Annotated in this window: 53 protein-coding genes (2 of these 53 running past the window's edge); 42 read left to right on the top strand and 11 right to left on the bottom strand. The window is 72.5% G+C overall.

What is annotated here, in order from left to right; all coding sequences use genetic code 11:
• The 13 genes from map to glmM all read left to right on the top strand — a co-directional run.
• Positions 1–249, top strand: the final stretch of a protein-coding gene (map, locus tag AC067U_RS22100; RefSeq protein WP_478831455.1) for a type I methionyl aminopeptidase. The gene continues 612 nt to the left of window position 1, outside the view; 249 of the gene's 861 nt are visible here — the last part of the coding sequence; its start codon lies off the left edge, out of view; it ends in the stop codon at positions 247–249.
• 139 nt (positions 250–388) lie between these two features.
• Positions 389–610, top strand: a complete 222-nt coding sequence (infA, locus tag AC067U_RS22095) for a translation initiation factor IF-1 (protein ID WP_003956442.1) — start codon at positions 389–391, stop codon at positions 608–610.
• A 64-nt stretch (positions 611–674) separates the two neighbouring features.
• A complete protein-coding gene (gene rpmJ / locus AC067U_RS22090; protein ID WP_003956441.1) occupies positions 675–788 on the top strand; it encodes a 50S ribosomal protein L36 in 114 nt (37 codons plus the stop codon).
• 186 nt (positions 789–974) lie between these two features.
• A complete protein-coding gene (rpsM, locus tag AC067U_RS22085; RefSeq protein WP_007265919.1) occupies positions 975–1,355 on the top strand; it encodes a 30S ribosomal protein S13 in 381 nt (126 codons plus the stop codon).
• Between the two features lie 68 nt (positions 1,356–1,423).
• Entirely contained in the window at positions 1,424–1,828 is a 405-nt protein-coding gene (gene rpsK, locus AC067U_RS22080) for a 30S ribosomal protein S11 (RefSeq protein ID WP_003956432.1), read from the top strand.
• A gap of 270 nt (positions 1,829–2,098) precedes the next feature.
• Positions 2,099–3,121 (top strand): DNA-directed RNA polymerase subunit alpha, encoded by a 1,023-nt coding sequence (locus AC067U_RS22075; RefSeq protein ID WP_007265920.1) that lies wholly within the window; start codon positions 2,099–2,101, stop codon positions 3,119–3,121.
• 105 nt (positions 3,122–3,226) lie between these two features.
• The gene (gene rplQ, locus AC067U_RS22070; RefSeq protein WP_478831454.1) at positions 3,227–3,712 is read left to right on the top strand and encodes a 50S ribosomal protein L17; all 486 of its coding nucleotides are present in this window, start codon (positions 3,227–3,229) and stop codon (positions 3,710–3,712) included.
• A 112-nt stretch (positions 3,713–3,824) separates the two neighbouring features.
• Complete coding sequence (gene truA, locus AC067U_RS22065) at positions 3,825–4,688, top strand: tRNA pseudouridine(38-40) synthase TruA (RefSeq protein ID WP_478831453.1); 864 nt, start codon at positions 3,825–3,827, stop codon at positions 4,686–4,688.
• Between the two features lie 57 nt (positions 4,689–4,745).
• Entirely contained in the window at positions 4,746–6,374 is a 1,629-nt protein-coding gene (locus AC067U_RS22060; RefSeq protein ID WP_478831452.1) for an ABC-F family ATP-binding cassette domain-containing protein, read from the top strand.
• A gap of 24 nt (positions 6,375–6,398) precedes the next feature.
• Positions 6,399–7,664 carry a glycosyltransferase family 87 protein gene (locus tag AC067U_RS22055; RefSeq protein WP_478831451.1) on the top strand — a complete coding sequence of 422 codons (1,266 nt, stop codon included), beginning with the start codon at positions 6,399–6,401 and terminating at the stop codon, positions 7,662–7,664.
• A gap of 204 nt (positions 7,665–7,868) precedes the next feature.
• Positions 7,869–8,312 (top strand): 50S ribosomal protein L13, encoded by a 444-nt coding sequence (rplM, locus tag AC067U_RS22050; protein WP_478831450.1) that lies wholly within the window; start codon positions 7,869–7,871, stop codon positions 8,310–8,312.
• Between the two features lie 42 nt (positions 8,313–8,354).
• Positions 8,355–8,864: a 30S ribosomal protein S9 gene (gene rpsI, locus AC067U_RS22045; protein WP_365104041.1), complete on the top strand. Its 510-nt coding sequence runs from the start codon at positions 8,355–8,357 to the stop codon at positions 8,862–8,864.
• A 141-nt stretch (positions 8,865–9,005) separates the two neighbouring features.
• On the top strand, positions 9,006–10,364 hold the full coding sequence (gene glmM / locus AC067U_RS22040; protein WP_478831449.1) for a phosphoglucosamine mutase: 1,359 nt from the start codon (positions 9,006–9,008) through the stop codon (positions 10,362–10,364).
• Between the two features lie 48 nt (positions 10,365–10,412).
• On the opposite strand, the gene AC067U_RS22035 is transcribed toward glmM, so the two are convergent.
• Both AC067U_RS22035 and coaA read right to left on the bottom strand, forming a co-directional pair.
• Entirely contained in the window at positions 10,413–11,369 is a 957-nt protein-coding gene (locus tag AC067U_RS22035; RefSeq protein WP_478831448.1) for a DUF389 domain-containing protein, read from the bottom strand.
• A 40-nt stretch (positions 11,370–11,409) separates the two neighbouring features.
• Positions 11,410–12,414, bottom strand: coding sequence for a type I pantothenate kinase (gene coaA / locus AC067U_RS22030; protein WP_478831447.1), 1,005 nt, complete (start codon positions 12,412–12,414; stop codon positions 11,410–11,412).
• A gap of 272 nt (positions 12,415–12,686) precedes the next feature.
• Here coaA and AC067U_RS22025 point away from each other — a divergent pair, with 272 nt between their 5' ends.
• From AC067U_RS22025 to AC067U_RS21990, 8 genes are all read left to right on the top strand, one after another.
• The gene (locus tag AC067U_RS22025; protein ID WP_478831446.1) at positions 12,687–13,445 is read left to right on the top strand and encodes a hypothetical protein; all 759 of its coding nucleotides are present in this window, start codon (positions 12,687–12,689) and stop codon (positions 13,443–13,445) included.
• Positions 13,446–13,554: 109 nt separating this feature from the next.
• A complete protein-coding gene (glmS, locus tag AC067U_RS22020; RefSeq protein WP_478831445.1) occupies positions 13,555–15,402 on the top strand; it encodes a glutamine--fructose-6-phosphate transaminase (isomerizing) in 1,848 nt (615 codons plus the stop codon).
• Between the two features lie 94 nt (positions 15,403–15,496).
• Positions 15,497–15,865, top strand: a complete 369-nt coding sequence (locus AC067U_RS22015) for a holo-ACP synthase (protein ID WP_478831444.1) — start codon at positions 15,497–15,499, stop codon at positions 15,863–15,865.
• 4 nt (positions 15,866–15,869) lie between these two features.
• The gene (locus tag AC067U_RS22010; RefSeq protein WP_478831443.1) at positions 15,870–17,279 is read left to right on the top strand and encodes an NAD(P)H-hydrate dehydratase; all 1,410 of its coding nucleotides are present in this window, start codon (positions 15,870–15,872) and stop codon (positions 17,277–17,279) included.
• 66 nt (positions 17,280–17,345) lie between these two features.
• Positions 17,346–18,488, top strand: a complete 1,143-nt coding sequence (gene alr, locus AC067U_RS22005) for an alanine racemase (RefSeq protein WP_478831442.1) — start codon at positions 17,346–17,348, stop codon at positions 18,486–18,488.
• Between the two features lie 118 nt (positions 18,489–18,606).
• Positions 18,607–19,716 (top strand): alpha/beta fold hydrolase, encoded by a 1,110-nt coding sequence (locus AC067U_RS22000; RefSeq protein ID WP_478831642.1) that lies wholly within the window; start codon positions 18,607–18,609, stop codon positions 19,714–19,716.
• On the top strand, positions 19,688–20,212 hold the full coding sequence (gene tsaE / locus AC067U_RS21995) for a tRNA (adenosine(37)-N6)-threonylcarbamoyltransferase complex ATPase subunit type 1 TsaE (RefSeq protein WP_478831441.1): 525 nt from the start codon (positions 19,688–19,690) through the stop codon (positions 20,210–20,212). The genes AC067U_RS22000 and tsaE overlap by 29 nt, the downstream gene beginning before the upstream one ends.
• Before the next feature lie 280 nt (positions 20,213–20,492).
• Positions 20,493–20,699 carry a hypothetical protein gene (locus AC067U_RS21990; RefSeq protein WP_478831440.1) on the top strand — a complete coding sequence of 69 codons (207 nt, stop codon included), beginning with the start codon at positions 20,493–20,495 and terminating at the stop codon, positions 20,697–20,699.
• An 85-nt stretch (positions 20,700–20,784) separates the two neighbouring features.
• On the opposite strand, the gene AC067U_RS21985 is transcribed toward AC067U_RS21990, so the two are convergent.
• Entirely contained in the window at positions 20,785–21,345 is a 561-nt protein-coding gene (locus AC067U_RS21985; RefSeq protein WP_478831439.1) for a hypothetical protein, read from the bottom strand.
• A gap of 229 nt (positions 21,346–21,574) precedes the next feature.
• Between AC067U_RS21985 and tsaB the strand changes: the two genes are divergently transcribed.
• From tsaB to AC067U_RS21960, 5 genes are all read left to right on the top strand, one after another.
• On the top strand, positions 21,575–22,243 hold the full coding sequence (tsaB, locus tag AC067U_RS21980) for a tRNA (adenosine(37)-N6)-threonylcarbamoyltransferase complex dimerization subunit type 1 TsaB (protein WP_478831438.1): 669 nt from the start codon (positions 21,575–21,577) through the stop codon (positions 22,241–22,243).
• 8 nt (positions 22,244–22,251) lie between these two features.
• Positions 22,252–22,791: a ribosomal protein S18-alanine N-acetyltransferase gene (gene rimI, locus AC067U_RS21975; protein WP_478831641.1), complete on the top strand. Its 540-nt coding sequence runs from the start codon at positions 22,252–22,254 to the stop codon at positions 22,789–22,791.
• A gap of 5 nt (positions 22,792–22,796) precedes the next feature.
• Positions 22,797–23,936: a tRNA (adenosine(37)-N6)-threonylcarbamoyltransferase complex transferase subunit TsaD gene (tsaD, locus tag AC067U_RS21970; protein ID WP_478831437.1), complete on the top strand. Its 1,140-nt coding sequence runs from the start codon at positions 22,797–22,799 to the stop codon at positions 23,934–23,936.
• A 17-nt stretch (positions 23,937–23,953) separates the two neighbouring features.
• Positions 23,954–24,193 carry a hypothetical protein gene (locus AC067U_RS21965; RefSeq protein WP_478831640.1) on the top strand — a complete coding sequence of 80 codons (240 nt, stop codon included), beginning with the start codon at positions 23,954–23,956 and terminating at the stop codon, positions 24,191–24,193.
• Between the two features lie 110 nt (positions 24,194–24,303).
• Positions 24,304–24,993, top strand: a complete 690-nt coding sequence (locus AC067U_RS21960; protein WP_478831436.1) for a hypothetical protein — start codon at positions 24,304–24,306, stop codon at positions 24,991–24,993.
• Here the strand turns inward: AC067U_RS21960 and AC067U_RS21955 are convergent.
• Complete coding sequence (locus AC067U_RS21955) at positions 24,917–26,146, bottom strand: class I SAM-dependent methyltransferase (RefSeq protein WP_478831435.1); 1,230 nt, start codon at positions 26,144–26,146, stop codon at positions 24,917–24,919. The two genes, AC067U_RS21960 and AC067U_RS21955, sit on opposite strands and share 77 nt — an antisense overlap.
• 90 nt (positions 26,147–26,236) lie before the next feature.
• On the opposite strand from AC067U_RS21955, the gene AC067U_RS21950 reads away from it, so the two are divergent.
• Positions 26,237–27,172: a polysaccharide deacetylase family protein gene (locus tag AC067U_RS21950; RefSeq protein WP_478831434.1), complete on the top strand. Its 936-nt coding sequence runs from the start codon at positions 26,237–26,239 to the stop codon at positions 27,170–27,172.
• Positions 27,173–27,236: 64 nt separating this feature from the next.
• On the top strand, positions 27,237–28,169 hold the full coding sequence (locus AC067U_RS21945; RefSeq protein WP_478831433.1) for a polysaccharide deacetylase family protein: 933 nt from the start codon (positions 27,237–27,239) through the stop codon (positions 28,167–28,169).
• A gap of 89 nt (positions 28,170–28,258) precedes the next feature.
• Here the strand turns inward: AC067U_RS21945 and AC067U_RS21940 are convergent, their stop codons facing one another.
• The gene (locus tag AC067U_RS21940; protein ID WP_478831432.1) at positions 28,259–29,650 is read right to left on the bottom strand and encodes an FtsW/RodA/SpoVE family cell cycle protein; all 1,392 of its coding nucleotides are present in this window, start codon (positions 29,648–29,650) and stop codon (positions 28,259–28,261) included.
• Positions 29,651–30,054: 404 nt separating this feature from the next.
• Between AC067U_RS21940 and groES the strand changes: the two genes are divergently transcribed.
• Positions 30,055–30,363, top strand: a complete 309-nt coding sequence (groES, locus tag AC067U_RS21935) for a co-chaperone GroES (protein ID WP_360891066.1) — start codon at positions 30,055–30,057, stop codon at positions 30,361–30,363.
• Positions 30,364–30,478: 115 nt separating this feature from the next.
• Positions 30,479–32,107 (top strand): chaperonin GroEL, encoded by a 1,629-nt coding sequence (groL, locus tag AC067U_RS21930; protein ID WP_478831431.1) that lies wholly within the window; start codon positions 30,479–30,481, stop codon positions 32,105–32,107.
• A 123-nt stretch (positions 32,108–32,230) separates the two neighbouring features.
• Here groL and AC067U_RS21925 read toward each other — a convergent pair whose 3' ends face one another.
• The 3 genes from AC067U_RS21925 to AC067U_RS21915 form a co-directional block, all read right to left on the bottom strand.
• Complete coding sequence (locus tag AC067U_RS21925; protein WP_478831430.1) at positions 32,231–32,941, bottom strand: ester cyclase; 711 nt, start codon at positions 32,939–32,941, stop codon at positions 32,231–32,233.
• Positions 32,942–33,015: 74 nt separating this feature from the next.
• Positions 33,016–33,789, bottom strand: a complete 774-nt coding sequence (locus AC067U_RS21920; RefSeq protein WP_478831429.1) for an SDR family NAD(P)-dependent oxidoreductase — start codon at positions 33,787–33,789, stop codon at positions 33,016–33,018.
• Between the two features lie 25 nt (positions 33,790–33,814).
• Positions 33,815–34,501 (bottom strand): MOSC domain-containing protein, encoded by a 687-nt coding sequence (locus AC067U_RS21915; RefSeq protein ID WP_478831428.1) that lies wholly within the window; start codon positions 34,499–34,501, stop codon positions 33,815–33,817.
• Positions 34,502–34,590: 89 nt separating this feature from the next.
• Between AC067U_RS21915 and AC067U_RS21910 the strand changes: the two genes are divergently transcribed.
• Positions 34,591–35,490, top strand: a complete 900-nt coding sequence (locus tag AC067U_RS21910) for a LysR family transcriptional regulator (protein WP_478831427.1) — start codon at positions 34,591–34,593, stop codon at positions 35,488–35,490.
• A 91-nt stretch (positions 35,491–35,581) separates the two neighbouring features.
• On the opposite strand, the gene AC067U_RS21905 is transcribed toward AC067U_RS21910, so the two are convergent.
• Positions 35,582–35,908, bottom strand: coding sequence for a WhiB family transcriptional regulator (locus tag AC067U_RS21905; protein ID WP_365104104.1), 327 nt, complete (start codon positions 35,906–35,908; stop codon positions 35,582–35,584).
• Between the two features lie 379 nt (positions 35,909–36,287).
• Here AC067U_RS21905 and AC067U_RS21900 point away from each other — a divergent pair, with 379 nt between their 5' ends.
• The 5 genes from AC067U_RS21900 (at position 36,288) to AC067U_RS21880 (ending at position 41,654) form a co-directional block, all read left to right on the top strand.
• Positions 36,288–36,899, top strand: coding sequence for a response regulator transcription factor (locus tag AC067U_RS21900; protein ID WP_003948568.1), 612 nt, complete (start codon positions 36,288–36,290; stop codon positions 36,897–36,899).
• Between the two features lie 397 nt (positions 36,900–37,296).
• A complete protein-coding gene (locus AC067U_RS21895; RefSeq protein ID WP_478831426.1) occupies positions 37,297–37,926 on the top strand; it encodes a sigma-70 family RNA polymerase sigma factor in 630 nt (209 codons plus the stop codon).
• A gap of 189 nt (positions 37,927–38,115) precedes the next feature.
• Positions 38,116–39,627: an IMP dehydrogenase gene (gene guaB / locus AC067U_RS21890; protein WP_478831425.1), complete on the top strand. Its 1,512-nt coding sequence runs from the start codon at positions 38,116–38,118 to the stop codon at positions 39,625–39,627.
• Positions 39,628–39,816: 189 nt separating this feature from the next.
• Complete coding sequence (locus AC067U_RS21885) at positions 39,817–40,941, top strand: GuaB3 family IMP dehydrogenase-related protein (RefSeq protein ID WP_478831424.1); 1,125 nt, start codon at positions 39,817–39,819, stop codon at positions 40,939–40,941.
• 200 nt (positions 40,942–41,141) lie between these two features.
• Positions 41,142–41,654 (top strand): EF-hand domain-containing protein, encoded by a 513-nt coding sequence (locus AC067U_RS21880; protein WP_478831423.1) that lies wholly within the window; start codon positions 41,142–41,144, stop codon positions 41,652–41,654.
• 83 nt (positions 41,655–41,737) lie between these two features.
• Here the strand turns inward: AC067U_RS21880 and AC067U_RS21875 are convergent, their stop codons facing one another.
• Entirely contained in the window at positions 41,738–42,967 is a 1,230-nt protein-coding gene (locus AC067U_RS21875) for a nucleotide sugar dehydrogenase (protein ID WP_478831422.1), read from the bottom strand.
• A 230-nt stretch (positions 42,968–43,197) separates the two neighbouring features.
• Here AC067U_RS21875 and AC067U_RS21870 point away from each other — a divergent pair, with 230 nt between their 5' ends.
• The 6 genes from AC067U_RS21870 (at position 43,198) to AC067U_RS21845 (ending at position 57,186) form a co-directional block, all read left to right on the top strand.
• Positions 43,198–44,904 (top strand): glycerol-3-phosphate dehydrogenase/oxidase, encoded by a 1,707-nt coding sequence (locus tag AC067U_RS21870; protein ID WP_478831421.1) that lies wholly within the window; start codon positions 43,198–43,200, stop codon positions 44,902–44,904.
• Between the two features lie 222 nt (positions 44,905–45,126).
• Entirely contained in the window at positions 45,127–48,045 is a 2,919-nt protein-coding gene (locus AC067U_RS21865) for a serine/threonine-protein kinase (RefSeq protein ID WP_478831420.1), read from the top strand.
• 129 nt (positions 48,046–48,174) lie between these two features.
• On the top strand, positions 48,175–51,531 hold the full coding sequence (locus AC067U_RS21860; RefSeq protein ID WP_478831419.1) for a serine/threonine-protein kinase: 3,357 nt from the start codon (positions 48,175–48,177) through the stop codon (positions 51,529–51,531).
• A gap of 138 nt (positions 51,532–51,669) precedes the next feature.
• The gene (locus AC067U_RS21855) at positions 51,670–53,610 is read left to right on the top strand and encodes a serine/threonine-protein kinase (protein ID WP_478831418.1); all 1,941 of its coding nucleotides are present in this window, start codon (positions 51,670–51,672) and stop codon (positions 53,608–53,610) included.
• 109 nt (positions 53,611–53,719) lie between these two features.
• The gene (locus tag AC067U_RS21850; protein WP_478831417.1) at positions 53,720–55,351 is read left to right on the top strand and encodes a succinic semialdehyde dehydrogenase; all 1,632 of its coding nucleotides are present in this window, start codon (positions 53,720–53,722) and stop codon (positions 55,349–55,351) included.
• Positions 55,352–55,362: 11 nt separating this feature from the next.
• Entirely contained in the window at positions 55,363–57,186 is a 1,824-nt protein-coding gene (locus tag AC067U_RS21845) for a GMC oxidoreductase (protein WP_478831639.1), read from the top strand.
• Between the two features lie 114 nt (positions 57,187–57,300).
• On the opposite strand, the gene AC067U_RS21840 is transcribed toward AC067U_RS21845, so the two are convergent.
• A protein-coding gene (locus AC067U_RS21840) for a hypothetical protein (protein ID WP_478831416.1) crosses the window boundary here: on the bottom strand, positions 57,301–57,671 show its 3' portion. It continues 1,276 nt past the right edge of the window; the window shows 371 of its 1,647 coding nt (coding positions 1,277–1,647); its start codon lies beyond the right edge, outside the window — the gene reads right to left on this strand; it ends in the stop codon at positions 57,301–57,303.

The raw sequence follows: 57,671 nt of genomic DNA, 5'->3' as shown, positions 1-57,671 counted from the left end.
ATCAAGCTGGTCCCGGGCCTCTGCCTGGCGATCGAGCCCATGGTGTCGCTCGGCACGGCCCGGACCGAGGTGCTCGCGGACGACTGGACCGTCATCACCACCGACGGCACCTGGTCCTCGCACTGGGAGCACTCCGTCGCTCTGACGGAGGACGGCCCCATCGTCCTGACCAGCCCGGACTGCGGCAAGACGAAACTGGCGGAGTACGGCGTCACGACCGCGCCCGACCCCCTGAACAAGTCCGCGTAATGATCTAGAGTGGTGGGCAAACTTTCCGGATTCGTCTTTCTGGGTGCCCTGACGTAGACTGATGCGTCGGCTCACGTGCATCTCCATGCCCAGCATGGGCGCAGAGCTGATCAAGGTAGCCGATCCCGAAAGGCGAAGCGTGGCCAAGAAGCAAGGTGCCATCGAAATCGAGGGCACCGTGATCGAGTCCCTCCCGAACGCCATGTTCAAGGTGGAGCTCCAGAACGGTCACAAGGTCCTCGCGCACATCAGCGGAAAGATGCGGATGCACTACATCCGTATCCTCCCGGATGACCGGGTCGTCGTGGAGCTCTCTCCCTACGACCTGACGCGTGGCCGGATCGTCTACCGATACAAGTAGATCTTGCCCCCGCACTCCGCGCTCCTGCGCGGGTGGTGGCACTGACCCGGAGAACCTCAGACACATGAAGGTCAAGCCGAGCGTCAAGAAGATCTGCGACAAGTGCAAGGTGATCCGCCGTCACGGTCGGGTCATGGTCATCTGCGACAACCTGCGCCACAAGCAGCGCCAGGGCTGACGCACGCCGACCGACCTGCAATTTCGCAGTTCTTCGCGCGACGCAAGCAGTACGTACATCAGCAGAGCCCGCCCAGCCCGCAAGGGTCGGCGGCACCTCCGGCGGGGGCCGGGGACCCGGTTCGTACCTCGTACGGCGGCCGGGAGCGGCTTTGCGGAAGACCCCCGAACACACAGGAGCCATTGAATGGCACGCGTTTCCGGTGTTGACATCCCGCGCGAAAAGCGTGTGGAGATCGCACTCACCTACGTCTTCGGTATCGGGCGCACCCGGTCCAAGGAGATCCTCGCCTCCACCGGCGTGAACCCGAACACCCGCGTTCGTGACCTGGCCGAAGAGGACCTCGTCAAGATCCGCGAGTACGTGGACGCCAACCTCCGTACCGAGGGTGACCTCCGCCGCGAGATCCAGGGCGACATCCGCCGCAAGATCGAGATCCAGTGCTACCAGGGCATCCGCCACCGTCGCGGCCTGCCGGTCCACGGTCAGCGCACCAGCACGAACGCCCGTACCCGCAAGGGCCCGCGTCGCGCCATCGCCGGCAAGAAGAAGCCGGGCAAGAAGTAGTCCTCAGCGGACTCGCTTTCCAGCGGTCTTGCGCTGTAGGACCGACCACCTCCCTGTAGGAGTAAGAGATGCCCCCCAAGGGTCGTCAGGGCGCTGCCAAGAAGGTGCGCCGCAAGGAAAAGAAGAACGTCGCTCACGGCCACGCGCACATCAAGAGCACGTTCAACAACACCATCGTTTCGATCACGGACCCGTCCGGCAACGTGATCTCCTGGGCCTCCGCCGGCCACGTCGGCTTCAAGGGCTCGCGCAAGTCCACCCCCTTCGCCGCGCAGATGGCCGCCGAGTCGGCCGCCCGCCGCGCGCAGGAGCACGGCATGCGCAAGGTTGACGTCTTCGTCAAGGGTCCGGGCTCCGGCCGCGAGACCGCGATCCGCTCCCTGCAGGCCACGGGCCTGGAGGTCGGTTCGATCCAGGACGTCACCCCCACCCCGCACAACGGCTGCCGTCCGCCGAAGCGCCGCCGCGTCTGACGCACGGCTCCGGTGGTGGGCCGGTGGTCTGCTGGGGGTCCGGGGGTCATTCCCCCGGGAATTCGCAGTACGGCCGCCGTCCGCCGAAGCGCCGCCGCGTCTGACCCCCTCCGGGTCACCGCAGCGCGTTTCGACGCACTGAGCTTGAGGTTTCGGGCGGTACGTCCCCTCCGGGGGTCGTGCCGCCCGTACCCTTGCTAGTACCGCTGTACTCCGTACAGCACTGTCGGGCGTCAAATAGTGGGCGTCCACGACTGAAGGAACACAGACATGCTTATCGCTCAGCGTCCTTCGCTGACCGAAGAGGTCGTCGACGAGTACCGCTCGCGGTTCGTGATCGAGCCGCTGGAGCCGGGCTTCGGCTACACCCTCGGCAATTCCCTGCGCCGTACGCTCCTGTCCTCGATCCCGGGTGCCGCTGTCACCAGCATCCGCGTGGACGGCGTCCTGCACGAGTTCACCACCGTGCCCGGTGTCAAGGAAGACGTCACCGACATCATCCTCAACATCAAGCAGCTGGTCGTCTCCTCGGAGCACGACGAGCCGGTCGTGATGTACCTGCGCAAGCAGGGTCCCGGCCTGGTCACCGCTGCCGACATCGCGCCCCCGGCCGGTGTCGAGGTGCACAACCCGGACCTGGTCCTCGCCACCCTGAACGGCAAGGGCAAGCTGGAGATGGAGCTGACCGTCGAGCGCGGTCGCGGCTACGTCTCCGCCGTCCAGAACAAGCAGCTGGGCCAGGAGATCGGCCGTATCCCGGTCGACTCCATCTACAGCCCGGTCCTCAAGGTCACCTACAAGGTCGAGGCGACCCGAGTCGAGCAGCGCACCGACTTCGACAAGCTGATCGTCGACGTCGAGACCAAGCAGGCCATGCGCCCGCGCGACGCCATGGCGTCCGCCGGCAAGACCCTGGTCGAGCTGTTCGGTCTGGCCCGCGAGCTCAACATCGACGCCGAGGGCATCGACATGGGCCCGTCCCCGACGGACGCCGCCCTGGCCGCCGACCTGGCGCTGCCGATCGAGGAGCTCGAGCTCACCGTTCGGTCGTACAACTGCCTCAAGCGCGAGGGCATCCACTCCGTGGGTGAGCTCGTCGCCCGCTCCGAGGCCGACCTGCTCGACATCCGCAACTTCGGTGCGAAGTCGATCGACGAGGTCAAGGCGAAGCTGGCCGGCATGGGCCTGGCCCTGAAGGACAGCCCGCCCGGGTTCGACCCGACCGCTGCCGCCGACGCCTTCGGCGCGGACGACGACGCCGACGCCGGCTTCGTCGAGACCGAGCAGTACTAGTCAGACTTACGGGGGGCTCCGGCCCCCCGTACACCCTCCGGCAAAAGTCGGCGGGGACTGCCACCGGTACCTGACACGGCCGGTGCAGACACGAGGAGAATCACCATGCCGCGTCCCACCAAGGGCGCCCGCTTCGGCGGCTCCGCCGCGCACGAGAAGCTGCTGCTCGCCAACCTGGCGAAGTCGCTCTTCGAGCACGGCCGCATCACCACGACCGAGGCCAAGGCCCGCCGCCTGCGCCCGGTTGCCGAGCGTCTGATCACCAAGGCGAAGAAGGGCGACATCCACAACCGTCGCCTCGTCCTGCAGACGATCACGGACAAGGGCGTCGTCCACACGCTCTTCACCGAGATCGCCCCGCGGTACGAGAACCGCCCCGGTGGTTACACCCGCATCACCAAGATCGGCAACCGTCGTGGCGACAACGCCCCGATGGCGGTCATCGAGCTGGTCGAGGCCCTGACCGTGGCCCAGCAGGCCACCGGTGAGGCCGAGGCCGCCACCAAGCGTGCGGTGAAGGAGGCCGAGGCCAAGGCCGAGGCGACCGAGACCGAGGCTCCGGCCGAGGCCGAGGAGACCAAGGAGGCCTGAGCGCCCCCTGGTCAGCCGTAAGGCTTGGCAGCCGTAAGGCATGGAACGGGCCCGTCCCCTCGTGGGGGCGGGCCCGTTCTGCGTGGCGCCCGGGACTTGAGAGGATGGACGGGTGAGTGACGAGGTGGAGCCCGGGTACGTCCGGGTACGGCTGGACCTGTCGTACGACGGCAAGGACTTCTCCGGCTGGGCGAAGCAGACCGCGCGGCGGACCGTACAGGGCGAGCTGGAGTCCGCCCTGCGGACCGTGATGCGGCTGCCCTACCCGGTGGAGCTGACGGTGGCCGGGCGGACCGACGCGGGGGTGCACGCCCGCGGCCAGGTGGCCCACCTGGACCTGGCCCAGGCCGTCTGGGACGAGCACCGGGACGTGCTGATGCGCCGCCTCGCCGGCCGGCTGCCGCACGACGTGCGGGTGTGGAAGGTGGCGGAGGCCCCGTCCGGCTTCAACGCGCGCTTCTCGGCGATCTGGCGCCGCTACGCCTACCGGGTCGGCGACCACAAGGGCGGGGTCGACCCGCTGCTCCGCGGGCACGTGCTGTGGCACGACTGGCCGCTGGACGTGGACGCCATGAACGAGGCCGCGCAGGCGCTGCTGGGCGAGCACGACTTCGCCGCGTACTGCAAGAAGCGCGAGGGCGCCACCACCATCCGCACCCTCCAGCGGCTCAGCTGGGAGCGGGACGCGGACGGCATCGTCACGGCCACGGTCCGCGCGGACGCGTTCTGCCACAACATGGTCCGGTCGCTGGTCGGTGCCCTGCTGCACGTCGGTGACGGTCACCGGCCGGTGGACTGGCCGGGCAAGGTGCTGGCCGCCGGTGTCCGGGACTCCGCGGTGCACGTCGTACGGCCGCACGGGCTGACCCTGGAGGAGGTCGGCTACCCGGCGGACGAGCTGCTGGCCGAGCGGAACCGCCAGGCCCGCAACCTCCGCACCCTGCCGGGCCGCGAGCCCTCGCCCGGCTGCTGCTGAGCCCCGGAAGCAATATCGGTTTGGGCGGGAGCGGTCCCGGCCCTGACAATGCCCGGCATGGGACATCTCGAAGCCGGCCACCTGGAGTACTACCTTCCGGACGGGCGGGTGCTGCTCCCCGACGTCTCCTTCCGGGTGGGCGAAGGGGCCGTCGTCGCCCTGGTGGGGGCCAACGGCGCCGGCAAGACCACCCTGCTGAAGCTGCTGTCCGGCGAGCTCCAGCCGCACGGTGGCGGCGTCACCGTCAGCGGCGGCCTCGGCGTGATGTCCCAGTTCATCGGTTCGGTCCGGGACGAGACCACCATCCGTGACCTGCTGGTCTCGGTGGCGCACCCGCGCATCCGGGAGGCCGCCAAGGCCGTGGACCGTGCCGAGCACCTGATCATGACGGTGGACGACGAGGCCGCGCAGATGGCCTACGCGCAGGCGCTCAGCGACTGGGCCGACGTCCAGGGCTACGAGGCGGAGACGCTGTGGGACGTGTGCACCATGGCCGCGCTGGGGGTCCCGTACGACAAGGCGCAGTTCCGCGAGGTGCGCACGCTCTCCGGCGGTGAGCAGAAGCGGCTGGTCCTGGAGGCGCTGCTGCGGGGCCCCGACGAGGTGCTGATGCTCGACGAGCCGGACAACTACCTCGACGTCCCGGGCAAGCGCTGGCTGGAGGAGCAGCTGAAGGCCACCCGCAAGACGGTCCTCTTCGTCAGCCACGACCGGGAACTGCTCACCCAGGCCGCAGAGAAGATCATCAGCCTGGAGGCGAGCCCGACGGGCAGCGACGTGTGGGTGCACGGCGGCGGTTTCGCGACGTACCACGAAGCGCGCAAGGAGCGCTTCGCGCGATTCGAGGAGCTCAAGCGCCGCTGGGACGAGGAGCACGCCCGGCTGAAGGCCCTGGTGCTGCGGCTGCGCAACCAGGCCGCCTCCAGCCCCGACATGGCCTCGCGCTACCGGGCCATGCAGACCCGCTTCCAGAAGTTCGAGGAGGCCGGCCCGCCGCCGGAGCCGCCGCGCGAGCAGGACATCACGATGCGGCTCAAGGGCGGCCGGACCGGCGTGCGGGCGCTGACCGTGGAGAACCTGGAGCTCACGGGGCTGATGAAGCCGTTCTCCCTGGAGGTCTTCTACGGGGAGCGGGTCGCGGTGCTCGGCTCGAACGGTTCCGGCAAGTCGCACTTCCTGCGGCTGCTGGCCGGGGACCCCGACAACCCGGTGGCACACACCGGGAACTGGAAGCTGGGCGCGCGGGTGGTCCCGGGCCACTTCGCGCAGACCCACGCGCATCCGGAGCTGTTCGGCCGGACCCTCGTCGACATCCTGTGGACGGAGGCGGCCAAGCCCCTGGGCCAGGCGATGGGGGCCCTGCGCCGCTATGAGCTGGAGCGCCAGGGCGAGCAGCCCTTCGAGAAGCTCTCGGGCGGCCAGCAGGCCCGCTTCCAGATCCTGCTGCTGGAGCTGGCCGGCACCACGGCGCTGCTGCTGGACGAGCCCACGGACAACCTGGACCTGGAGTCCGCGGAGGCCCTCCAGGACGGCCTGGAGTCCTACGAGGGCACGGTGCTGTGCGTCACCCACGACCGCTGGTTCGCCCGCAGCTTCGACCGCTACCTGGTCTTCGGCTCCGACGGTGTCGTACGGGAGACTACGGAGCCGGTGTGGGACGAGCGGCGCGTGGAGCGGGCTCGGTAGCGGAGCGCGAGCGGGGGAGGGGCTGTGGTGAGGCTGGACCTGGCCGGGAGGGGGCACGCCCTCCTGGAGTGGCTGCTGCGGCCCGCCGGACCCCGCTGGCGGGCCGTCTCCCTCGCCGTGGTCCTCGGGATCTGCGTGCACGCGAGCCTGAAGTCGAACTGGGGCTCGGACAACGCCTTCGTGGTGAAGGCCGCCGACACGCTGCTCGCGGGCGGTTCGCCGTACGAGGACAAGCGGTTCCTGTACCTGCCGAGCGCGGTGCTGCTCGCCGTTCCGCAGGCGCTGCTGCCCACCGGGGTGCTGCGCTGGCTGTTGCCGGCGGGGATGTCCCTCCTGCTGGCCTCCGGCTGGTGGTGCGCGCTGCGGCTGTTCGCGGTGTCCACCGGCTCCCGTTTCGCCTGGGTCGGGTTCGCGGCCCTGGCGATCGGCTTCAAGCCGTACGAGAACGTGGTGACGATCGGGAACTGGACCGCGGTCGCGGCCGCCGCGCTGCCCGCGGCGCTGCTGCTCGCCCACCGGGGGCGCTGGCTCGCGGCGGGCGCGGTCGTGGGCCTGGCGATCGCCGCGAAACCGATGCTCGTACCCGTGGGGCTGCTGTTCCTGCTCGCCCGGCAGTGGCGGGCGCTGGCCGCGGCCGTCCTGGTGCCCCTCGCGCTGTCGCTGGCGGGGGCGCTGCTGATGCCCGCCCCCGGCCTGTTCTTCACCAAGACACTGCCGTTCCTGCTGCGGGGCCAGGACGCGTACGCGCTGGTGTGGGACGCCTCGCCGGTCGCGGTGCTGCCGCGGCTGGGGGTGCCGACGGGGGTCGCGGCGGGGCTCGCCGGGGTGCTCGCGGCGGCCGGCCTGTGGGCGGCCTGGCGGCGCTGGACCCGTCCGGACGGGGTCGGCGGGGCTGCGGAGGCCGACGCGGCGCTGCGCCTGGCCGAGACGGCCTGCATGGTGATGCTCGCCGCATTTCTGGTGTCCCGGCCGTCCTTCGACCACTACCTGCTGGTGGTGCTCCCGCTGCTGCTGGCCTCCGTGGTCAGGCCCGCCGCGGGGGCCCGCTCGCCCTGGTTCTGGGCGGCATTGGTGCCGCAGGTGACCGGCATGCCGTGGAACTGGTACTTCGACCGGGAGCGCCGGGCCTTCAAGGACTGTTTCACGCTCTGCGCGCTCGCGGTGACACTGATGCGCGCGTGCGCGGACCGGACCCGGCGTACTCTGGGGACCGTACGAACGGCAGGATCCGTGCCTCCGGAGAGGTCTGCGGGTGCGCCCGCGGAGGCGGGCTCTCGCCCGGCGTTTTGACCCGTCCGGGGCAGCGCGGGTATTCTGCTGGTTCGTTATGCGTATTGGCTTGCTCATTCTCACGTGAAAGGGCCCTTACGCCGGTCCACCGGGCCGATGACCAGCGGTACACACGGGTTGCGTCCCCGGAGTGGACCAGGGCTGTCGTGATCGTCCGTGGTGACCTGTCAGGACCCATCACTGAAGAAGCGAAGGCTACGAACCGTGCGTACGTACAGCCCCAAGCCCGGCGACATCTCGCGCCAGTGGCTCGTCATTGACGCCCAGGACGTCGTCCTCGGCCGTCTGGCGACCCAGGCCGCTGCCCTCCTCCGGGGCAAGCACAAGCCGACCTACGCCCCCCACATGGACATGGGCGACTTCGTCATCATCGTCAACGCCGACAAGGTCCACCTGTCCGGCAACAAGGCGAACCAGAAGATGGCGTACCGCCACTCCGGCTACCCGGGTGGCCTCCGCGCCGTCCGCTACAGCGACCTCCTCGCGGACAACCCGGAGAAGGCCGTGGAGAAGGCCGTCAAGGGCATGCTCCCCAAGAACTCCCTGGGCCGTCAGATGCTCTCGAAGCTGAAGGTCTACTCGGGCGACCAGCACCCGCACGCTGCCCAGCAGCCGGTGCCGTTCGAGATCACCCAGGTCGCGCAGTAATTCCGGCCACCCCCTAAGACGAAACAGAATCTGAGGAGCATCGTGGCCGAGACCACCCCCGAGACCCCCGTCGACGAGTTCGAGGGCGTCGAGGAGTACACCACCGAGTCCGTTGTCGAGGGCGACTACACCTCCGAGTCCGTCGCCTCGCGCTTCGGCGACCCGCAGCCGGCCGCCGGCCTGGGCCGTCGCAAGAACGCCATCGCCCGCGTCCGGATCGTTCCGGGCACCGGCAAGTGGAAGATCAACGGTCGCACCCTCGAGGACTACTTCCCGAACAAGGTGCACCAGCAGGAAGTCAACGAGCCCTTCAAGGTGCTCGAGCTCGACAACCGCTACGACGTCATCGCCCGCATCGCGGGTGGCGGCGTGTCCGGCCAGGCCGGCGCCCTGCGCCTCGGCGTGGCCCGTGCGCTGAACGAGGCGGACGTGGACAACAACCGCCCGGCGCTGAAGAAGGCCGGCTTCCTCTCCCGCGACGACCGTGCGGTCGAGCGCAAGAAGGCCGGTCTCAAGAAGGCCCGTAAGGCTCCGCAGTACAGCAAGCGTTAATCTGCCTGCTGCTCTGCACGAATCCGCCCCGGCGGCACGCTCTGTGCTGCCGGGGCGGTTCGTTTACCACCCCCCGCGGCACATACCTGTCACACGCGGTCACGTACAAAGAAGTACCCAGCGCGAACTCGGAGGACAAAAGTGGGACGACTCTTCGGAACGGACGGTGTACGCGGTGTCGCCAACGCGGATCTGACGGCTGAGCTCGCGCTCGGCCTCTCCGTGGCGGCCGCCCACGTGCTCGGCGAGGCGGGCAGCTTCGAGGGCCACCGGCCGACCGCCGTGGTGGGACGCGACCCCCGGGCCTCCGGCGAATTCCTCGAGGCCGCCGTCGTCGCCGGCCTGGCCAGCGCGGGCGTGGACGTCCTGCGCGTCGGTGTGCTGCCCACCCCGGCGGTGGCGTATCTCACCGGTGCGCTGGGTGCCGACCTCGGCGTGATGCTCTCCGCCAGCCACAACGCCATGCCTGACAACGGCATCAAGTTCTTCGCGCGCGGCGGCCACAAACTCGCCGACGAGCTCGAGGACAAGATCGAGTCCGTCTACCGGGAGCACCGTACCGGCGCCCCGTGGGAGCGCCCGACCGGCGCCGGCGTCGGCCGGGTCAGCGACTACGACGAGGGCTTCGACAAGTACATCGCGCACCTCATCGCGGTCCTCCCGAACCGCCTCGACGGCCTGAAGATCGTCCTCGACGAGGCCCACGGCGCGGCCGCCCGGGTCTCCCCGGAGGCCTTCGCCCGGGCCGGTGCCGAGGTCGTCACCATCGGCGCCGAGCCGGACGGCCTCAACATCAACGACGGCTGCGGCTCCACCCACCTGGACCTGCTCAAGCGGTCCGTGGTCGAGCACGGCGCGGCCTTCGGCATCGCGCACGACGGCGACGCCGACCGCTGCCTGGCCGTGGACGGCGAGGGCAACGAGATCGACGGGGACCAGATCCTCGCCGTGCTCGCCCTGGCCATGCGCGAGGCCGGCCAGCTCCGCCGGAACACCGTGGTCGCCACGGTCATGTCCAACCTCGGCTTCAAGCTGGCGATGGAGGCCGAGGGCATCCAGCTCGTCCAGACCGGCGTCGGCGACCGCTACGTGCTGGAGTCGATGAAGGAGCACGGCTACGCGCTGGGCGGCGAGCAGTCCGGCCACGTGATCATCCTCGACCACGCCACCACCGGCGACGGCACCCTGACCGGCCTGATGCTGGCCGCCCGGGTGGTCGCGACGGGCAAGTCCCTGGCCGAGCTCGCCTCGGTGATGGACCGGCTGCCGCAGGTCCTGGTCAACGTGAAGGACGTCGACAAGTCCCGCGTCTCCACCTCCGCCGAACTGGCCAATGCCGTCGCCGAGGCGGAGCGGGAGCTCGGCACCACCGGCCGGGTGCTGCTCCGTCCGTCCGGTACCGAGCCGCTCGTCCGGGTGATGGTCGAGGCCGCAGACATCGAGCAGGCCCGCGCGGTGGCCGGCCGGCTCGCCGACGCCGTGAAGTCCGCCCTGGGCTGACCGTAGGGCCGGGCGGACTCCGCCCGGCCGCGCGGCCCCGGTCCCCGGTCAGCCCGGGGGCAGGGGCCGCTGCCGCTTCCAGCGGCCCCGCTGGGTGTGCCAGAGCGCCTTCCAGGCGTACAGGGTGAGGACGCCCGCCAGGATGATCCCGCCCAGGTTCACCGCCAGCTGGATCGCCGAGCCCCACATCTGGCCGAAGTCCCCGTAGCTCAGGGCGACGGCGGCGTTGGCGGCGGCCGGCACGGTGGTCACCGAGATCGCGACCCCGACCAGTGCCCCGGCGCGTGCCGAGGTCAGCGAGAGCATTCCGGCGATGCCCGCGAGCAGCGCGACCACGAAGGAGAACGGGTCGGGCTGCCAGATGAAGCTGGTGTTCGGGCGGGGGTTCTCCAGCATCTCCTCCCGGAACAGGCCGAGTGCGTCCATGCCCAGGCTGAACACGGTGGTGGCGACCATCGCCGCGGTGAAGCCGACGACCAGGGCGACCAGCGAGCGCGCCGCGAGACGGGGTTCACGCTGTACGGCGGCGGTGCAGATGCCGGCGAGCGGGCCGAACTCGGGGCCGACCGCCATCGCGCCCACGATCAGGATGGCGTTGTCGAGGACCACACCGCAGGCCGCGATCATGGTCGCCACGATCATGAACGCGGCGTAGGTGATGGTGAGGGTGGACTCCTCGTGGGTCGCCTCGGACAGGTGCTCCCAGATGACCGCGTCCGCCGGCTCGCCCGGGGCCTCCTCCTCGGCCGCCTCGGCGCGCTTCGACAGGGACAGGTCGATGCTCTCGACGGCGATCGAGCCGTCCTTGTCGATGTCGAGCCGCCGGAGCTCGTGCAGCAGTTCGTCCCCGGCCTCCCGGGCGACGTCGCACAGCACCAGGTCGCCCTGTGGGTCCCGGGCGGCGCCGGGCAGGACCACCAGATGGGTGGTGCCCACGGTCGACTCGATGACCTCGGCAACGGCCTCCGTCCGGTCGGGCGGTGTGATCAGCCTCAGATGCAGCATGTGCGCACCCTATGCACCGGACGGGCCCGAGGCAGAGGAACTAGAGTTTGCGGAGGCTCAGCTTCTGCACCTTGTGGTCCGGGCCCTTCCGGACGATCAGGTTGGCGCGGCCGCGGGTCGGGGCGACGTTCTCCAGCAGGTTGGGCCGGTTGATGGTGCGCCACATCGTCTTCGCGTACTCCAGGGCCTCCTCCTCGGATACCTGGGTGTACTTCCGGAAGTACGAGTGGGGGTTCTGGAAGGCGGTCTCGCGCAGCCTGCGGAACCGGTTCAGGTACCAGCGCTCGATGTCCTCCGGGCGGGCGTCCACGTAGACGCTGAAGTCGAAGTAGTCGGCGAGACCGACCCGGGTCCGGCCGTCCTTGCCGGGCAGGGCCGGCTGGAGCACGTTCAGCCCCTCGACGATCAGGATGTCGGGACGGCGTACGACGAGCTGCTCGCCCGGCACCCGGTCGTAGATCAGGTGCGAGTAGACCGGGGCGGTGACCTCGTCCTTGCCGGCCTTGATGTCCGCGACGAAGCGGGTGAGGGCGCGCCGGTCGTAGGACTCGGGGAAGCCCTTGCGTGAGGTCAGCCCGCGCTCCTTGAGCTCGGCCATCGGGTAGAGGAAGCCGTCGGTGGTGATCCGCTCCACCCGGGGGTGTTCGGGCCAGCGGGCGAGGAGGGCCTGCAGCAGCCGGGCCACGGTGGACTTGCCGACCGCGACCGATCCGGCGACGCCTATGACGAACGGGGTGCCGGTCTGGGTGCCGTGGCCGTTGCCCGCGTCGCCGAGGAAGGTGTTCAGGGCCCCGCGGAGATTGGCGGTGGCGCCCACGTACAGGTTGAGCAGCCGGGACAGCGGCAGGTAGATGTCGCGGACCTCGTCGAGGTCGATGACGTCACCGAGGCCGCGCAGGCGTTCGACCTCGTCCGCGGTGAGCGGCAGCGGGGTCCGCTCGCGCAGGGCGCTCCACTCGGCACGGGTGAGGTCGACGTAGGGCGAGACATCCGCGGACCGGGACGGCCGGCTGCCGGGTGCGCTTCGTGGCGGCGAAGTGATCACACAGCCATTGTCGGCGCTCCGGCCGGGCCGTGGGTGGTGCGATCCGTCACGTGGGGGCCGGGGCCGCCGGATGTCGGCGAAGGTTGTGCCGGATTTGGTCTCGATTGGGGGCAGGCGCTGTATCACCCCCGTCACGATCACGTCATTCCGTTGGGGGAGCCGACCGCGGGGCCATAGATTTCGATCATCCGGTTCCTGTGAGCGCGCCGTGCCCCGTGGGCGGCGGTCGCGCCCGGCCGGAACGTCATCGTTTACTCCCTGGGGGATTCTCCGTGCGCAGCACTTTCGTCCGTCGTTCCGTCATCGCCGCCTCCGCCGTCTCGCTGGCCCTGCTGGGCACCGCCTGCGGCAAGTCCGAGGACAAGAAGGAGGACGCCAAGGCGTCCGCCCCGGCGGCCTCGGCCCCGGCCGCCGCCGCGGCCAAGGGCAAGACGGACGCCGAGCTGGCCAAGCTGATCGTGGCCCAGGGCGATGTGGCCGACCACACCTTCAAGGAGGCCACGCCGGCCGAGGCCGCCGCGGGTGCCGCCGCCACCAGCGACAAGGCCGAGTGCAAGGTGCTCGTCCAGGCCCAGTCGATGGGTGCCCTGGGTACCTCCTCCGGTGCCGCCCGCACCAAGGCCGTCGCCGCCCCGAAGCCCGGCGCCGGTTCCTCCCCCGAGGACGCGATGAAGGCCGCTCTCGGTGCCAACGCCACGGCCGTCACCCTCACCTCGTACGACGGCAAGGGCGCCGAGGAGGCCTTCGCCTCCGTGAAGGCGGCCGGCACGGCGTGCGCCGGCGGCTACTCGGCCACCCAGGCGGGCGAGACCGGCAAGGTCACCGCCGTCGCCCCGGGTGCGGCGGTCACGGCCGGCGACGAGGCGGCCGCCTACACGGTGACCGGTGACGCCGACGGCATGCCGATCAGCACCCAGCTGGTGGTCGTGCGCAAGGGCAACACCCTCGCCACCTTCTCCTCGATCAGCCTGAGCGGCAAGGCCGAGCAGCCGAAGGCGCTCATCGAGGCCCAGGTCAAGAAGCTCGGCTAGCAGCCGGGCTGAGGCGGCGTCAACCCCGTTCCGGTGAGTTCACCGGTGCGGGGTTTTCGTCTTGTTCGGCTACCCGCCGGGGAGCTCCGTGCGGCGTACGCTGCCGACTATGTGTGGAATCGTCGGATACGTAGGAGCGCAGTCGGCGCTCGATGTGGTCATCGCGGGGCTCAAGCGCCTGGAGTACCGCGGTTACGACTCGGCCGGGGTCGCGGTGCTGGCCGACGGTGGGCTGGCGACCGCCAAGAAGGCCGGGAAGCTGGTCAACCTGGAGAAGGAGCTCGTCTCGCGGCCGCTGCCGGCCGGGTCGACGGGCATCGGGCACACCCGGTGGGCCACCCACGGCGGGCCGACCGACATCAACGCCCACCCCCACCTCGACAACTCCGGTCGGGTGTCGGTCGTCCACAACGGCATCATCGAGAACTTCGCCGCGCTCCGCGAGGAACTGGCCGGGCGCGGCCACCGCCTGGAATCCGAGACCGACACCGAGGTCGTCGCCCACCTGCTGGCGGAGTCCTTCTCCTCCACCGGGGACCTCGCCGAGTCCATGCGCCAGGTCTGCCGCCGTCTGGACGGCGCCTTCACCCTGGTGGCGGTGCACGCCGACGAACCCGACGCGGTGGTCGGCGCGCGGCGCAACTCCCCGCTGGTGGTGGGTGTGGGGGAGGGCGAGAACTTCCTCGCCTCCGACGTCGCCGCCTTCATCGCGCACACCCGGGCCGCCATCGAGCTGGGCCAGGACCAGGTCGTCGAACTCCGCCGGGACGCGGTCACGGTGACCAACTTCGACGGCACGCCGGCCGTGGTGCGCGCGTACCACGTGGACTGGGACGCCTCGGCCGCCGAGAAGGGCGGCTACGACTACTTCATGCTCAAGGAGATCGCCGAGCAGCCGAAGGCCGTCGCCGACACCCTGCTGGGCCGGATCGACGTGGGCGGCTCGCTGACCCTCGACGAGGTGCGCATCCCCGACTCGGTGCTGCGGGAGGTCGACAAGGTCGTGATCGTGGCCTGCGGCACGGCCTACCACGCGGGCATGATCGCCAAGCTGGCCATCGAGCACTGGACCCGCATCCCCTGCGAGACCGAGCTGGCCAGCGAGTTCCGCTACCGCGACCCGATCCTGGACCAGCGCACCCTGGTGATCGCCATCTCCCAGTCCGGCGAGACCATGGACACCCTGATGGCGCTCAGGCACGCCCGTGAGCAGGGCGCCAAGGTGCTGGCGATCTGCAACACCAACGGCTCGACCATCCCCCGCGAATCGGACGCCGTGCTGTACACGCACGCCGGCCCGGAGGTCGCGGTGGCCTCCACCAAGGCGTTCCTGACCCAGCTGGTGGCCTGCTACCTGGTCGCGCTGTACCTCGGACAGGTGCGCGGCACCAAGTGGGGCGACGAGATCACGGCGGTGATCCGCGAGCTCTCGGACATCGCGGCCGCCGTGGACATCGTGCTGGGGACGATGGAGCCGGTACGGGCCCTGGCCCGCTCCCTCTCCGACAAGGACACCGTGCTGTTCCTCGGCCGGCACGTGGGCTACCCGGTGGCCCTGGAGGGCGCCCTCAAGCTCAAGGAGCTGGCGTACATGCACGCCGAGGGCTTCGCGGCGGGCGAGCTGAAACACGGGCCGATCGCGCTGATCGAGGAGGACCTGCCGGTGGTGGTCGTGGTGCCCTCGCCGCGCGGCCGCTCCGTCCTTCACGACAAGATCGTCTCGAACATCCAGGAGATCCGGGCGCGCGGTGCCCGGACCATCGTGATCGCGGAGGAGGGCGACGAGGCGGTGGTCCCCTACGCCGACCACCTGATCCGCATCCCGGCCACCCCGACGCTGCTGCAGCCGCTGGTGGCGACCGTGCCGCTCCAGGTGTTCGCGTGTGAACTGGCCACCGCCCGCGGCAACGAGGTGGACCAGCCGCGTAACCTCGCCAAGTCCGTGACGGTGGAATGAGCGGGCCGACCGGAATGACCGGATCGACCGGATCGACCGGATCAACCGGATCGACCGGACCGGCCGGGATGAACAGGATGAGGGGCTGCGAAACGTGATCATCGGGGTGGGCATCGACGTTGCCGAGATCGACCGCTTCGAGGCGGCGCTGGCGCGTACGCCCGGCATGGCCCGACGGCTTTTCGTCGAATCGGAGTTGATGCTGCCGAGCGGCGAGCGGCGCGGAATCGCCTCGCTCGCCGCGCGGTTCGCCGCCAAGGAGGCGCTCGCCAAGGCGCTCGGCGCGCCGCCCGGACTGCTGTGGACCGACGTCGAGGTCTACGTCGAGGACAGCGGCCGGCCCCGGCTGCGGGTGCGGGGCACGGTCGCGGCCCGGGCCGAGGAGCTGGGCGTCGCGTCCTGGCACATCTCGCTCAGCCACGACGCCGGGGTGGCGTCGGCGGTGGTGATCGCGGAAGGCTGAGGCCGTGCGTACCGCTTACCGCGTGGAGGAAGTACGGGCCGCCGAGCGCGAGCTGATGGCCCGGCTGCCGGAGGGTGCCCTGATGCAGCGGGCCGCGGCCGGGCTGGCGGCCCACTGCGCCCGGCTGCTCGGCTCCGCGGCCGGCCGGGTCTCCGGGGCCCGGGTCGTGCTGCTGGTCGGCGCCGGGGACAACGGCGGCGACGCCCTGTACGCCGGCGCCCGGCTGGCCCGGCGCGGCGCCGGGGTGCGGGCCGTCCTGATGGACCCGGCCCGGGTGCACGGCGGCGGTCTGGCCGCCCTGCTGCGGGCCGGCGGCCGGGTCGTGGACACCGTGCCCGGCCGGGCCGACCTGGTGATGGACGGGCTGGTCGGCATCGGGGGCCGGGGCGGGCTCCGGCCGGCCGCGGCGGAGCTGGCGGAGCGGATCCCCGCGGGTGCCACGGTGGTGGCCGTGGACCTGCCCAGCGGGGTGGACGCGGACACCGGCGAGGTGGCGGGCGCCGCCGTCACCGCCGACGTCACCGTCACCTTCGGCACGTACAAGCCGGGCCTGCTGATCGACCCGGGCGCCTCCCGGGCCGGAGAAGTGCGCCTGGTGGACATCGGACTGGGGCCGGTGCTGTCCGGGCCGCCCGCGCTGGAGTCCCTCGACGAGGCGGAGGTGCGCGCCCTGCTGCCCGTACCGACGGCCACCAGCGACAAGTACCGGCGCGGGGTGGTGGGCCTGCTGGCCGGCTCCGCGCAGTACCCGGGCGCCGCGGTGCTCACCGTGGCGGGGGCGCTGCGCGGCGGCGCGGGCGCAGTCCGCTACGCCGGACCGGCGGCGGACGGGGTGCTGGCCCGCTACCCGGAGGTGCTGATCGGCACCGGCCGGGTCCAGGCGTGGGTGCTCGGCCCCGGCGTGGGCACCGAACGCCCCCCGCTCCCGGCGGACGACGTCCCCCTCCTGGTGGACGCGGACGGCCTGCGCGGCCTCACCCCGGAGGAGGTGCGCGCCCGCACCGCCCCGACCCTGCTGACCCCGCACGCGGGCGAGGCCGCGGCGCTGCTCGGCGTGCCCCGCGCGTCGGTGGAGGCGTCCCGGCTCTCCGCGGTCCGCGAACTGGCGGCCCGCTTCGGGGCGACGGTCCTGCTGAAGGGCTCGACGACGCTGGTCTGCGAGGCCGGCGCGGACCCCGTCAGGACCAACCCGACGGGGTCGCCCTGGCTGGCGACGGCGGGCAGCGGCGACGTCCTGTCGGGCCTGGCGGGCTCGCTGCTGGCGGCGGGCCTCACCGCCCTGGACGCGGCCTCGGTGGCGGCGTACCTGCACGGCCGCGCGGGCCGCCTCGCCGCGCGCGGCGCGCCGACGACGGCCCACGACATCGCCCTCGCCGTCCCCGCGGCCTGGCGGGCCCTCACCGGCCCGACATGACGGAAGCCGTGCTCACCGCGGTGTTCGGGCGAAGCCCGGCGGACGGTGTCTGAGAGACTGGCCGGGATGAATACGACACCGCGCGTATACGCCGAGATCGATCTTGACGCCGTTCGGGAGAACGTGCGCGCCCTGCGCGCGCGGGCGGCCCGGGCCGAGCTGATGGCCGTCGTCAAAGCCGACGCCTACGGACACGGGGCCGTGCCCTGCGCCCGGGCGGCCCGGGAGGCCGGTGCCACCTGGCTCGGGACGGCCACGCCCCAGGAGGCGTTCGAACTGCGCGCGGCGGGTATCGGCGGCCGGATCATGTGCTGGCTCTGGACCCCGGGCGGGCCCTGGCAGCAGGCGATCGAGCAGGACGTCGACGTGTCCGTGAGCGACATGTGGGCGATGGAGGAGGTCATCGCGGCGGCCCGCACAGCCGGCCGCGCTGCCCGGATCCACCTCAAGGCCGACACCGGCCTCGGCCGGAACGGCTGCCAGCCCGCCGACTGGGCCGAGCTCGTCGGCGCGGCCGTCGCCGCCCAGGCCGAGGGCACCGTCGAGGTCAGCGGGCTGTGGTCGCACTTCGCCTGTGCCGACGAGCCCGGCCACCCCTCCATCCAGCGGCAGCTCGACCTGTTCTGCGAGATGGTGGCGTACGCCGAGAAGGAAGGGGCGGACCCGGAGGTCCGGCACATCGCCAACTCGCCCGCCACGCTGACCCTCCCCGAGACCCACTTCGACCTCGTCCGCACCGGCCTCGCCGTCTATGGCGTGTCCCCGGCGCCCGAACTCGGCACGCCGCAACGGCTCGGCCTGCGCCCCGCGATGAGCCTTCGGGCGACCGTCGCCCTGGTGAAGACCGTGCCCCCCGGGCACGGCGTCAGCTACGGCCACCACCACACCACCACCGGCGAGACCGCCCTCGCGCTGATCCCCGCCGGGTACGCCGACGGCATCCCGCGGCACGCCTCCGGCCGCGGCCCGGTCCTGCTCGGCGGGAAGATCCGGACCGTCGCCGGCCGGGTGGCCATGGACCAGTTCGTCGTCGACCTGGGGGACAGCACCGGGCACGGCGTACGGGCGGGCGACGAGGCGGTGCTGTTCGGCTCCGGGGAGCACGGCGAACCCACCGCCGAGGACTGGGCGCAGGCCTCGGACACCATCGCGTATGAGATCGTCACCCGTATCGGGGCCCGCGTGCCCCGGGTGTACCTGGGCGGGTGAGACGCCCTGGGTCCCGGTCGGATGCGCCGGGACCGGTGAACGGAACGGCGGGACGGGCGGTGCGGGCGTGAGCGAGAACTGGCGCAGGGCCGGCTGGGCCGGTGCCGCGCTCGGCGTGATGGCGGCGGGGGCGGCGGCCGGTGTGGCGGTCGAACGGCTCACCGTGGGCCGCGGCGTGCGCAGACAGGCGCGCGTGGCCCTGGACGCCGCCGGCCCCTACGGTTCGCTCCGCGGCCGGGAGGGCACCACCCGCGCCGAGGACGGAACCCAGCTCCGCTACGAGGTCGACGAGCTCCCGGCGGAGGGCAAGCGCCGCCGCGGCCCGCGCCGGCCCGCCGCGGCCGGCGTCACCGTCGTGTTCTGCCACGGCTACTGCCTCTGCCAGGACTCCTGGCACTTCCAGCGCGCCGCACTGCGCGGGATCGCCCGCGCCGTCTACTGGGACCAGCGCAGCCACGGCCGTTCCGACCGCGGACTCGGCCAGGCCGACGGCGAGCCGGTCACCATCGACCTGCTGGGCCGGGATCTCAAGGCCGTCCTCGACGCCGCCGCGCCCGAGGGCCCGCTCGTCCTCGTCGGCCACTCCATGGGCGGCATGACGATCATGGCGCTGGCGGACCAGTTCCCCGAGCTGGTCCGGGACCGGGTGCTCGGCGTAATGCTGGCCGGTACCTCCAGCGGCGGGCTCGACCAGGTCACGTACGGGCTGCCGACGCTGGGGATCACGGCGGTGCGGCGGGTCCTGCCCGGAGTGCTGCGCGCCCTCGGTTCCCAGGTGGAGCTGGTGGAGCGGGGGCGCCGGGCCACCGCCGACCTCTTCGCCGGGATGATCAAGCGGTACTCGTTCGGGTCGCGGGACGTCGACCCCGGCGTGGCGCGGTTCGCCGAACGGCTCATCGAGGCCACGCCCATCGACGTGGTCGCGGAGTTCTACCCGGCCTTCCAGGTCCACGACAAGACCGAGGCGCTGCGGCAGTTCGAGGACCTCCCGGTCACCGTGGTCGCCGGGGACAAGGACATGATCACCCCACCCGGACACAGCGAGGCCATCGCGGCCGCGCTGCCCGGCGCGGACCTGGTGGTGCTGGAGAACACCGGCCACCTGCTCATGCTGGAGCGCCCCGAGACGGTCACCGGGCTGCTGCTCGATCTGCTGGCGGTAGCCGGGGTGCTGCCCGCAGCCACTACCGTTGGTGCGCATGGAAGCAGTGCACAGCCAGGCCGGTGAGGCCGTCGTCTCCGTCACCGTCGATTCCCCCGCGCGCATGCAGGACCTGGGCCGGCGCATCGCGTCCCTGCTGCGTCCCGGCGACCTCGTCCTGCTCACCGGCGAGCTCGGCGCCGGGAAGACCACGCTGACCCGCGGGCTGGGCGAGGGGCTGGGCGTGCGCGGGGCGGTGACCTCGCCGACCTTCGTCATCGCCCGGGTCCACCCGTCGCTGTCGGGCGGGCCGGCCCTGGTGCACGTGGACGCGTACCGGCTGGGCGGCGGGCTCGACGAGATGGAGGACCTGGACCTCGACGTCTCGCTGCCCGAGTCGGTGGTCGTGGTCGAGTGGGGCGACGGCAAGGTCGAGGACCTGTCCGAGGACCGGCTGCACGTGGTGATCGCGCGCGCGGTCGGCCACGAGGAGGTGCTCGACGACGTCCGCGAGGTCTCGGTGCGGGGCATCGGCGCCCGCTGGGACACGGAGCAGCTGAAGGCGCTGACCGGGCCGGCCTGAGCCGGGCGGGCCGGCGGGCCCGCCGTTCGGCCGTCCGGGCCCGGGCCTGATTCCCGCCCGTCCTGGCTGTCCTGCCCGTCCTGCCCGTTCCCGGCCGTGCGGGTGGGCCGACGGGTAAGCCGACGGGTCGGCCGATCGGTCGGCCGAACGGGCGGACGGGTATACATACCGACAACTCGTCGGCAAGGTGTTGCGCGTGCGCCGATCCGCGTGGTGACATGGTACCGAGAGTCGGTTAGGGCTACCTAACTTCGGCGTACCCGGGTGTCAGGAGGCAGCCATGTCGGCCACGTCGGCAGCGGATCAAGGCGACACCCCGCGCAGCTCCGGGCCCGCCCTCGTCCCCTTCGGCCTGACCATGCAGGCGCTGCTCGCCTCCTGCGCCGCCGCGACCGCGGTCTCCACGCCGCCGGAGGCGCAGCGCACCGGGGCCGGGGCCGGAGAGCCCGGGGCCGTGGGCGCCGGCCCGGAGTCCGAGGCGGCCTGAGCGCACCGCCGCCCGGCGGCGCGCGGACGCGCCGTCCTCCGTACGGGTGATAACAGCGGGTCCCGGAGCCGGGTGCGCCGGGTGCCTACGGGACGACGACCACCTTCGTGCTGATCGTCGCGAACGCCCACACGGCGTCGCCGTCCGCCCGGCTCATCCGGATGCCGCCGGTCTTCTTCTTCGCGTCCGGAGCCGGCAGCGAGCCGTCCACCCGGGCGCTGAAACCGATCACCACGCCCTGGGCGCTGGTGAACCGCACGACGTGCTCGACCGGCACCCCGTCCGAACCGGTGACCTTGCCCGACCGCGAGGTGACGGCGTAGCTGCCCGGGTTCGGGTGCACCGTGCTCGGCACCACCGGGAAGGTGCGCGGCTCGGTGCCCCCGGTGGCCTCCGCCAGCCAGATCCGCTTCAGGCCCACCGAGTAGACCACCCGCTTGCCGGTGCCCGAGTCGGCCGGCACCGGCAGCGGCTTCGCCGGGTCCACCGCCGGGGCGGGCTTGTTCGGGGCCGGCGGGCCGGGCTGTCCGACCGCGGCCGGCTTCCGCTCCGGGGCGCTCGCCGACGCCTGGTAGGCGAGGAAGCCGACGGCACCCAGAGCCACCGCCGTGAGCCCGGCCACGATTCCCGAGCTGCTGCGTGCCACCTTGCTCCACCTTCCCCGGTGTTCGTGCCGTCGGCCCCGTGACCGGCCGCGATCGGCCGCGTCTTCGGGGCCCGCACGCGTCCTGCGACGTCTCCTGCGCTGTGCCCTGCATTCGGTCCTGCATTCGGGCATGCACCCGACCTGGGACGAAGGTACAGCAGGGGCCCCGTGGATCCGGCCCGCAACGGGCGGGCACCGCCGCCCGCCCCTCCGGCCGTAGGCTGTTCGCGTGCTCTTGCTCGCAGTAGATACCGCCACGCCCGCCGTCACCGTCGCCCTCCACGACGGCACGTCCGTCCTCGCCGCCGCCGACCAGGTGGACGCCCGCCGCCACGGCGAGCTGCTGCTGCCCTCGGTCGACGCGGTGCTCGCCCGGGCCGGGGCCAGGCTCGACGCCGTGACCGGCATCGTCGTGGGCACCGGACCGGGGCCCTACACCGGCCTGCGGGTCGGCCTGGTCACCGCGACCACCTTCGCCTCCGTGCTCGGCGTACCGGTGTACGGCCTGTGCACGCTCGACGGCCTCGCGTACGCGGCCGGGGCCGAGGGCCTCGAAGGCCCCTTCGTCGTCGCCACCGACGCCCGCCGCAAGGAGGTCTACTGGGCGCGCTACGAGGACCCGCGCACCCGCGTCGGGGAGCCCGCGGTGGACCGCCCGGCCGAGATCGCCGACCGGGTCGCCGGCCTGCCGGCGGTGGGCGCGGGCGCGCTGCTCTACCCGGAGGTCTTCCCGGACGCGCGCGGCCCCGAGCACCAGTCGGCGGCGGCCCTGGCCTCGCTGGCGGCGGAGAAGCTCGCCGCCGGGGACGAGTCCGCGTTCCTGCCGCCCGCGCCGCTGTACCTGCGCCGGCCCGACGCGCAGGTGCCGAAGAACTACAAGGTGGTCACCCCGAAGTGACGGGAGTGATGGGAGTGACGGGAGTGCCGGGAACGACCGGAGAGGCGAAGGTCGTCCTGCGCGAAATGCGCTGGTGGGACATCGAACCCGTGATGGCACTGGAACACGACCTCTTCCCCGAGGACGCCTGGTCCCCCGGCATGTTCTGGTCCGAACTGGCCCACGCCCGCGGCCCGCACGCCACCCGCCACTACGTCGTGGCCACGACGGTCCCCGGCGACGGCTCCGCCGGCCGTGTCGTCGGATACGCCGGACTGGCCGCCGCCGGCGACCTGGGCGACGTACAGACCATCGCGGCCGCCCGCGACCAGTGGGGCACCGGGCTCGGCGCCCGGCTGCTCACCGACCTGCTGCGGGCCGCCACCGCATTCGAGTGCGCCGAGGTGCTGCTGGAGGTACGGGTGGACAACACCCGCGCCCAGAAGCTCTACGAGCGCTTCGGATTCGAGCCGATCGGCTTCCGGCGCGCCTACTACCAGCCCGGCAACGTCGACGCGCTCGTGATGCGCCTCAGTGATCCTGCAAACTCCGTTTCCTGTGCGAAGTGAGAACCATGGCTGACGAACCCCTCGTCCTCGGTATCGAAACCTCCTGCGACGAGACCGGCGTCGGCATCGTCCGCGGCACCACGCTGCTCGCGGACGCGGTCGCGTCGAGCGTCGACGAGCACGCGCGGTTCGGCGGCGTGGTGCCCGAAGTCGCCTCGCGCGCGCACCTGGAGGCGATGGTCCCCACCATCGAACGGGCCCTGAAGGAAGCCGGGGTCAGCGCCAGGGACCTCGACGGCATCGCGGTGACCGCCGGGCCCGGCCTGGCCGGCGCCCTGCTGGTCGGCACCTCCGCGGCGAAGGCGTACGCGTACGCCCTCGGCAAGCCGCTCTACGGCGTGAACCACCTCGCCTCGCACATCTGCGTGGACCAGCTGGAGCACGGCAAACTGCCCGAGCCCACCATGGCCCTGCTGGTCTCGGGCGGACACTCCTCGCTGCTCCTGGCGCCCGACATCACCAGCGACGTCCGGCCGCTCGGCGCGACCATCGACGACGCGGCGGGCGAGGCCTTCGACAAGATCGCCCGTGTGCTCGACCTGGGCTTCCCCGGCGGCCCCGTGATCGACCGGCTCGCCAAGGAGGGCGACCCCTCCGCGATCCGGTTCCCGCGCGGCCTGACCGGACCGCGCGACCCGGTCTACGACTTCTCCTTCTCCGGGCTGAAGACGGCCGTGGCGCGCTGGATCGAGGCCAAGCGCAACGCGGGCGAAGAGGTCCCGGTGCGCGACGTGGCCGCCTCCTTCCAGGAGGCCGTGGTGGACGTGCTGACCCGCAAGGCCATCCGCGCCTGCAAGGACGAGGGCGTCGACCACCTGATGATCGGCGGCGGTGTCGCAGCCAACTCCCGGCTCCGGTCCCTGGCGCAGGAGCGCTGCGACGCGGCGGGGATCATCCTGCGGGTGCCGCGGCCCAAGCTGTGCACCGACAACGGTGCGATGGTGGCGGCGCTGGGCGCCGAGATGGTGGCGCGGAACCGGCCGGCCTCGGACTGGGACCTGTCCGCCGACTCCTCGCTGCCCGTCACCGACCCGCACGTGCCGGGCACCTCGCACACGCACGGCGAGGGCGCCGGCCACGGCCACGGCCATGGGCACGACCACGACCACGTGCACGAACTCAGCAAGGACAACCTCTACTCGTGAGCGTCACCCTGGCGTTGATGTGGGAGGCCCGGGCCGTCACCGGGCGGGGCGGCGAACTCCTGGAGTGGGCCCGCGCGCAGACCCTGGCGCGGGAGCCGCTGCGCCGCGAGCTGCTGCGCGCCCCCCAGGACCGGGTCCTGGTCATCACCTGGTGGGAGGCCGCTGACCTGGCCGCCGACCTCCCCGAACTGCCGGAACCCGCGCCCGACCTGATCACCCGTCCGGTACACCGCTGGCGTTTCGAGTCGGTGTCCTGAACGCCCCGCCGCCCGGCCCGGGGGCCGGACCGGCGCCCCGTGCCGCCGGTCCGGCCCCGTCCCGGGGGAGGCCGCGGTTTCCCCCGGCCGGGCCCGATATCGTCATGCGCATGCCCCGCCGTGATCTTCCTCCTCCGCCCCCGCCCGCGCACCTGCGTGCCGGGCCGGACGGGGAAGGGCCGCCCGGGCAGCGGGCCGCCCACCTCGTGGAGCTGGCGCGGCAGAGCCTCGGGCTCGGACGGCTGCTGCTGCTGTGGACCGTCGCCGCGGTCTTCGCCCTCGGCTGGTCCTTCCTCGCCATGGCCCTGATGGCCTTCGAGGAGCGGGGCGGCGCCCTCGAAGCGCTGATCGGCGGGGTCTTCGCGGTGCTCGGGCTCGGCGTGCTGGTGCCGGCCGGGCTCTGGTGCGCGTGGGGCGTACGGCGCGACCGCGAGGTACGGCTCCGGCTGCGCGCGTGGGCCGAAGCGGAGACCGGTGCGCCGGACCCCGCCACCGAGGCCCGGCTGCGCGCACCCGGACGCGGCCTGGGCTGGCTGCTGGGCTCCGGCGCGATGTGCGCGACCGGCCTGTGGGTGTCGCTCGGCGCGGCGGCCGCGGCCCGCCCGGACGGGGCCTCCTACGGCGAGCTCGCCTACGCCCTGGGCCTCGGCCTGATCCTGTGGATCACCGGCCTGCTGGGCGCCGGCAAGGCGGCCGCCCACTACCGGTGGGCGCGGCGCGCCTTCACGACCCCGCCCCGGGACCGGACGCGGGTCCCGGACCGGCACCCGCTCCAGGAGCAGGGGCCGGCGCGCCGATGAGCATGGCCGGTGCACCGGCCACCCGGGTCAGGAACACCGTCGCCGCGTTCCGCCCCTGCGGCTTCACCTTCCGGCGGAGCTCCTCCGGCTCGACCGCCGAGCCCCGCTTCTTCACGGTCAGCACCCCGACCTCGCGCTCGCGCAGCAGCGCCTTGAGCTTCTTGAGGTTGAAGGGCAGTACGTCGGAGATCTCGTACGCCGTCGCGTAGGGGGTGGGACGCAGTTCGTCGGCGGTGACGTAGGCGATGGTCGGGTCGATCAGCCGGCCGCCGTCGAGGCCGGCGGCGACCTCGGCGACCAGGTGGGCGCGGATCACCGCGCCGTCGGGCTCGTAGAGCCAGCGTCCGACCGGACCGGGCTCGGGGTCGGGCAGCGGCCGCTCCGGGCAGAGCGAGTGCGGGCCGGGCAGCAGGGTGGCCCGGACCGCGCCGGGGGCCGTGCCGAACCAGAGCACCGCCTCCTTCACGTCCCCGTGGTCGGAGATCCACTCCGCCTCCGCCTCGGCGGGGACGGCCTCGTGCGGGATGCCGGGCGCCGTCTTGATCGCCGCGCAGCGCGTCGTACGGGCGGCCCGCACGGCCCAGGACAGCGGCGGGGAGTACGCCTCCGGGTCGAAGGTGCGGCCCCTTCCGCCGCGCCGCGCCGGGTCGAGGAAGACGGCGTCGAAGCCGGTGAGGTCGACCTCCGTCACGTCCGCCTCGCGGACCTCGACCATCCCGCCGAGCCCGAGCGCCTCGGCGTTGGCGCGGGCGACGGCGGCGGTCAGCGGGTCGCGGTCCACGGCCAGCACCTCGATCCCGGCCCGGGCCAGGGCGATGGCGTCTCCGCCGATGCCGCAGCACAGGTCGGCGAGGCGGCGCACGCCGAGCGCGGCGAACCGCTCCGCGCGGTACGCCGCCACGCTCGCCCGGGTGGCCATCTCGACCCCGCCGGGCGTGAAGTACATCCGGTACGCGTCCTCGGCGCCGAACTTCGCCACCGCGCGCTGGCGCAGCCGGGCCTGCCCGAGCGCCGCGGACACCAGCTCGGCCGGGTGCTCGCGGCGCAGCCGGGTGGCGACGGCGAGCTCCTGGGCGGGGTCGTAGTCGCGCAGGGAGTCGAGGAGGGTGCGGCCCTCGGGGGTGAGCAGGGAGGCGAAATCGTGCGGGTTCACCGGGTCATTGTGCGCCAGTCGATGGAAGGTGCGGGTCCGGCCGTGGTGTCGGCGGAGGAGTCGTATCGACTGCTGACAATATGCCAAGCTATGCAGCTAGTAGGAAAAAAGGGACAAAAGGCCCGTCGGGGCGTCGGCTCGCGCGGTCGGTTCGGGGTGGCGCTGGCCGCGCTGCTGGTTGCCGCCCTGGGCACCGCCTGCGGCTCGTCCGAGACGGAGAAGGCCCCGACCAAGGCGGGGCCCAAGGCCGGCGGTGAGGCGGGTGCGGCCGGCGCCCAGCACGACCGGGCGGCGCTCGCCAAGAAGAAGGAGCTGGCCCGGCTCGCCGCGGTGAAGAGGTGGGGGCTCGCCAAGCCGCCGCTGATCGCCCCGGCCGCCCCGAAGCAGAAGCCGGAGATCGAGACCCGCGAGGGCTTCGAGGTCGACGACCACGAGGGCCTGCCGCCGGTGTTCACCACCATCCCCACCGAGGAGAAGGTCGTCTTCCTGACCGTCGACGACGGCGCCGAGAAGGATCCCGCGTTCCTGCGCATGATGAAGGAACTCGACATCCCCTACACCGCCTTCCTCAGCGACTACCTGGTGCGGGACAACTACCCGTACTTCAAGGAGATGCAGGCGGCCGGCGTCACCCTGAACAACCACACGCTGAACCACCGCTACATGCCGGCCCTCTCGTACGAGAAGCAGCGCCAGGAGATCTGCGGTCAGCAGGACAACATCCAGAAGCGCTTCGGCAAGCGCCCCACGGTGTTCCGCCCGCCGTACGGCAACTACAACGAGGACACCCTGCGCGCGGCCAAGTCCTGCGGCATCAAGCACGTCCCGCTGTGGAACGAAGAGGCGTTCCCCGACCGGATGGACTACCGCGAGTGGGACCGGGACATCCACCCCGGCGACATCATCCTCACGCACTTCCGGGGGCGGGAGGACTGGAAGGGCACCATGCCTGACATGATTCGTCAGGTCATGAAGACCGTGACGGACAAGGGATACGCGGTGGGTCGCCTGGAGGACTACCTCTGACCTCCGCTGGTCGGGCCCGAGTTCACCGATCCGCCGATCCCCGGGAAGCAGAGGGTCACACCGGATGCCGAGCACCCACCGCCGTGGCGCGACCGCCCCGTTCCGCGGAACCGTTCCTGCCCGCGTGGCGCGCCGCCTGACGGCCGGGCTGCTCACGGCGGGTGCTCTGGCGATCGCCCTCTCCGGGTGCGGGGACAGCGTGGAGCCGATCGAGCGCCTGGGCCGCAAGGCGACGGGCGAGGCCACCGCCGGCCCGTCCGGCGGCCCGGCCTCCCCGGTGCCGTCGACCGGGCCGTCGGCGAGCTCCGAGGCGTACCGGCACTGGGGCCTGACCCGCCCGCTCGAATTCGCCCCGAAGCCGGAGCGGAAGCCGGCGCTGCCGAAGGCGGCGCCGGGACGGGTCCCGGTGGTCGACCGAATACCCGTGCCGGCCGGGGAGAAGACGGTCTTCCTGACCTTCGACGACGGTGCCGAACGGGACCCGCGCTTCCTGCGGCTGGCGGCCGACCTGAAGCTCCCGATCAGCATGTTCCTGACGGACAGCGTGGCCTCGGGGGGCTACGACCACTTCGCGCAGCTGCGCGACCAGGGCAACGGCAGCGCGATACACAACCACACGCTCACCCACCCGAACATGCGGACCCTCTCCTACGAGGCGCAGAAGAACCAGATCTGCGGCCAGCAGGACCGCCTGGCGGCCCGCTTCGGCACCCGCCCCCGCCTGTTCCGCCCGCCGTACGGCAACTACAACGACAACACCCTCCGCGCGGCCAGGGACTGCGGCGCGGAGGCGGTGGTCCTGTGGCGCGCGTCGATGCAGATCAAGAACCTCCAGTACGCCCAGGGCTCCACCCTCCGGCCGGGCGACATCATCCTGGCCCACTTCCGCGGCCCCGCCGAGCTCAAGGGCACCACGGAGACCGAGATGACCACCCGCATGCTGCAGAAGATCCAGGAGCAGGGCTTCAAGATAGGCCGCCTGGAGGACTACCTGTAGCGGGTGCCGGTGCCGGTGCCGGTTCGGGTGCCGGTTCGGGTGCCGGTGCCTTCGCCCCGGCCTTCGCCCCCGGCCTTCGCCCCCGGCCTTCAGCCCACCCGCACCTCCGCCGGTTCCGGCGCGCTCCGCGCGTCCGTCTCCCGCTGGCGTTCCGCGCTGTCGCTGATCCGGAGCAGCAGGGCGATCATGATCCAGTTGGCCAGCAGCGAGGAGCCGCCCTTCGCCAGGAAGGGCAGCGCCTTGCCGGTGAGGGGGATCAGGCCGGTCACCCCGCCCGCCACCACGAAGACCTGGAGGGCCAGGGCCGCGGACAGGCCGACGGCGAGCAGCTTGCCGAAGGGGTCGCGCGCGCCCAGGGCCATCCGCAGCCCCCGCTGGACCAGCAGCGCGTAGAGCAGCAGGACCGCCATCACCCCGGCCAGGCCGAGTTCCTCGCCGACCGTGGTCAGGATGAAGTCCGACCGCCCGGCGAACTTGATCAGCTCGGGGTGGCCCTGGCCGAGCCCCGTGCCGGTGATGCCGCCGGTGCCGAAGCTGAAGAGGGCCTGGGCGGACTGGTCCGAGATCAGGCCCGGGGGCCGCTGGTCCGGCGGGAGGAAGATGGCCATCGGGTTCAGCCACGCCTGGACGCGGTTCTTCACGTGCGGCTCCGTGGAGCCGACCACGAACGCGCCCACCGCCGCCATCAGCACGCCGAAGACGATCCAGCTGGTGCGCTCGGTGGCGACGTAGAGCATCACCACGAAGACGCCGAAGAAGATCAGCGAGGTGCCCAGGTCCCGCTCGAAGACCAGCACCAGCATGGCCATGACCCACACGGTGACGATCGGGGCGAGCTGGCGCATGGGGGGCAGCTGCACCCCGAGGAAGCGGCGGCCGGTGAGGGCGAGGGTGTCCCGGTGGAGGACGAGGTAGCCGGCGAAGAAGACCGCGATCATGATCTTCACGAACTCGCCCGGCTGCACCGAGAACGGCCCGATGAAGATCCACCGTTTGGCGCCGTAGGTGTCGGCGCCGAAGAAGGCCGGGGCGATCAGCAGCACCAGGGCGACCGCCATGGTGAGGTAGATGAACCGCTGGAGGTAGCGGTGGTCGCGGAGCAGGGCGATCACCGCCAGGCAGGCCGCCACTCCGATCACCGTCCACAGCAGCTGCCCGGGAGCGTTCGCCTCGCCGCCGTACCGGTCGATGTACGCCTGGTCGAGCCGGTGCAGCAGCACCAGCCCGAACCCGGTGAGCAGCATGGCCAGCGGCAGGATCAGGGGATCGGCGTACGCGGCGAACCGCCGTACGCCCAGGTGCGCGACCAGCGACAGCAGGGCCATGCTCAGCGTGAAGCCGGGCAGGCCCGCCGGCGGCTCGCCGTTCATCGCCAGGCCGGCGTTGGTGTACCCGTAGACGGTGATGCCGAGGACCAGGACCAGGAGCAGGGCTTCGGTGCGGCGGCGGGCGCCCGCCGCCGTGGGTCTCAGCCCGCGCACGGGGCGCCCGCTGCCGTGCCCGCCGCCGCCCGGTCCGTGCGGAACCCTGCGTCGACCTGCTCGGCAATGGGGCGTTTTATCTTCATATCGTCTATGACGTCGATACGCCTTCCGGGGTTGCCCGCGGCCCGCTGAACGGGGCGCCCGAACCCGTGTGCGGGGCGGCCGGGCGGCGCGGAATCGCCGTCCCGCGGCCGAAACCCGGTGTCCCGCAACGCCGGACGGCGCGAATTGGCACTCCGCTTGACCGAGTGCTAATCGCCGGAATAGTCTCGGGCCTGGCACTCGCCACCGGTGAGTGCCAACACAGCGACGGGCAGGTCCGGCACCCGCGACGACGGATCCACCTGGTCGCCACCTCAGACAGTTAACCCCGTGAGATCTCCGAAGGGGGAGGTCGGACCGTGACGACCACCAGCTCCAAGGTTGCCATCAAGCCGCTCGAGGACCGCATTGTGGTCCAGCCGCTCGACGCCGAGCAGACCACCGCCTCTGGCCTGGTCATCCCGGACACCGCGAAGGAGAAGCCCCAGGAGGGCGTCGTCCTGGCCGTGGGCCCGGGTCGCTTCGAGGACGGCCAGCGTCTGCCGCTCGACGTGAACGTCGGCGACATCGTGCTGTACAGCAAGTACGGCGGCACCGAGGTGAAGTACAGCGGCGAGGAGTACCTCGTCCTCTCGGCTCGCGACGTCCTCGCGATCGTCGAGAAGTAATTCACCCGAAGCAGAAGATGCTTCTGAGCTGCGCCCCTGGTCCCCGCTGATGTGACGGGCGGCGAGGGGCGCGGTTCGTTAACCCCAGATTTTTCGAGAGGGCTGAACCGCTCCCATGGCGAAGATCCTGAAGTTCGACGAGGACGCCCGTCGCGCCCTCGAGCGCGGCGTCAACAAGCTTGCCGACACGGTCAAGGTGACGATCGGCCCCAAGGGCCGCAACGTCGTCATCGACAAGAAGTTCGGCGCCCCCACCATCACCAACGACGGTGTCACGATCGCCCGCGAGGTCGAGCTCGACGACCCGTACGAGAACCTGGGCGCCCAGCTCGTCAAGGAGGTGGCGACCAAGACCAACGACATCGCGGGTGACGGCACCACCACCGCGACCGTGCTGGCCCAGGCGCTGGTCCGCGAGGGTCTCCGCAACGTCGCCGCCGGCGCCTCCCCGGCCTCCCTGAAGAAGGGCATCGACGCCGCGGTCAAGGCGGTCTCCGAGGACCTCCTCGCCACCGCCCGCCCGATCGAGGACAAGACCGACATCGCCGCCGTGGCCGCGCTCTCCGCGCAGGACCAGCAGGTCGGCGAGCTCATCGCCGAGGCGATGGACAAGGTCGGCAAGGACGGTGTCATCACCGTCGAGGAGTCCAACACCTTCGGTCTCGAGCTCGAGTTCACCGAGGGCATGGCCTTCGACAAGGGCTACCTGTCCCCGTACTTCGTGACGGACCAGGAGCGCATGGAGGCCGTCCTCGAGGACCCCTACATCCTGATCAACCAGGGCAAGATCTCCTCCATCCAGGACCTCCTGCCGCTGCTGGAGAAGGTCATCCAGGCCGGTGGCTCCAAGCCGCTGCTGATCATCGCCGAGGACGTCGAGGGCGAGGCGCTCTCCACCCTCGTCGTCAACAAGATCCGCGGCACCTTCAACGCGGTCGCCGTCAAGGCGCCGGGCTTCGGTGACCGCCGCAAGGCGATGCTGCAGGACATGGCCACCCTCACCGGTGCCACCGTCATCGCCGAGGAGGTCGGCCTCAAGCTCGACCAGGCCGGTCTGGACGTGCTGGGCTCCGCCCGCCGCGTGACCATCTCCAAGGACGACACCACCATCGTCGACGGCGCCGGCAACTCCGAGGACGTCCTCGGCCGCGTCAACCAGATCAAGGCCGAGATCGAGGCCACGGACTCCGACTGGGACCGCGAGAAGCTCCAGGAGCGCCTCGCGAAGCTGGCCGGCGGCGTGTGCGTGATCAAGGTCGGCGCCGCCACCGAGGTGGAGCTGAAGGAGAAGAAGCACCGTCTGGAGGACGCCATCTCCGCGACCCGCGCCGCGGTCGAGGAGGGCATCGTCTCCGGTGGTGGCTCCGCTCTGGTCCACGCCTCCAAGGTCCTCGCCGACAACCTGGGCAAGGACGGCGACGAGGCCACCGGTGTCGCGGTCGTCCGCAAGGCCGCCGTCGAGCCGCTGCGCTGGATCGCCGAGAACGCCGGCCTCGAGGGCTACGTCATCACCTCCAAGGTGGCCGAGCTCGAGAAGGGCCAGGGCTTCAACGCCGCCACCGGCGAGTACGGCGACCTGGTGAAGGCCGGCGTCATCGACCCGGTCAAGGTCACCCGCTCCGCCCTGGAGAACGCCGCCTCCATCGCCTCCCTGCTGCTCACGACCGAGACCCTGGTCGTCGAGAAGCCGGCCGAGGAGGAGGCCAACGGCGGTCACGGCCACGGTCACGGCCACAGCCACTGATCGCCTCACCGCGATTGCCCCACGGCATCAGGAAGGCCCCGTTCCGCACCGCGGAGCGGGGCCTTCCCGTGTCTGCCGGACGCGCACGCCCCAGGACGCGTACGCCTCGGGGGCTCGTACGCCTCAGGACTCGTACGGGTTGCCGGTCGTGCCCATCTGGCGCTGCAGCTCGCCGATGTTGTAGTGCCACCAGCCCTCGGTGAGTTCGCCGTTCATGCAGCGGAAGGTGGTGGTCCCGGACAACTCGTACGTCTTCCCCGTGGGGGCGACGCCCATGAACTCGCCCTTGTGGGTGCCGTGCCACTTCCACACGGTGGTGACGAACTCGCCCTCGGCGAGCTGGGCCATCGGCTCGAAGGTTATGTCGAAGGCCGCCCGCCACGTCTCCATGTCCCCGCGCATCGCGTCCCGTCCGATGACGGTGGGCTCCGCCTTGGCCACGTCGTGGTCGATGTAGTTCGTCGCGAAGCACTCCTCGAAGACGGCCATGTTGCCGTGCATGGCGGCGTCCACGAACACCCGGTTCACCAAGTGCTTGTTGAGCTGCTCGTCACGGACCACATCCAGGTTGGTGAACGTCGGCATGCCGTCGCAGAGCGCCATCATCTCCTGGAACATCTTGTCCGTCTCGGGGAGCTGAGAGTTCTTCATGGCGTCTTCGTACGAGGGGAACTCGACCACGTCGACGTAGTGCTCCGCGTCCTCGCGGTCCTGGCCGATCATGCTGTGCGTGACGGTCCGCTTGCCCTGGCTCTGGGCGACGTACCGGTCCATCAGGTCGGAGAGGTCGCCGTAGCGACGGGTCTTGTAATCGATTATCTGTACGAATGTCATGGCGGTCTCCCGGACTGGAAGGGGTATGTCTATTTTATTCCCGTACGTCCGGTCCGCCCGTTCGGCCCTGCTGCCTACTGGGGTCCGTACTTCCGGCCGGTCCGCGAGGAAACCCCGCCCAGCAGCCCGCGCGGCGTCAGTTTCACCAGGCCCATCAGCGCCTTGTAGCGCGGGTCCGGGATCGACACGGTCTTCCCGCGCGCCAGGTCCGACAGCGCCTCCGCCACCAGCTTGTCCGCGTCCAGCCACATCCAGCCGGGGATGTTGTCGGTGCCCATGCCCGCCCGCTCGTGGAACTCGGTCCGGACGAACCCCGGGCACAGGGCCATCAGCCGTACCCCCGAATCGGCCAGGTCCCGCGCCGCGCCCTGGGTGAACTGCACCACCCAGGCCTTGCTCGCCCCGTAGGTGCCGCGCGGTACGAACGCGGCCACCGAGGCCACGTTGATCACGCCGCCGCGCCCGCGCGAGCGCATCGCCGCCGTCGCCGCCGAGGTCAGCCGCAGCACCGCCTCGATGTGCACCTTGAGCATCGTCAGCTCGTCGGCCATCGGTACTTCCAGGTAGCGGCCCTTGTTGCCGAACCCCGCGTTGTTGACCAGCAGGTCCACCGGGTGGGTGCGGTCGGCGAGCCGGGCCTCGACCGCGCCGATGCCCTCCTCGGTGGACAGGTCGGCGGAGAGCACCTCCGCCTCGATGCCGTGCCGGTCGTGCAGCTCGGTGGCCTGCTCGCGCAGCCGCTTGGTGTCGCGGGCCACCAGCACCAGGTTGTGGCCCTGGGCGGCGAGCCGGCGGGCGAAGGCGGCGCCGATGCCCGCCGTGGATCCAGTGATCAGCGCAGTCGTCATGGGGGCAACCTAGCCGCCCGGCGGGTCAGTTCCGCACGTCCGCGGCGCTTCCGTGCTGTTCGGCGTACGCGCGGGCCTTGTCGCGGGCGGATGCCGGGAGCGCGTCGCCGGCCGCCAGGATCCGCGGCAGCAGCTCCCGTTCCGTGGTCAGGGCCCGGAACAGGAACCCGACCGTCACCTCGTGGCCGGGGCGGTGCAGCACCTCGACCGGGTCGCCGGGGGAGACACGGCCCTCCTGGACCACCCGCAGGTACGCGCCGGGCCGGACGGCCTGGGTGAACCGCTTCACCCAGCCCCGCTCGCCCAGATGTCCCTGGAAGGTGCGGCACGGGATCCGGGCGGAGGCCACCTCCAGCACCACGTCCCGGCCGATCCGCCACCGCTCGCCGAGCAGGGCGCCGTTCACGTCGAGGCCGGAGGTGGTGAGGTTCTCGCCGAAGAGGCCGCCGGGCAGCTCCCGGCCGAGCCCGCCCTCCCACCAGTCCAGGTCCTCGCGGGCATAGGCGTAGACGGCCTGGTCGTTCCCGCCGTGGTGGCGCTTGGAGCAGATGTCGTCGCCCTCGACCCCGGAGCCGCCGATGCCCTTGGGGCCGGGGGCGAAGACGCGCACCGGTCCGGGGACGGGGCGTTTGGCGATACCGGTGAGGCCGTCCTCCGAGTCGCCGTACTCCACGGGGGTGGCCTTGCCCAGGTTCACGGAGATAACGCGCATGGACGCACGCTAACCCAGCCCGCCGCCAATCCTCAAAGGGATAAAGATGATACTGGCCTGCTTGTCAAAGCAGGTCTTATGCTCGGAGGGTGATCGAGGCACGTCATCTCCGAGTCCTGCGCGCCGTGGCCGCCACCGGCTCCTTCTCCGCCGCAGCCCGCGAGCTGGGCTGCACCCAGCCCGCCGTCTCCCAGCAGATGAAGGCCCTGGAGCAGTCCGTGGGTACCCCGCTGCTGGTCCGGGCCGGTCGGGAGACGCGGCTCACCGAGGCGGGCGAGGTGCTGGTGCGGCACGCGGCCGGCATCCTCGGCGGGCTGACCGCCGCCGAGGAGGAGGTGGCGGCCATCGCCGGGCTGCGGGCCGGCCGGGTCCGGCTGGTGTCGTTCCCGAGCGGCAGCTCCGCGCTGGTGCCGACCGCGCTGGCCGCGCTGCGCGCGAAGAACCCCGGTACCCGGGTCTCGCTGGTCGAGGCCGAGCCGCCGCGCTCGGTGGAGATGCTGCGGGAGGGGGACTGCGACGTGGCCCTCGCGTTCCGCTACGCGGGCTCGGCCGCCGGGGACGCGGAGTGGGAGGACCTGGTGGTCCGGCCGCTGCTGACGGACCGGCTCGTGGGGCTGCTGCCCGAGGGGCACCGGCTGGCCGGCGCGGAGCGCGTGGGCATGGCCGAGCTGGCCGGGGAGCCGTGGATCGCGGGATGCCCGCGCTGCCGCCGCCACCTGGTGGACGTGTGCGAGAGCGCCGGGTTCACCCCGGGCATCGACTTCGCGACCGACGACTACCCGGCGGTGGTCGGCCTGGTCGGCGCGGGGCTGGGCGTGGCGGTACTGCCCGAGCTCGCCGTGGAGTCCGTACGGGCCAAGGGCGTGTGCACGGTGGCCGTGGAACCGGCGGTGGAGCGTGAGGTGGTGGCGCTGACCCTGCCGGACCTGGCGCGGGTGCCCACGGTCTCGGCCACCTTGGCGGAACTCGAACGGGCCGCCGCCCGCTAGGGGGCGACGGCCCGACGCGGGCGGGCCGACGAGGGGCGGGCCGACGAGGAGAAACGTTCCTTCAGGCGTTTCCGGTCCGCCGGGGCGACTCTCAGTGCGGTGCGGCCGGGCCGGTCGCGCTGCTGGCGGGGATGAGCCGGTGCCGGGCGCGTCCCATCAGTTCCTCGCGCTCGTCCTCGGTGAGCCCGCCCCACACTCCGTAGGGCTCACGGACGGCGAGCGCGTGCGCGGCGCATTCCGAGCGCACCGGGCATCGCATGCAGACCTCTTTAGCCGAGGCCTCGCGCGCGCTCCGGGCGGCACCCCGTTCTCCTTCGGGGTGGAAGAAGAGGGAGCTGTCGACTCCACGGCAGGCTGCCAGCAGCTGCCAGTCCCAGAGGTCGGCGTTCGGTCCGGGGAGGCGGGAGAAATCTGCCATTGCTAGTCCTCTTGGTGCCGGTACTGAGACGGATACGGTCCAAGTCTCCACACCTACTGTCCTAGTAGATGTAAATATGACTCATTGGGAATCTAGCCTCAGGTACGTGCCAAACGGAAGGAAAGCCGCCAAATAGGGCATAGCTCCAGATGGAGGACAGATGGCTTGTGGCGCCCACGTCGTGTTCGCTTCCTCACGTAGAGTGCCGAAGGTGTCCGTCCGACCCGTAACTCTTTCGAGTGACCATCGTTGAGAGTGCGAAGGCGGTTGAACGAAGAAGTTCCCGGACAGGTGTCCGAGAGCATCGACCGCACAGGTGACGATACGTACCAGCCTGGAGGCTCAAGGTGACGCGCATCAGCAGCTGCGGAGGGCGGTCATGACATCCGTCCTCGTCTGCGACGACTCCCCGCTTGCCCGAGAGGCGCTCCGTCGCGCGGTGGCCACCGTGCCCGGCGTCGAGCGTGTGACGACGGCTGCCAACGGCGAGGAAGTCCTCCGCCGCTGGGGCGCCGACCGCTCCGACCTGATCCTGATGGACGTCCGGATGCCCGGGCTCGGCGGGGTCGAAACCGTCCGCCGGCTGCTCTCGGCCGACCCCGGTGCCCGCATCATCATGCTGACGGTCGCCGAGGACCTCGACGGAGTGGCCCTCGCCGTCGCCGCCGGCGCCCGCGGCTATCTGCACAAGGACGCCTCGCGCGCCGAGCTGCGGGCCACCGTCACCCAGGCGCTCGCCGACCCGACCTGGCGGCTGGCCCCGCGCCGCCTCCGCTCCGCCGAGATGGGCGCCGCGCCCACCCTCACCGCACGCGAGATCCAGGTGCTGGAGGGCATGAGCCACGGCCGGTCCAACGCGGAGATCGGTCGGGAGCTGTTCCTCTCCGAGGACACCGTCAAGACCCACGCCCGCCGGCTGTTCAAGAAGCTGGGCGCGTCGGACCGGGCGCACGCCGTCGCGCTCGGTTTCCGCTGGGGCCTGGTCCGCTGACCGCGGACCACTGAGTCGCCGGTCCCCGTCCGCAGCCCGCGGACGGGGCGGCGGCGACCCGGCCCGCCGCGGCCCGGTTCCGCCCCCGTTCCGCCCCCGTTCCGCCCCGGCGGGGCGTGACCGCGTGTACGGAGCGCGAGCATTCGTTCGTATTCGGTGCGCGGCGGGGGGTTGGCGAGGCACAATCCGGGGGACGTGTCGCTTCGGACGCGATACCGCATGCTTGAGGTGTGCCGCATTCTTGGAGATGTGGAGTCCTCGGGTCCCCGAGGACTGTTCGGCCGAGCGGGAGGGGAGTGCGCAAGCGATGAGTTCAGGCGCGCCCGCTCATAACGCTTCGATGCACGAAACGGGCCGCGGTGCCGCGAATGCCCCGGCGCCGAGGCACCATGGATCGATGCGCGAAGACGAGGCCCTGGGGTCCCCTGCGGCCACAGGCCCCACCGGCACCGCCAAGGGCGGCAGCGCCGGTGCCGTCGGCGCGCTCGTACGGCGTGCGGTGGAGGGTGACGAGCAGGCCACCCACGATCTGCTCGCCCACGTGCACCCGCTGGCCCTCCGCTACTGCCGCACCCGGCTCTCCCGGCTGCCCGGCGACGCCCGGCACTTCGTCGAGGACCTCGCGCAGGAAGTCTGCGTGGCCGTCCTGATGGCTCTTCCCCGGTACCGCGACACCGGCCGCCCGTTCGAGGCCTTCGTCTTCGCCATCGCCGCGCACAAGGTCGCCGACCTCCAGCGGGCCGCCATGCGGCACCCGGGCAGTACGGCCGTGCCCTCGGACGAGATGCCCGAGCGGCCGGACGACTCGCTGGGCCCCGAAGAGCGGGCGCTGCTCAGCAGTGACGCCGAGTGGGCGAAGAAACTGCTGGCCAATCTGCCGGAGAACCAGCGGGAGCTGCTGGTGCTGCGCGTGGCGGTCGGGCTGACCGCGGAGGAGACCGGTCAGATGCTCGGCATGTCGCCGGGCGCCGTGCGGGTGGCCCAGCACCGGGCACTCAGCCGGCTGAGGGCCCTCGCCGAGCAGTGACCGGGGCTCACGCACGGTGGGCCGATGCTCACCAGTGGTGGGTAGGCGCTCACTCTCCGTGTCGCGACGGCGTCCGTCATCTCGTATGAACGGACGAAACCTGTGATGGATCTTCATCGTGGAATGAGACGCCTTGCGATCCCGTTAGCATGGACATCCGCGCAGAGCAAGACCATCTGGGAAGGTGTCATGACTGTCAACGGCGACGTCGATGGAGTGCCCGCAAAGTTCGCGATGCTGGGGCTGACGTACGACGACGTGCTCCTTCTCCCCGGCGCGTCGGACATGGCGCCGGACGAGATCGACACTTCCTCCCTGATCTCCCGCAACGTCCGCGTGAACATCCCGCTGCTGTCGGCCGCGATGGACAAGGTCACCGAGTCCCGGATGGCCATCGCGATGGCCCGCCAGGGCGGCGTCGGTGTCCTGCACCGCAACCTGTCCATCGCCGACCAGGCCAACCAGGTCGACCTGGTCAAGCGCTCCGAGTCCGGCATGGTCACCGACCCGATCACGGTCCACCCGGACGCCACCCTGGCCGAGGCGGACGAGCTCTGCGCGAAATTCCGCATCTCCGGCGTCCCGGTCACCGACCCGGCCGGCAAGCTGCTCGGCATCGTCACCAACCGCGACATGGCCTTCGAGTCGGACCGCGGCCGCCAGGTGCGCGAGGTCATGACCCCGATGCCGCTGGTCACCGGCCACGTCGGCATCTCCGGCGTGGACGCCATGGAGCTGCTGCGCCGCCACAAGATCGAGAAGCTGCCGCTGGTCGACGACTCGGGCGTCCTCAAGGGCCTCATCACGGTCAAGGACTTCGTCAAGGCCGAGAAGTACCCGAACGCCGCCAAGGACAAGGACGGCCGCCTGCTGGTGGGCGCCGCCGTCGGCGTGGCCGGCGACGCCTTCGAGCGTGCCCAGGCGCTCATCGAGGCGGGTGTGGACTTCATCGTGGTCGACACCGCGCACGGTCACTCCCGGCTGGTCGGGGACATGGTCGCCAAGATCAAGTCGAACTCCTCGGTGGACGTCATCGGCGGCAACGTCGCCACCCGCGACGGCGCCCAGTCGCTGATCGACGCCGGCGTGGACGGCATCAAGGTCGGTGTCGGCCCCGGCTCCATCTGCACCACCCGCGTGGTCGCCGGCATCGGCGTCCCGCAGGTCACCGCCATCTACGAGGCCTCCCTCGCCGCCAAGGCCGCGGGCGTCCCGGTCATCGGCGACGGCGGCCTGCAGTACTCCGGCGACATCGCCAAGGCCCTGGTCGCGGGCGCCGACACGGTCATGCTCGGCTCGCTGCTGGCCGGCTGCGAGGAGTCCCCGGGCGAGCTGCTCTTCATCAACGGCAAGCAGTTCAAGTCCTACCGGGGCATGGGCTCGCTGGGCGCCATGCAGTCCCGCGGCGACCGGAAGTCCTTCTCCAAGGACCGGTACTTCCAGGAGGGCGTGGGCGGCGACGACAAGCTCATCCCCGAGGGCATCGAGGGCCAGGTGCCCTACCGCGGTCCGCTCGCCGCGGTCGTCCACCAGCTGGTCGGCGGCCTGCGCCAGTCGATGTTCTACGTCGGCGGCCGGACGGTGCCGGAGCTGCAGGACCGCGGCCGGTTCGTCCGGATCACCTCGGCGGGCCTCAAGGAGAGCCACCCGCACGACATCCAGATGACGGTCGAGGCGCCGAACTACTCGCGCCAGGGCTGAGCGAACGCCCGGCACGGCACGGAGGGGCGGGTCCGCGCGGGCCCGCCCCTCCGCCGTGCCCGCTCCCCGTCCCCTCCCCGCCGGCTCCCCGCCGTCTCCGTGCGTCCGTACAGCGGTCACGGGAACGCGCCCGTCCGGCCTTCGGGGATACTGGACGATGCAGTAGCCAAAAGGGAAAGGCCACCACACGTGACTGAGATCGAGATCGGGCGGGGCAAGCGCGGCCGCCGGGCGTACGCGTTCGACGACATCGCCATCGTCCCGAGCCGCCGCACGCGGGACCCGAAGGAGGTCTCGATCGCCTGGCAGATCGACGCCTACCGGTTCGAGCTGCCCTTCCTGGCCGCCCCCATGGACTCGGTCGTCTCCCCGCAGACCGCGATCCGCATCGGTGAGCTCGGCGGCCTCGGCGTGCTCAACCTCGAAGGCCTGTGGACCCGCTACGAGGACCCGCAGCCGCTGCTCGACGAGATCGCGGAGCTGCCGGAGGAGGCCGCCACGCGGCGCCTGCAGGAGATCTACTCCGCCCCGATCCAGGCCGACCTGATCGGGCAGCGGATCAAGGAGGTGCGCGACTCCGGCGTCGTCACCGCCGCCGCGCTCTCCCCGCAGCGCACCGCCCAGTTCTCCAAGGCCGTCGTGGACGCCGGCGTGGACATCTTCGTCATCCGCGGCACCACCGTCTCCGCCGAGCACGTCTCCGGCGCGGCCGAGCCGCTGAACCTGAAGCAGTTCATCTACGAGCTCGACGTCCCGGTCATCGTCGGCGGCTGCGCCACGTACACCGCGGCCCTGCACCTGATGCGCACCGGCGCGGCCGGCGTCCTGGTGGGCTTCGGCGGCGGCGCCGCGCACACCACCCGCAACGTGCTGGGCATCCAGGTCCCGATGGCCACCGCCGTCGCCGACGTGGCCGCCGCCCGCCGCGACTACATGGACGAGTCCGGCGGCCGCTACGTCCACGTCATCGCCGACGGCGGCGTGGGCTGGTCGGGCGACCTGCCGAAGGCGATCGCCTGCGGTGCGGACGCCGTGATGATGGGCTCCCCGCTGGCCCGTGCCACCGACGCGCCCGGCAAGGGCCACCACTGGGGCATGGAGGCCGTCCACGAGGACGTGCCGCGCGGCAAGAAGGTCCACCTCGGCACGGTGGGCACCACCGAGGAGATCCTGACCGGTCCGTCGCACACCCCCGACGGCTCGATGAACCTCTTCGGCGCCCTGCGCCGCTCGATGGCCACCACCGGCTACAGCGAGCTCAAGGAGTTCCAGCGGGTCGAGGTCACCGTCGCGGACTCCCAGCACCGCCGCTGACGCTCCACCGCGCCACGCACACGCCGGAGGGCCGGCACCCGAGTGATCGGGTGCCGGCCCTCCGGCGTTGTTCCGGGGCGGGTGCGGCGCCACGGCGTGCTCCGCCCGCAGCCACGGTGACCCGGTGCCGGGGTGATCGTTCCCGGGGGTGGGGGCGGTGCCCGCTGCTCCTTCGGTTTCGCTCAGGAATGAGGGTCCGGGTGGACACCATCACGGCCAAGCGGCACATCTTCTCGATGCTGGACGTCGACGGCGACGGGATCATCTCCCGCCAGGAGTACCTCGCCCGGCCCGGGCGCGCGGCTGAGGCACTGGGCCGGGCCGGCGACGACCCGCTCCTGTCCCTGGCCCGTGCCGCGCACGATCGGGTGTTCGCGTCCATGGACGCGAACCAGGACGGAGGGGTGACCTTCGCGGAGTACGAGGCGTGGGCGGGCGGGGAGACCTTCGACGCGGTGTGCAGGCAGGCTCTGGGATCGTTGTTCGACCTGGCCGACACCGACGGCGACGGACACCTCGACCGGGCGGAGTTCACCCGGCTGCGCCACGCCCTGGGCAACCCCGCCGACAACGCCCGTGCGGCCTTCGACGCGCTGGACGAGGACGGTGACGGCCGTATCGACCGCGACGCCTACCTGGCACAGATCCGTTCCTTCGTCACCGACGGCTCCTCTCCCATGGCGCGCGCCCTCCACGCGCAGGCCCGCGGCTGACCGCGGGCACCGCCCTCCTGACCCCGGCCGCCGGCCGTAGGCCGGTCTGAAGCCAGGCGGGGAAGGACCGCCGGACGGCGGGGTCAGAGGCGGTGGGCGGCGCCGGCCGGGCTGGCGCCGCGGGTGTCGAGGAGGAGCTGCGCCTTGACCGCCAGGCCCTGGAGGTCGTAGGTGCGGTGGTGCTGGAGGAGGACCGTGAGGTCGGCGTTGGCGGCGGCCTCGTAGAGCGAGTCCGCGCGGGCCACGGGCTGGTCGCGGACCCGCCAGCCGGCGACGTACGGGTCGTGGTAGCTGATCAGCGCGCCCAGGTCGAGCAGGCGGCCGGCGATCTCGCGGGCGGGGGAGCCCTCCTGGTCGGCCAGGTCGGGCTTGTAGGTGACCCCGAGGAGCAGGACCCGGGCGCCGCGGGCGGACTTTCCGTGCTCGTTGAGCAGGGCGGCGCAGCGCTGGATCACGTACTGCGGCATCCGGCCGTTGATCTCCTGGGCCAGTCCGACCATGCGGAGCGGGTGGCCGGGGGTGCGGGTGGTGTGCGGGAGGTAGTTGGGGTCGAGCGGGACGCCGTGGCCGCCGACGCCGGGGCCGGGGCGGAAGGCCTGGAAGCCGTACGGCTTGGTCTCGGCGCAGCGGATGACGTCCCAGAGGTCGACCCCGAGGTCGTGGCAGAGCACGGCCATCTCGTTCATCAGGGCGATGTTGACGTGCCGGTAGTTGGTTTCGAGGAGCTGTACGGTCTCGGCCTCGCGGAGTCCGCGGGCGCGGACCACCTTGTCGGTGAGGCGGGTGTAGAAGGCGGCGGCGGACTCCGTGCAGGCCGGGGTGAGGCCGCCGATCACCTTGGGCGTGTTGGCGAAGGTGTGGGTGCGGTTGCCGGGGTCGAAGCGGCTGGGGGAGTAGGCGAGGTGGAAGTCCCGGCCGGCGCGGAGGCCGGAGCCCGACTCCAGCAGGGGGCGCAGGTGGTCCTCGGTGACCCCGGGGTGGACGGCGGACTCCAGGATGACGGTGGTGTTGGGGCGCATCCGGGCGGCGAGCGCGCGGGCGGCCTCGCCGATGGCGGAGAGGTCCAGGGCCCGGTCCGGGCCGAGCTGGGTGGGGGCGCAGATGACGGCGGTGCGGACCCGGCCGAGCTCGGCGGGCTCGGTGGTGATCCGGAATCCGGCCGAGGACATCCGGCGGACCTCGGCGGCGGTGAGGGGGGTGTCGGTGGTGGGGCCGCAGCCGTAGCCGACGGTCTCGATACCGGCGGAGACGGCGGCCTGGGCGAGCGGGAGGCCGAGGTGGCCCAGTCCGATGACGGCGAGATCTGCGGGCATGGGGGGTGCCGTCCCTTCCCTGGCATGAGGTGGCTGTGCGCGCAAGTCCTGTGGACGCGGGAAGCTGGCGCTATGTCAGACTAGGCGTATATATGACCGATGTGTCGCATTGTGGGGTGGTGGTCGCCGTTGTGTTGTCCACAGGCGGTGGCTGAGGAGGGTGCGCGAGGTCAGACTGATGTTCACGGGGGACGTGAGCGGGGTGACCCGCACACCGACGGGAGGCAGCGGTGAGGACAGCGGCACTGGGACCGGAGCAGCGCGCCGAGGCGCTCGCCCGGATGGCCGAGCGCGAAGTGGACGTGCTGGTGGTCGGCGGGGGCGTGGTGGGCGCCGGCACCGCGCTCGACGCGGCCACCAGAGGGCTCTCGACCGGCCTGGTGGAGGCCAGGGACTGGGCGTCGGGGACGTCGAGCCGGTCGAGCAAGCTCATCCACGGCGGCCTGCGGTATCTGGAGATGCTGGACTTCGCGCTGGTCCGCGAGGCACTGAAGGAGCGGGGTCTGCTGCTGGAGCGGCTGGCCCCGCACCTGGTCAAACCGGTGCCGTTCCTGTACCCGCTGCAGCACAAGGGCTGGGAGCGGTTCTACGCCGGATCGGGCGTCGCGCTGTACGACGCCATGTCGGTGTCCAGCGGGCACGGACGGGGCCTGCCGGTGCACCGGCACCTGTCGCGCAAGCGGGCGCTGCGGGTGGCCCCGTGCCTCCGCAAGGATTCGCTGGTGGGCGCATTGCAGTACTACGACGCCCAGATGGACGACGCGCGGTACGTCGCCACGCTCGTCCGGACGGCCGCCGCGTACGGCGCGTACTGCGCCAACCGGGCGAGGGTGGTCGGCTTTCTGAGGGAGGGCGAGCGGGTCGTCGGCGCGCGCGTGCAGGACGTGGAGGGCGGCGGGGAGTACGAGATCCGCGCCAAGCAGATCGTGAACGCCACGGGGGTGTGGACGGACGACACACAGGCGCTGATCGGCGAGCGCGGCCAGTTCCACGTCAGGGCGTCCAAGGGCATCCACCTGGTGGTGCCCAAGGACCGCATCCACTCCACCACCGGACTGATCCTGCGCACCGAGAAGTCCGTGCTGTTCGTCATCCCGTGGGGCCGGCACTGGATCGTCGGGACCACGGACACCGACTGGGACCTGGACAAGGCGCATCCGGCGGCGTCCAGCGCGGACATCGACTACCTGCTGGAGCGCGTGAACTCGGTGCTGGCGGTGCCCCTGACCCGGGACGACGTGCAGGGGGTGTACGCGGGCCTGCGGCCGCTGCTGGCGGGCGAGTCGGACGCCACCAGCAAGTTGTCCCGGGAGCACACGGTGGCGCACCCGGTGCCCGGGCTGGTGGTCGTGGCGGGGGGCAAGTACACCACGTACCGGGTGATGGCCAAGGACGCGGTGGACGAGGCGGTGCACGGCCTGGACATGCGGGTGGCCGCGTGCGTCACGGAGGACGTCCCGCTGGTCGGGGCGGAGGGCTACAAGGCGCTGTGGAACGCGCGGGCGCGGATCGCTGCTCGGACGGGGCTTCATGTGGCCCGGGTGGAGCACTTGTTGAACAGGTACGGGTCGCTCGCCGAGGAGCTGCTCTCCCTCGTCGAGAAGGACGCCGGGCTCGGCGAACCGCTCGGCGGGGCGGAGGACTACCTGCGGGCCGAGATCGTGTACGCCGCCTCGCACGAGGGCGCGCGGCACCTGGACGACGTACTGACCCGGCGGACCCGGATCTCCATCGAGACCTTCGACCGGGGCACCCGGTCGGCCCGGGAATGCGCGGAGTTGATGGCGCCGGTGCTGGGCTGGGACAGGGAGCAGATCGAGAAGGAGGTCGAGCACTACGAGAAGCGGGTGCAGGCGGAGCGCGAGTCGCAGCGCCAGCCCGACGACCAGACGGCGGACGCGGCACGACTGGGGGCTCCCGACATCGTCCCGCTGTGATCGGCTTCGTCCCACTGTCGTCGTCCGCCTGCCGTCGTCCCGCTGTCGTCCCGCCTTCGGTCGAGCGCGTGTTCCGGGGTTCGCGGTCCGGGGAACCGCGGACCCCGGGCTCCCGTCCGTCCCGGAGTGAGGAACAATGAGGGTTCGGCCGGGGCCGGTTGCGCCGGGACCCGGTGGACGCCGGGCCGGCCCGAGCAGGCGGCACGATCGCAGAGGGGACGCATGTCGAAGCCGGAGCACACGCCCTCTGGTTCCCGTGGGGGCGAGGACGAGACCCGCACCCCGGACCTGACCAAGCGAGAGTCGGCGGAGCCGACGGAGAAGGACGCCGGGCAGCCGACCGCTGCCCGGGCCCGCGGGGCAGAACCGGAACGGGACGCCGACGGGCGGAAGCCGGCCGGTGGCGAGCCGGAGCACGACCCGGCGGAGGCGGGTGGCGCCGAAGCGGACGCCACCTCCGCTGACGCGGAGTCGGGTGCCGCGGCGTCCGCCGGAGCGGAGCCGGAGCCCTCGAAGGCCGTGGGCGCCAAGGCGGACCTCGCGAAGCCGACGGCGGCCAAGTCCGCCGTGGCCAAGGCGGATCCCGCGAAAAGGCAGGCTGCCCGACCGGAGCGAGGTGCGGGAACGGACGCGCCCGCGCCGGGTGCCGCGGAGCCCGCCGAAGCGGATGCCGATGCCGGGGCGGCGAAGGGTGACCCCGTCGCGTCCGCCGGGACGGAAGACCGTGCCGGTGACGGCCGCAGTGACGGCGACGAGGCGAAGGCCGGCTCCGGGAAGCCCGCCGAGGTGAAGTCCGGTGCGGGCGAGGGCCGTGGTGCGAAGGCCGACCTCGGGAAGTCCGGCGCGGTGAAGTCCGGTGCGGGCGAGGACCGTGGTGCGAAGGCCGACCTCGGGAAGTCCGGCGCGGTGAAGTCCGATGCGGGCGAGGACCGCGGTGCGAAGGCCGGGATCGGCACGTCCGATGCGAAGCCGGCCGCGGCGAAGGCGGCGCCTGCCAAGCCGGATGCGTCCAAGCCGGCCGCCTCCAAGCCGGCCGCCTCCAAGTCCGACGCGTCCAAGCCGGCTGCGTCCAAGCCGGATGCGGCGAAGGGCGGGACGGACGGGGGCAGGCCGAAGGGCGTGACCGGGGACACCGCCGAGGACGAAGGACGCCTGCTGGCTAGGCGTTACCGGCTGGAGCGGGTGCTGGGCAAGGGTGGCATGGGCACGGTCTGGCGTGCCGTGGACGAGACCCTCGGCCGTACGGTCGCCGTCAAGGAACTCCGTTTCAGCTCCGGCGTCGACGAGGACGAGAAGCGCCGCCTGATCACCCGGACCCTGCGTGAGGCGAAGGCGATCGCCCGGATCCGCAGCGGTGGTGCCGTCACCGTCTTCGACGTGGTCGACGAGGACGGTCGGCCCTGGATCGTCATGGAGCTCATCGAGGGTTCCTCACTGGCCGAGTTCATCCGGGAGAAGGGCACGCTCACCCCGCGCCGGGCGGCCGAGGTCGGCCTCGCGGTGCTCGACGTCCTCAAGGCCGCGCACGGCGAGGGAATCCTGCACCGGGACGTGAAGCCGTCCAACGTCCTGATCTCCAACAGCGGCCGCGTCGTGCTCACCGACTTCGGCATCGCGCAGGTCGAGGGCGACCCGTCGGTGACCTCCACCGGCATGCTCGTCGGTGCCCCCTCCTACATCTCGCCCGAGCGGGCCCGCGGGCAGAAGCCCGGCCCGCCGGCCGACATGTGGTCGCTGGGCGGCCTGCTGTACGCGGCGGTGGAAGGCGTCCCGCCGTACGACAAGGGGTCCGCCCTCGCCACCCTCACCGCCGTGATGACCGAGCCGGTGGACCCGCCGAGGAACGCGGGCCCGCTCGCCGACGTCATCTACGGCCTGCTCGTGAAGGACCCGGCCCGCCGACTCGACGACGCCCGCGCCCGGGTGATGCTCACCGACGTCATCAACGCCCCGGAGGCACCGGCCGAGGAGCCCGCGGAGGAGACGCGGGTCATCTCGCTGACCGCCGCGAAGGAGGCCGCGGAGAAGGCGGCGGCGTCCAAGGCGGCGGAGAAGGCGGCCGCGAAGGCCGCGGCGAAGCGGGACCGCGAGCAGCGGGAGCGCGCCCGGGAGGCCCTGAAGACGGCCCGCAAGGCCGCGGCCGCCGCGGTCGCGACCACGACGGCGAACGGTGCCGAGGCTCCGGCGGCGGCCGGCGCGGAGTCCGGCGCCGCGTCGGGGGCGGGTACCTCCTCCACGGCACCGGCCGGCCCTTCCTCCGGGCGGCCGGGAGCCGCGTCGCTGACGGACGTGGTCCCGCGCCGCACCATCGCACTGGCGATAGCCGGCGTGGTGGTCGTGCTGGCCGTGATCGGCTCGCTGGTGGCGTGGGCCATCGGCGGCGATGACGAGAAGGGCGGCAAGGGCGCGAACAAGGGCGGTCCGAACACCAAGGTGTCGGGCAGTCCGGCCCCGGGCGGCAGCACCGGCGCCGACGGCAAGGGCAAGGACAACGGAAACGTCAACGGGCAGGCCAGCGGCGGCACCCAGGGCAGTGGCAGCGGCACGCCGACGCCGGGCCAGAGCACCGGTTCGGGCTCCGTCGCCGGGTCCGGCTCCGGCACGGGCGGATCCTCCGGCACGCCGGGCACGATCCCGGGCTCCGGCGTGACCCCGGGCGTCCCGGCCGGGCCGGGCACCCTCCCCGCCGGCTACACCACGGTGACCAACGGCAGGTTCCACTTCGCCATAGCCATGCCGGAGGGTTTCCGGGAGATAGGCGTCGCGGGTGCGAACTCGGGCATGAAGTATGCGCGGGACACCGAGAGCTTCCCGCGGCTGCAGGTCGACTACGGCGACAAGCCGAAGGACGACGCCAGGAAGGCGTGGGCGGAGCTGGCCCTCGCCACCGCCCGCAACAGCAACGGCTATGAGCTCAACGGGCTCGACACGGTCCAGTACCGCAACTACCCCACCGTCGCCGACTGGGTGTTCGAGCGGGACCAGAACGGGGTCCGGGTCCGCGTGCTCAACCGCGGTTTCAAGGTGGACGCGACCCACGGCTACGCCATCATGATCACGTGCGCGGCGGACCAGTGGGACGGTCCGGAATGCACGCAACTGCGGAACACCGCCTTCGACACCTTCCAGGTGGTGGACTGAGCGGCGGCTGACCGCCGCTGACGCGAGGTCGGCCGCCCCCACGGCGGCTGACCTCGCCGGATCCGGGACGCGGACGGGCCCTGCGACGTATCGTGTCAGTGGGCCGCGGGAGACTCGGGGGGAGGCGAAGTGGACGATTACGCGGGGCGGATCCTGGCCGGCCGTTATCGTCTGCCGTTGCCGCCGTCCGACGAGTACGAGCTGGTCGAGACCCGCGCCTTCGACACGCGCAGCGGACAGGAAGTCCTGGTCCGCCAGGTGCCGTTACCCGAGGTCGTGGACGCGGAACTGCTCGACGGTGGCCGGCCGGAGCGGGCCGCGCCGGGCGGCCGGGCCACGGGGGAGCAGCGGGGTGAACTCCCCGCGGTGCGGCGGGCGATCGAGGCCGCGCAGGCAGCTGCCCGGATCCCGGACCACCCCCGGCTGGACCAGGTCTTCGACGTCTTCGCCGAGGGCGATTCGCTGTGGATCGTCAGTGAACTGGTCCCGGCACGGCCGCTGGCGGCGCTGATCGCGGACGCGCCGCTGAGTCCGTACCGGGCGGCGGAGGTCGCCTCCGACGTGCTGACCGCGCTGCGGGTGCTCCACGCGCACGGCTGGACGCACCGCAACATCACCGTGCGCACGGTGTTGATATGCGAGGACGGCCGGGTGGTCCTGACCGGCCTGGCCGCGGGCGCGGCGGAGGAAGCGCTGTGCGGCTACGACCCCGTGCCCGCCCCCGACGGCACCACCACCCCCGCCCCGCCCTGGCCCACGGGGCCGGTCCCGCCCACGCCGCCTCCCGCCCCGCCCGGCCCGGCGATCGAGAGCCGTCCCGTCCGGAGCCCGGCCGTCCCCGGCCCCACCGACCCGCTCTCCACCGACCCGCTCCCCTCCGACCCGCTCTCCTCCAACCCGTTCTCCTCCAGCCCGTTCTCGTCCGGCCGGACCGACTCCGGCCCGGACCCGGCTGCCCCGGGGCCGGCAGCCCTCGCGCCCGGGGCTCCGGCACCTGGCGGTGCGGTGCCCGGTTCGGCGCCCGGGGAGGCCTATGGCGGCACCTCCGGTGCGGGGCTGGCGGCGTTGGCCGCCGGGCAGGCGGCCCCGGAGACCGGCGTGCCCGTGACCGAGCCCCAGGGCCCCGTCTACGCCGACCGGATCACGCCCGGACGCCGGGCCGAGGACCGGCCGGACCTCACGGCCGCGGCGCGGGCCGGAGCCGTGGCGGCGTACCGCGCCGGAACGCGGGCCGCGACCGCGCGCGTCATGGAGGAGAAGCGGGCCGCGGCCGGGCAGGAGCCGCCGCGACCGCGCGGCTCGAACCTGCCGCAGGGTTACTCGTACCCGTACGGCGGCCCCCCGGAGCTTCCGGGCCGCCGGCCGCTTCCGGACACCCGAACCGGGCCGGGCACCCAGGACGGACCGGGCGCCCAGGCCGGGACGGGCTCCCATGACGCGCCGGGCACCCAGGCCGCCTCGGAGGCCCGTGCCGGGTCGGCCCTCCATGACGGGCCGGGCGGTGCGGTCGTCACGCCCTGGCACGGCGCGACCCCGCGACGGCAGGGGGCGGCGGCCGCGGTGGAGCCGCAGGCGGCTTCCCGGCTGCCGGTACAAGCGGACGGCGGGCCGGAGGACGGGCCGGGAGGCCGTGTCGACGCCCCCATCGCGGTGCCGCCGGTGCCCTACGCCCGTCCCGGGCTGCCCGACCGGTTCCCGCTCCCGCAGGGGTACCGGCAGGCGGACGAGGCGGACGAGGCGGACGAGGCCGATCAGGCGGGCGCGGGGAGCGGCCCCGCTCCCGGTCCGGCCGCGCGGACGCGGCAGCAGTCCGGTCGGCCGGGTGACCGGACCCCGTTTCCGGCGCCCACCCGGGCGCAGGCTCCCTTCCAAGGCCAGGCCGAAGCCCAAGCCCAGGCCCGAGCCCAGGCCCGAGCCCAGGAACAGGCCCTGAGCCGGGCGCAGGCCCCCGGCCAGGCCCCGGCGCAGGGCGAGGCCCATGGTCCCGCCGTGTCCCAGCCCCGTGCCCACGCTCCCGCCGTGCCGCAGGCGCCAGGCGGTCCGCCGCAGGCCGACCCGGCCGTCGGGGGACCCCCGGCGCCGGGCTTCGGCTACGGCGGCCGTGCGGCGCCCTCCGTGCCGGGCTTCGGCGACGCCGGCCAGGCGCCGGCCCCGGCCGCCTCCGTTCCGGCATCCGCCCCCGGCGCCGGCATCACGCAGGTGGGTCCCACCGCCCCCGCCGGGGCATCGCAGGGCCGGTGGGCCGCCGGGACGGGGCCCGGCTCCGGGCTCGCCGCCGAGCGTGCCCGGCAGACGCGGATCACCGTCATCGGGGCGGTCACCGAGCGGTGGGCGCCCGAGCAGGCACGTCCCGTCCAGGGCAACTGGCAGCTGGCCGCGCCCGTCGGGCCGGCCGCCGACCTGTGGGCGCTCGGCGCCCTGCTCTACCGGTGCGTCCAGGGCCACGCCCCGTACCCCGAGGACAGTGCCGCCGAGCTCGTCGAGATGGTGTGCGCCGAGCCGCCCGCCTTCGCGGAGGAGTGCGGGCCGCTGCGGCCCGTGGTCGAATCGCTGCTGCGCCAGGACCCCACCGAACGCCCCGACTTCGAGGAACTCCGCGGCTGGCTGAGGTCGCTGGTACGGTCCGCCCCCGAGCCCGACGGCGGCGACCGGGTGGTACCGCTGCCCGCCCCCGACCCCGCGCGGCTGCCGATCGTACGGCGCCGCGGCGAGGTCCACCACGGGCGGCACCGGCAGGAGAAGGGGCCGCGGAAGCCCCGCGGCGCGCGCTCGCTCGGGCGGAACCTGCTGCTCGGGGTCCTGGTCGGGCTCGCGGGGCTGGTCGCCTTCGCCATGGTGTTCATGCCGAAGGCGGAGGAGTCGGACACCGCGTCGAACTCCGGCCCGGCGGGGCAGGCGAGTTCGGCACCCGGCAAGCCCAACGCCCCAGCCCCCTCGGCCTCCTCGCCGAAGGCGTCGGCCCCGGCGTCCCCGCGGCCGCCCGCCGCCACCGCCCCGCCCGGGAACACCCCGGCTCCGCAGCCTTCCGGTCCCGCCCCGGCCGGCTACACCACCGCCCAGGACCCCGAGGGCTTCCAGGTCCTCGTCCCGAACGGCTGGGAGCGGAGCGCCAAGAACGATGCCGGACAGGTCCGTTACTCCGACGGCACGTACGAACTCATCGTGGTCCCCGGCCGGGACGGCATCGAGGGCACCCCGGACCCGCTCTCGTACCAGAAGAGCAAGGAACGCGAACTGGACCCGTTCCGCATGTCCACCTGGGCCACTTCCACCGGAACCAAGCAGACCAGGGTGGGGCAGAAGCTGACCGCCGAGGGCACGTACACCTGGACCGACGCGACCGGCCGCAGTCTCTACGTCCGCAATCACGTCGCGGCACTGGGCGGCCGCTACCACGTGGTGATGGTGCTCGGCCCGCAGGACGGGCAGGACAAGGTCACCGAGGTGTTCGGGAGGGCCACGGGGAGTTATCGGATGGGGGGTTGACGCCCCCTTAGCATCATTCTGATCATCCGTCACTACGGCAATTGCGTCACAGTGCTGTCTCACCGGCCCCGCATGGCTTCGGCCATACCCGTGCGCTCCGTAACCTGACGATCGAAGTGCAGAGAGCGGCGGGATTTCGTGGAACACAGGACAGCCGAGGGTGACACCCTCGCGAACCGGTACCGGCTCGTCGAGCCCATCGGCCGCGGCGGCATGGGCAAGGTGTGGCGGGCGCACGACGATCTGCTGCACCGCACCGTCGCCATCAAGGAGCTGACGGCCGGTCTGTACGTCGCGGAGGCCGACCGCGCGGTCCTGCACGCCCGGACCCAGAAGGAGGCCCGTGCCGCGGCGCGCATCGCGCACCCGGCGGTGGTCACCGTCCACGACGTGTTCGAGCACGACGACCGGCCGTGGATCGTCATGGAGTACATCGACGGCCCCTCGCTGGCCGACGCGGCCAAGGCGGCCGGGCGGATCGAGCCCCGCGAGGCCGCGCGCATCGGCCTGCACGTGCTGGGCGCACTGCGTGCCGCGCACGCGGTGGGAGTGCTGCACCGGGACGTGAAGCCGGGCAACGTGCTGCTCGCCCGGGACGGGCGGGTGCTGCTCACCGACTTCGGCATCGCCGCCATCGAGGGCGATGCCACGATCACCCGCACCGGCGAACTCGTCGGTTCCATCGACTACCTGGCACCCGAGCGGGTGACCGGTGGCGCCCCCGACCCGGCCTCCGACCTGTGGTCGCTCGGGGCCACCCTCTACACGGCGGTCGAGGCGCGTTCGCCGTTCCGCCGGACCTCGCCGATCTCCAGCCTGGCGGCCGTGGTCAACGACGAACCCCCGCCGCCGAGACGGGCGGAGGCCCTCGGGCCGGTGATCACAGCCCTGTTGCGCAAGGACCCGGCGCAGCGGCCCTCGGCGGCCGAGGCCGAGCGGATGCTGCTGGAGGCGATGGAGGGCCGGGAGCCGAAGGCCGCCCACGCGTACGTCCCGACGCAGACCCTGCCCGCCGAGGACCTCGCCGGATTCCCCGGCGACGGTCCCGTGACCTCCGATCCGCGCGTCGACCCCCGCCCCGGAACGCGGCCCGCGCGGGGTTCCGGTCCCGGCCGTGGTCCCACACCCGGCTCCGCACCCGGCTCCGCGCAGAGCCCCGTGCGCGGCGCCGCGCACGGCGCGGGCCACCCCGGCCACGGCGCCGGGCGGGCCGCTGCCGCCGGCCTCGGCGCGGGCGGCGCCACCGCGGCCAGGCCCCCGGTGGCGGCCGGTGCGCCCGGGAGCGTCGCCGGATCCACCGCCCGGCATCCCGGCCACGCCGACGCGGGCCACGCCGGCCACCCGGGTCCCGCGCCCCACCCGGACCCGCACGCGACCCCCGGCGGACCCGCCGACCGGGAGCGCCGGAGCGGCAGACTGCGCCGCGGCGCGGCCGTCGCCCTGGTCGCGGCGCTGCTCGGCGGCGGAGCGGCCTTCGGGATCATCACGTACCTCGACGGGCAGGACGGTCGGGACGGTCAGGATTCAGTCCGGGGCGGTACGACGGCCGGCAGCACGGGCGGCGGCACGGCGGCAGGCGCGACGGGCAAGCCGGACGGCAAGACCGGGCCGCGACCCGGTACGGCCGCCCCCGCGGGCTGGCGCAAGGTCAAGGACCCGGCCGGCTTCACCCTCTTCGTCCCGGACGGCTGGAAGCGCCAGAAGGACGGGGACCAGATCGACTACACCCCGGACAACGGCAAGCACCGCATCCGGATCAGCGTCGACCCGACCCCGGACTTCAAGGACCCCTACGCGCACCTGCTCGACCTGGAGAAGCAGGTGAGCGCCCGGTCGGCGTACCAGAGGACGACGCTGCACCCGAACACCTTCCAGGGGACCACCCAGGCCGCCCTGTGGGAGTTCAGCTGGCAGGAGAAGAAGGACTTCCCGGGTCCCCGGCGGGCCATCGACCAGATGTACATCGGTCCGGACGGCAAGGAGTACGCCATCTTCATGGCGGCCCCGGCCGCGGACTGGGTGACCGCCCGGTCGCAGTTCGACACCGCGCTCAGCGGCTGGCAGCCCGCTCCGCACTGACCGGGGCGGCCTCCCTCCGGACGACTCTGCCACCGATCACTGGCGTAAATCCCAAATTCGGGTTACCGGCGGGTACCCAAAGTGGCCGGGGCCCAATACGCTCACCCGCATGACGGACTCGCAGGCCCCCGCTGCCCCGCTCCCGACCGTGCCGGAGCCCACCAACCCGGTCGCCGCCGCCCCGGCCGGCGCACGTACCGCCGCCGACGTGGTGACCCCTGATCTGGTGGCCCGGCTCACCCGCGGGGTGATCGGCTCCGGCCGGACCGCCAACCACACCCCCTTCACCGGGGACGAGCTCGCGGTCCTCCCGGAGGCCACGACCGAGGACGTCGCCACCGCCTTCGAGCGGGCCCGCGCCGCCCAGCCCGCCTGGGCGGCCCTGCCGGTCCGCGCGCGGGCCGCCGTCCTGCTCCGCTTCCACGACCTCCTGCTCGACCGCCAGGCCGAGATACTCGACCTGATCCAGCTGGAGACCGGCAAGGCCCGCCTGCACGCCCACGAAGAGGTCCAGGCGGTCGCCGTCGCCGCCCGCCACTACGGCCGAAAGGCCCCCGGCTACCTGCGGCCCAAGCGCCACACCGGGGCCCTTCCCGTGCTCACCAAGGTCACCGAGCTGCGCCAGCCGCGCGGGGTCGTCGGCCAGATCGCGCCCTGGAACTACCCCCTGGAGCTGTCGGTCGGCGACGCGCTGCCCGCCTTCGTCTCCGGCAACGCCGTCGTGATGAAGCCCGACACCGAGACCGCCCTGACCGCCCTGTGGGCCCGGGAGCTGCTCATCGAGGCCGGCCTGCCCGCCGAGGTCTTCCAGATCGTCATCGGCGAGGGCCCCGTCGTCGGCCCCGAGGTGGTCCGGCACGCCGACTACGTCTCCTTCACCGGCTCCACCCGCACCGGCCGCGAGGTCGCCCGGGGCGCGGCCGACCGCCTGGTCGGCGTCACCCTGGAACTCGGCGGCAAGAACGCCATGCTCGTCCTGCACGACGCCGACGTGGAGAAGGCCGCCCAGGGCGCCGTCCGCGCCTGCTTCTCCTCCGCCGGCCAGCTCTGCATCTCCATCGAGCGGCTCTACGTGCACGCCTCGGTCGCCGACGCCTTCGTCGAGCGGTTCGCCGCCCGCACCCGCGCGATGCGGCTCGGCGCCTCCCTCGCCTACGGCGCGGACATGGGCTCGCTGGTCGGCGAGCGCCAGCTGGAGACCGTACGACGGCACGTCGACGAGGCCGTCGCCAAGGGCGCCACCCTGGTCGCCGGCGGTGTGGCGCGCCCCGACATCGGCCCGCTGTTCTACGAGCCCACCATCCTCGACGGGGTGGAGGCGCCCATGGCGGTGTGCGCCGAGGAGACCTTCGGCCCGGTCGTCTCGATCTACCGGTTCACCGACGAGGACGAGGCGATCGCCCTCGCCAACGCGACCCCGTACGGCCTGAACTCCAGCGTGTGGACCAAGGACGCCCGGCGCGGCCACGCGGTCGCCGCCCGGCTGCGCACCGGCACCGTCAACATCAACGAGGGCTACGCGCCCGGCTACGGCAGCGTGCAGTCGCCGATGGGCGGCATGAAGGAGTCCGGCCTCGGCCGGCGCCACGGCTCCGAGGGCATCCTCAAGTTCACCGAGGCGCAGACCGTCGCCCACCAGCGACTCCTGCCGATGGCGCCCGCGCTCGGCATGGACGACGAGAAGTACGCCGCTTTCATGACCCGCGGCCTGAAGGCCATGAAGGCCCTTCGCTTGCGCTAGGAGGCGTGTCGGTGTCGTTCGGCAAGAAGCAAGAGGACCGGCAGCACGACCGGCAGCACGAGCAGCGGTACGACTACGACGTCATCGTGGTCGGCTCCGGGTTCGGCGGTTCGGTCTCGGCCCTGCGGCTGACCGAGAAGGGCTACCGGGTCGGCGTCCTGGAGGCAGGCCGCCGCTTCACCCGCGAAAGCCTCCCGCGGAACTCGTGGGACCTGCGCAACTACCTGTGGGCGCCGGCCCTCGGGCTGTACGGGATCCAGCGGATCCACCTGCTCGGCAAGGTGATGGTGCTGGCCGGCGCCGGGGTGGGCGGCGGTTCGCTCAACTACGCCAACACCCTCTACGTGCCGCCGCCGGCCTTCTTCCGGGACCGGCAGTGGGCAGGCATCACGGACTGGCAGGAGGAGCTGGCCCCCTACTACGACCAGGCCAAGCGGATGCTCGGGGTGCGCCTCAACCCGACCGTGACCCCCTCCGACGTCCATCTGAAGGCGGTCGCCGAGAAGATGGGCGTCGGCGACACCTTCCACCTGGCCCCGGTCGGCGTGTTCTTCGGCGACGGCCGGGACGCCGGCGGAACCTCCACCGCCCGGCCCGGCGAGGAGGCGGCCGACCCCTACTTCGGCGGGGCCGGACCGTCCCGCAAGGCCTGCACCGAGTGCGGCGAGTGCATGACCGGCTGCCGGCACGGCGCGAAGAACACCCTGAACGAGAACTACCTGCACCTCGCCGAGCGGGCGGGCGCGGTCATCCACCCGATGACCACCGTGACCGCCCTGGCCGAGCACCCCGAGGGCGGCTACCGGGTCCGCACCGTTCCCACCGACCACCGGCGCTCCGGCAGGTCCACGGTGCTCCGCGCGCGGCACGTCGTCCTCGCCGCCGGCACGTACGGCACCCAGACCCTGCTGCACACCATGAAGGACCGCGGGGAACTGCCCCGCCTGTCCGACCGGCTCGGCGACCTGACCAGGACCAACTCCGAAGGCCTGGTGGGCGCCCAGACCGACGACCGGCGCTACCGCAGGAAGCACGGCCCGGACCGGCGCGCGGACTTCACCCGGGGCGTGGCGATCACGTCCTCGGTCCACCCCGACGCGGACACCCACATCGAACCGGTCCGCTACGGCAAGGGCTCCAACGCGATGGGGTTCCTGACCGTCCTCCAGGTCCCCTACGGCAGGCACCGGGTGGCGGCCTGGCTCGGCCGCACCGCCGCCCACCCCGTCCAGCTGCTCCGCTCGCTGTCCAACCGGCGCTGGTCCGAACGCACCATCATCGGTCTGGTCATGCAGTCGGTGGACAACTCCCTGACCACGTACCGCAAACCGCGCGGCATCGGGAAGGGCCTGCTCACCGCCCGCCAGGGCCACGGCGAACCCAACCCCACGCAGATAGCGGACGCCACCCGCGCGGCCACCCTGCTCGCCGAGGAGATCAACGGATTCCCCGGCAGCAACGTGGGCGAGCTGATGGGCACCCCGCTGACCGCGCACTTCCTCGGTGGCTGCCCGATCGGCGGCTCCCCGGAGGAGGGCGTGGTGGACCCCTACCACCGGCTGTACGGCTATCCGGGCATCTCGGTGGTCGACGGCTCGGCGGTCTCCGCGAACCTGGGCGTGAACCCGTCGCTGACGATCACCGCCCAGGCGGAGCGGGCCATGTCGTACTGGCCGAACAAGGGCGAGGCCGACCCGCGGCCCGCGCAGGGCGCGGCGTACGAGCGGCTCCCGGCGGTGGAACCGGTGAGTCCGGTGGTGCCGAAGGACGCCTTCGGCGCGCTGCGGCTGCCGTTCCTGGCGGTCCCGGAGGTCCCGCCGAAACGGCAGCCGTGAGGCAGGCGTCAGGCAGTCGTGCGGCAGCCGTGAGGCAGCCGTGAGGCAGGCGTGCGGCAGCCGTGAGGTGCGCGCCGGCCGGTGACCCCCGTCCACCGGCCGGCGCGCGGCCCGTCAGCCGCGCCGGGTACGGCGGCGTGCGGAGAGCACGAGTGCGGCACCGGCGCCGATCACCGCGGCGGCCGCGCCGGCCAGCGGCAGCACCGAGCTGCCGGTGTTGCCCAGCTCGCCGTTCGGTGCGGGAGTGTTCCCGTCGGTGGTGGCGGTGGGCGTCGGTGTCGCGGACCCGGAGGCCGAGGCGGTCGGGGTCGCGGTCGGCGACGGGGAGCCGCTCGCCGTCGGCGACGGGCTCGCCGAGGTGCCGGTGCTGGTGCTGGTGCTGGGCGACGGCGAGGTGGTGACGGCGTCCACGGTGAGGGCGGCGGTGTTGTTCTCCGGCTTCACCTCGGTGGCGGGCGCTCCCTCACCCCAGGTGTTCCACCCGA

Source organism: Streptomyces sp. NPDC043853, from assembly GCF_056436025.1.
The sequence above is the reverse complement of the archived record's forward strand: the minus strand, read 5'-3'. Positions and strand labels throughout refer to the sequence as shown.

Coding starts and splice junctions, on each gene's coding strand:
- rpmJ (WP_003956441.1), top strand. CDS start 675: ATGAAGGTCAAGCCGAGCGTCAAGAAGATCTGCGACAAGTGCAAGGTG.
- rpsM (WP_007265919.1), top strand. CDS start 975: ATGGCACGCGTTTCCGGTGTTGACATCCCGCGCGAAAAGCGTGTGGAG.
- rpsK (WP_003956432.1), top strand. CDS start 1,424: ATGCCCCCCAAGGGTCGTCAGGGCGCTGCCAAGAAGGTGCGCCGCAAG.
- AC067U_RS22075 (WP_007265920.1), top strand. CDS start 2,099: ATGCTTATCGCTCAGCGTCCTTCGCTGACCGAAGAGGTCGTCGACGAG.
- rplQ (WP_478831454.1), top strand. CDS start 3,227: ATGCCGCGTCCCACCAAGGGCGCCCGCTTCGGCGGCTCCGCCGCGCAC.
- AC067U_RS22060 (WP_478831452.1), top strand. CDS start 4,746: ATGGGACATCTCGAAGCCGGCCACCTGGAGTACTACCTTCCGGACGGG.
- AC067U_RS22035 (WP_478831448.1), bottom strand. CDS start 11,369: ATGCTGCATCTGAGGCTGATCACACCGCCCGACCGGACGGAGGCCGTT.
- glmS (WP_478831445.1), top strand. CDS start 13,555: ATGTGTGGAATCGTCGGATACGTAGGAGCGCAGTCGGCGCTCGATGTG.
- alr (WP_478831442.1), top strand. CDS start 17,346: ATGAATACGACACCGCGCGTATACGCCGAGATCGATCTTGACGCCGTT.
- AC067U_RS22000 (WP_478831642.1), top strand. CDS start 18,607: ATGGCGGCGGGGGCGGCGGCCGGTGTGGCGGTCGAACGGCTCACCGTG.
- tsaE (WP_478831441.1), top strand. CDS start 19,688: ATGGAAGCAGTGCACAGCCAGGCCGGTGAGGCCGTCGTCTCCGTCACC.
- AC067U_RS21990 (WP_478831440.1), top strand. CDS start 20,493: ATGTCGGCCACGTCGGCAGCGGATCAAGGCGACACCCCGCGCAGCTCC.
- rimI (WP_478831641.1), top strand. CDS start 22,252: ATGGGAGTGACGGGAGTGCCGGGAACGACCGGAGAGGCGAAGGTCGTC.
- tsaD (WP_478831437.1), top strand. CDS start 22,797: ATGGCTGACGAACCCCTCGTCCTCGGTATCGAAACCTCCTGCGACGAG.
- AC067U_RS21965 (WP_478831640.1), top strand. CDS start 23,954: ATGTGGGAGGCCCGGGCCGTCACCGGGCGGGGCGGCGAACTCCTGGAG.
- AC067U_RS21960 (WP_478831436.1), top strand. CDS start 24,304: ATGCCCCGCCGTGATCTTCCTCCTCCGCCCCCGCCCGCGCACCTGCGT.
- AC067U_RS21950 (WP_478831434.1), top strand. CDS start 26,237: ATGCAGCTAGTAGGAAAAAAGGGACAAAAGGCCCGTCGGGGCGTCGGC.
- AC067U_RS21945 (WP_478831433.1), top strand. CDS start 27,237: ATGCCGAGCACCCACCGCCGTGGCGCGACCGCCCCGTTCCGCGGAACC.
- groL (WP_478831431.1), top strand. CDS start 30,479: ATGGCGAAGATCCTGAAGTTCGACGAGGACGCCCGTCGCGCCCTCGAG.
- AC067U_RS21925 (WP_478831430.1), bottom strand. CDS start 32,941: ATGACATTCGTACAGATAATCGATTACAAGACCCGTCGCTACGGCGAC.
- AC067U_RS21920 (WP_478831429.1), bottom strand. CDS start 33,789: ATGACGACTGCGCTGATCACTGGATCCACGGCGGGCATCGGCGCCGCC.
- AC067U_RS21915 (WP_478831428.1), bottom strand. CDS start 34,501: ATGCGCGTTATCTCCGTGAACCTGGGCAAGGCCACCCCCGTGGAGTAC.
- AC067U_RS21905 (WP_365104104.1), bottom strand. CDS start 35,908: ATGGCAGATTTCTCCCGCCTCCCCGGACCGAACGCCGACCTCTGGGAC.
- AC067U_RS21900 (WP_003948568.1), top strand. CDS start 36,288: ATGACATCCGTCCTCGTCTGCGACGACTCCCCGCTTGCCCGAGAGGCG.
- AC067U_RS21895 (WP_478831426.1), top strand. CDS start 37,297: ATGCGCGAAGACGAGGCCCTGGGGTCCCCTGCGGCCACAGGCCCCACC.
- guaB (WP_478831425.1), top strand. CDS start 38,116: ATGACTGTCAACGGCGACGTCGATGGAGTGCCCGCAAAGTTCGCGATG.
- AC067U_RS21875 (WP_478831422.1), bottom strand. CDS start 42,967: ATGCCCGCAGATCTCGCCGTCATCGGACTGGGCCACCTCGGCCTCCCG.
- AC067U_RS21865 (WP_478831420.1), top strand. CDS start 45,127: ATGTCGAAGCCGGAGCACACGCCCTCTGGTTCCCGTGGGGGCGAGGAC.
- AC067U_RS21850 (WP_478831417.1), top strand. CDS start 53,720: ATGACGGACTCGCAGGCCCCCGCTGCCCCGCTCCCGACCGTGCCGGAG.